The 57289-nt window shown below is 45.3% G+C and carries 58 protein-coding genes and 1 pseudogene (1 of these 59 only partly in view); 39 read left to right on the top strand and 20 right to left on the bottom strand.

The window, feature by feature from the left end; genetic code table 11:
- Positions 1 to 6: 6 nt before the first annotated feature.
- Positions 7 to 258 (top strand): hypothetical protein, encoded by a 252-nt coding sequence (locus ICN15_RS05515; protein WP_216201696.1) that lies wholly within the window; start codon positions 7 to 9, stop codon positions 256 to 258.
- A 4-nt stretch (positions 259 to 262) separates the two neighbouring features.
- Positions 263 to 640 carry a type II toxin-antitoxin system death-on-curing family toxin gene (locus ICN15_RS05510; RefSeq protein WP_216201695.1) on the top strand — a complete coding sequence of 126 codons (378 nt, stop codon included), beginning with the start codon at positions 263 to 265 and terminating at the stop codon, positions 638 to 640.
- A 41-nt stretch (positions 641 to 681) separates the two neighbouring features.
- On the opposite strand, the gene ICN15_RS05505 is transcribed toward ICN15_RS05510, so the two are convergent.
- Genes ICN15_RS05505 through ICN15_RS05490 form a run of 4 tightly spaced genes read right to left on the bottom strand, consistent with a single transcriptional unit; the run spans position 682 to position 3220 of the window.
- Positions 682 to 1053 carry a hypothetical protein gene (locus ICN15_RS05505; protein WP_216201694.1) on the bottom strand — a complete coding sequence of 124 codons (372 nt, stop codon included), beginning with the start codon at positions 1051 to 1053 and terminating at the stop codon, positions 682 to 684.
- A gap of 18 nt (positions 1054 to 1071) precedes the next feature.
- Positions 1072 to 1299, bottom strand: coding sequence for a hypothetical protein (locus ICN15_RS05500; protein ID WP_216201693.1), 228 nt, complete (start codon positions 1297 to 1299; stop codon positions 1072 to 1074).
- A gap of 27 nt (positions 1300 to 1326) precedes the next feature.
- Positions 1327 to 2232, bottom strand: a complete 906-nt coding sequence (locus tag ICN15_RS05495) for an amidohydrolase (RefSeq protein WP_216201692.1) — start codon at positions 2230 to 2232, stop codon at positions 1327 to 1329.
- 28 nt (positions 2233 to 2260) lie between these two features.
- Complete coding sequence (locus tag ICN15_RS05490; protein ID WP_216201691.1) at positions 2261 to 3220, bottom strand: tripartite tricarboxylate transporter substrate binding protein; 960 nt, start codon at positions 3218 to 3220, stop codon at positions 2261 to 2263.
- A gap of 164 nt (positions 3221 to 3384) precedes the next feature.
- Between ICN15_RS05490 and pcaD the strand changes: the two genes are divergently transcribed.
- The 7 genes from pcaD (at position 3385) to ICN15_RS05455 (ending at position 10337) form a co-directional block, all read left to right on the top strand.
- Positions 3385 to 4200, top strand: a complete 816-nt coding sequence (gene pcaD, locus ICN15_RS05485; RefSeq protein ID WP_216201690.1) for a 3-oxoadipate enol-lactonase — start codon at positions 3385 to 3387, stop codon at positions 4198 to 4200.
- A gap of 9 nt (positions 4201 to 4209) precedes the next feature.
- The gene (locus ICN15_RS05480) at positions 4210 to 4788 is read left to right on the top strand and encodes an HdeD family acid-resistance protein (RefSeq protein ID WP_216201689.1); all 579 of its coding nucleotides are present in this window, start codon (positions 4210 to 4212) and stop codon (positions 4786 to 4788) included.
- Between the two features lie 36 nt (positions 4789 to 4824).
- Positions 4825 to 4998, top strand: a complete 174-nt coding sequence (locus tag ICN15_RS05475; RefSeq protein ID WP_216201688.1) for a hypothetical protein — start codon at positions 4825 to 4827, stop codon at positions 4996 to 4998.
- 35 nt (positions 4999 to 5033) lie between these two features.
- Positions 5034 to 7184 carry a TonB-dependent receptor gene (locus tag ICN15_RS05470; RefSeq protein ID WP_216201687.1) on the top strand — a complete coding sequence of 717 codons (2151 nt, stop codon included), beginning with the start codon at positions 5034 to 5036 and terminating at the stop codon, positions 7182 to 7184.
- Positions 7185 to 7295: 111 nt separating this feature from the next.
- Positions 7296 to 8561, top strand: a complete 1266-nt coding sequence (locus ICN15_RS05465) for a sorbosone dehydrogenase family protein (protein WP_255532881.1) — start codon at positions 7296 to 7298, stop codon at positions 8559 to 8561.
- A gap of 90 nt (positions 8562 to 8651) precedes the next feature.
- Complete coding sequence (locus ICN15_RS05460; protein ID WP_216201686.1) at positions 8652 to 9152, top strand: c-type cytochrome; 501 nt, start codon at positions 8652 to 8654, stop codon at positions 9150 to 9152.
- 96 nt (positions 9153 to 9248) lie between these two features.
- Positions 9249 to 10337 (top strand): acyltransferase, encoded by a 1089-nt coding sequence (locus ICN15_RS05455; RefSeq protein ID WP_216201685.1) that lies wholly within the window; start codon positions 9249 to 9251, stop codon positions 10335 to 10337.
- Here ICN15_RS05455 and yjgA read toward each other — a convergent pair.
- Genes yjgA through ICN15_RS05440 form a run of 3 tightly spaced genes read right to left on the bottom strand, consistent with a single transcriptional unit; the run spans position 10334 to position 11555 of the window.
- Entirely contained in the window at positions 10334 to 10861 is a 528-nt protein-coding gene (gene yjgA / locus ICN15_RS05450) for a ribosome biogenesis factor YjgA (RefSeq protein ID WP_216201684.1), read from the bottom strand. The two genes, ICN15_RS05455 and yjgA, sit on opposite strands and share 4 nt — an antisense overlap.
- Positions 10862 to 10894: 33 nt before the next feature.
- On the bottom strand, positions 10895 to 11212 hold the full coding sequence (locus tag ICN15_RS05445) for a helix-turn-helix domain-containing protein (RefSeq protein WP_216201683.1): 318 nt from the start codon (positions 11210 to 11212) through the stop codon (positions 10895 to 10897).
- Between the two features lie 40 nt (positions 11213 to 11252).
- A complete protein-coding gene (locus ICN15_RS05440) occupies positions 11253 to 11555 on the bottom strand; it encodes a type II toxin-antitoxin system RelE/ParE family toxin (RefSeq protein WP_216201682.1) in 303 nt (100 codons plus the stop codon).
- Positions 11556 to 11678: 123 nt separating this feature from the next.
- On the opposite strand from ICN15_RS05440, the gene ICN15_RS05435 reads away from it, so the two are divergent.
- The 7 genes from ICN15_RS05435 to ICN15_RS05405 all read left to right on the top strand — a co-directional run bounded on the left by ICN15_RS05435 (position 11679) and on the right by ICN15_RS05405 (position 19734).
- Entirely contained in the window at positions 11679 to 13322 is a 1644-nt protein-coding gene (locus ICN15_RS05435; RefSeq protein WP_216202063.1) for a GMC family oxidoreductase, read from the top strand.
- Positions 13315 to 14232, top strand: coding sequence for an EamA family transporter (locus tag ICN15_RS05430; protein ID WP_370625421.1), 918 nt, complete (start codon positions 13315 to 13317; stop codon positions 14230 to 14232). Before ICN15_RS05435 ends, ICN15_RS05430 begins: the two co-directional genes overlap by 8 nt.
- A gap of 145 nt (positions 14233 to 14377) precedes the next feature.
- A complete protein-coding gene (locus ICN15_RS05425; RefSeq protein ID WP_216201681.1) occupies positions 14378 to 15562 on the top strand; it encodes an ABC transporter substrate-binding protein in 1185 nt (394 codons plus the stop codon).
- A 149-nt stretch (positions 15563 to 15711) separates the two neighbouring features.
- Positions 15712 to 16590 carry a branched-chain amino acid ABC transporter permease gene (locus ICN15_RS05420; RefSeq protein WP_216201680.1) on the top strand — a complete coding sequence of 293 codons (879 nt, stop codon included), beginning with the start codon at positions 15712 to 15714 and terminating at the stop codon, positions 16588 to 16590.
- Positions 16591 to 16592: 2 nt separating this feature from the next.
- Entirely contained in the window at positions 16593 to 18521 is a 1929-nt protein-coding gene (locus ICN15_RS05415; RefSeq protein WP_216202061.1) for an ATP-binding cassette domain-containing protein, read from the top strand.
- 31 nt (positions 18522 to 18552) lie between these two features.
- A complete protein-coding gene (locus ICN15_RS05410) occupies positions 18553 to 19281 on the top strand; it encodes an ABC transporter ATP-binding protein (protein ID WP_216201679.1) in 729 nt (242 codons plus the stop codon).
- A gap of 210 nt (positions 19282 to 19491) precedes the next feature.
- Positions 19492 to 19734, top strand: a complete 243-nt coding sequence (locus ICN15_RS05405) for a DUF3820 family protein (protein ID WP_216201678.1) — start codon at positions 19492 to 19494, stop codon at positions 19732 to 19734.
- A gap of 2 nt (positions 19735 to 19736) precedes the next feature.
- On the opposite strand, the gene ICN15_RS05400 is transcribed toward ICN15_RS05405, so the two are convergent.
- Complete coding sequence (locus ICN15_RS05400; protein ID WP_216201677.1) at positions 19737 to 20756, bottom strand: DNA/RNA non-specific endonuclease; 1020 nt, start codon at positions 20754 to 20756, stop codon at positions 19737 to 19739.
- A 554-nt stretch (positions 20757 to 21310) separates the two neighbouring features.
- Here ICN15_RS05400 and ICN15_RS05395 point away from each other — a divergent pair.
- Positions 21311 to 22255, top strand: coding sequence for a transglycosylase SLT domain-containing protein (locus ICN15_RS05395; protein ID WP_255532880.1), 945 nt, complete (start codon positions 21311 to 21313; stop codon positions 22253 to 22255).
- Between the two features lie 78 nt (positions 22256 to 22333).
- On the opposite strand, the gene ICN15_RS05390 is transcribed toward ICN15_RS05395, so the two are convergent.
- Together ICN15_RS05390 and ICN15_RS05385 are read right to left on the bottom strand one after the other, a co-directional pair.
- Positions 22334 to 22681, bottom strand: a complete 348-nt coding sequence (locus tag ICN15_RS05390; RefSeq protein WP_216201675.1) for an FKBP-type peptidyl-prolyl cis-trans isomerase — start codon at positions 22679 to 22681, stop codon at positions 22334 to 22336.
- A gap of 140 nt (positions 22682 to 22821) precedes the next feature.
- On the bottom strand, positions 22822 to 23997 hold the full coding sequence (locus tag ICN15_RS05385; protein WP_216202060.1) for an MFS transporter: 1176 nt from the start codon (positions 23995 to 23997) through the stop codon (positions 22822 to 22824).
- Between the two features lie 268 nt (positions 23998 to 24265).
- Between ICN15_RS05385 and ICN15_RS05380 the strand changes: the two genes are divergently transcribed.
- From ICN15_RS05380 to ICN15_RS05360, 5 genes are all read left to right on the top strand, one after another.
- Positions 24266 to 26503, top strand: coding sequence for an NADP-dependent isocitrate dehydrogenase (locus ICN15_RS05380; protein WP_216201674.1), 2238 nt, complete (start codon positions 24266 to 24268; stop codon positions 26501 to 26503).
- 171 nt (positions 26504 to 26674) lie between these two features.
- Complete coding sequence (gene msrP / locus ICN15_RS05375; protein WP_216201673.1) at positions 26675 to 27637, top strand: protein-methionine-sulfoxide reductase catalytic subunit MsrP; 963 nt, start codon at positions 26675 to 26677, stop codon at positions 27635 to 27637.
- 23 nt (positions 27638 to 27660) lie between these two features.
- On the top strand, positions 27661 to 28257 hold the full coding sequence (gene msrQ, locus ICN15_RS05370; RefSeq protein ID WP_216201672.1) for a protein-methionine-sulfoxide reductase heme-binding subunit MsrQ: 597 nt from the start codon (positions 27661 to 27663) through the stop codon (positions 28255 to 28257).
- A 4-nt stretch (positions 28258 to 28261) separates the two neighbouring features.
- Positions 28262 to 29200 carry an MBL fold metallo-hydrolase gene (locus ICN15_RS05365; RefSeq protein ID WP_216201671.1) on the top strand — a complete coding sequence of 313 codons (939 nt, stop codon included), beginning with the start codon at positions 28262 to 28264 and terminating at the stop codon, positions 29198 to 29200.
- Positions 29201 to 29366: 166 nt separating this feature from the next.
- Positions 29367 to 30137, top strand: coding sequence for an SDR family NAD(P)-dependent oxidoreductase (locus ICN15_RS05360; protein ID WP_216201670.1), 771 nt, complete (start codon positions 29367 to 29369; stop codon positions 30135 to 30137).
- A gap of 5 nt (positions 30138 to 30142) precedes the next feature.
- On the opposite strand, the gene ICN15_RS05355 is transcribed toward ICN15_RS05360, so the two are convergent.
- On the bottom strand, positions 30143 to 30682 hold the full coding sequence (locus ICN15_RS05355; protein ID WP_216201669.1) for a DUF2889 domain-containing protein: 540 nt from the start codon (positions 30680 to 30682) through the stop codon (positions 30143 to 30145).
- A gap of 103 nt (positions 30683 to 30785) precedes the next feature.
- Between ICN15_RS05355 and ICN15_RS05350 the strand changes: the two genes are divergently transcribed.
- Together ICN15_RS05350 and ICN15_RS05345 are read left to right on the top strand one after the other, a co-directional pair.
- Positions 30786 to 31520 (top strand): pseudouridine synthase, encoded by a 735-nt coding sequence (locus ICN15_RS05350; protein WP_216201668.1) that lies wholly within the window; start codon positions 30786 to 30788, stop codon positions 31518 to 31520.
- Entirely contained in the window at positions 31513 to 31815 is a 303-nt protein-coding gene (locus ICN15_RS05345) for a 4a-hydroxytetrahydrobiopterin dehydratase (RefSeq protein WP_216201667.1), read from the top strand. Before ICN15_RS05350 ends, ICN15_RS05345 begins: the two co-directional genes overlap by 8 nt.
- Before the next feature lie 5 nt (positions 31816 to 31820).
- Here ICN15_RS05345 and ICN15_RS05340 read toward each other — a convergent pair whose 3' ends face one another.
- Positions 31821 to 32039: a hypothetical protein gene (locus ICN15_RS05340; RefSeq protein ID WP_216201666.1), complete on the bottom strand. Its 219-nt coding sequence runs from the start codon at positions 32037 to 32039 to the stop codon at positions 31821 to 31823.
- A gap of 121 nt (positions 32040 to 32160) precedes the next feature.
- Positions 32161 to 32691: a GNAT family N-acetyltransferase gene (locus ICN15_RS05335; RefSeq protein WP_216201665.1), complete on the bottom strand. Its 531-nt coding sequence runs from the start codon at positions 32689 to 32691 to the stop codon at positions 32161 to 32163.
- A gap of 113 nt (positions 32692 to 32804) precedes the next feature.
- Here ICN15_RS05335 and ICN15_RS05330 point away from each other — a divergent pair, with 113 nt between their 5' ends.
- The 3 genes from ICN15_RS05330 to ICN15_RS05320 are packed head-to-tail and all read left to right on the top strand — an operon-like array spanning position 32805 to position 34812.
- The gene (locus ICN15_RS05330) at positions 32805 to 33578 is read left to right on the top strand and encodes a sulfite exporter TauE/SafE family protein (RefSeq protein ID WP_216201664.1); all 774 of its coding nucleotides are present in this window, start codon (positions 32805 to 32807) and stop codon (positions 33576 to 33578) included.
- A 7-nt stretch (positions 33579 to 33585) separates the two neighbouring features.
- The gene (locus tag ICN15_RS05325; protein WP_216201663.1) at positions 33586 to 33939 is read left to right on the top strand and encodes a hypothetical protein; all 354 of its coding nucleotides are present in this window, start codon (positions 33586 to 33588) and stop codon (positions 33937 to 33939) included.
- Positions 33940 to 33993: 54 nt separating this feature from the next.
- A complete protein-coding gene (locus ICN15_RS05320) occupies positions 33994 to 34812 on the top strand; it encodes a peptidylprolyl isomerase (RefSeq protein ID WP_216201662.1) in 819 nt (272 codons plus the stop codon).
- A 52-nt stretch (positions 34813 to 34864) separates the two neighbouring features.
- On the opposite strand, the gene ICN15_RS05315 is transcribed toward ICN15_RS05320, so the two are convergent.
- Positions 34865 to 35833 (bottom strand): sodium-dependent bicarbonate transport family permease, encoded by a 969-nt coding sequence (locus ICN15_RS05315; protein ID WP_216201661.1) that lies wholly within the window; start codon positions 35831 to 35833, stop codon positions 34865 to 34867.
- Between the two features lie 15 nt (positions 35834 to 35848).
- The gene (locus tag ICN15_RS05310; protein ID WP_216862800.1) at positions 35849 to 36721 is read right to left on the bottom strand and encodes a LysR family transcriptional regulator; all 873 of its coding nucleotides are present in this window, start codon (positions 36719 to 36721) and stop codon (positions 35849 to 35851) included.
- Positions 36722 to 36811: 90 nt separating this feature from the next.
- Here ICN15_RS05310 and ICN15_RS05305 point away from each other — a divergent pair, with 90 nt between their 5' ends.
- Positions 36812 to 37537, top strand: a complete 726-nt coding sequence (locus ICN15_RS05305) for a TerC family protein (protein WP_255532879.1) — start codon at positions 36812 to 36814, stop codon at positions 37535 to 37537.
- A 121-nt stretch (positions 37538 to 37658) separates the two neighbouring features.
- Positions 37659 to 40568, top strand: coding sequence for an FAD-binding and (Fe-S)-binding domain-containing protein (locus ICN15_RS05300; protein ID WP_216201660.1), 2910 nt, complete (start codon positions 37659 to 37661; stop codon positions 40566 to 40568).
- Positions 40569 to 40648: 80 nt separating this feature from the next.
- Here the strand turns inward: ICN15_RS05300 and ahpF are convergent, their stop codons facing one another.
- Together ahpF and ahpC are read right to left on the bottom strand one after the other, a co-directional pair.
- A complete protein-coding gene (gene ahpF, locus ICN15_RS05295; protein ID WP_216201659.1) occupies positions 40649 to 42193 on the bottom strand; it encodes an alkyl hydroperoxide reductase subunit F in 1545 nt (514 codons plus the stop codon).
- Between the two features lie 131 nt (positions 42194 to 42324).
- Positions 42325 to 42888, bottom strand: coding sequence for an alkyl hydroperoxide reductase subunit C (gene ahpC, locus ICN15_RS05290; RefSeq protein ID WP_216201658.1), 564 nt, complete (start codon positions 42886 to 42888; stop codon positions 42325 to 42327).
- Between the two features lie 141 nt (positions 42889 to 43029).
- Between ahpC and ICN15_RS05285 the strand changes: the two genes are divergently transcribed.
- A complete protein-coding gene (locus ICN15_RS05285; protein WP_370625420.1) occupies positions 43030 to 43692 on the top strand; it encodes a glutathione S-transferase in 663 nt (220 codons plus the stop codon).
- A gap of 9 nt (positions 43693 to 43701) precedes the next feature.
- Here the strand turns inward: ICN15_RS05285 and ICN15_RS05280 are convergent, their stop codons facing one another.
- The gene (locus tag ICN15_RS05280) at positions 43702 to 44451 is read right to left on the bottom strand and encodes an alcohol dehydrogenase catalytic domain-containing protein (RefSeq protein ID WP_216201657.1); all 750 of its coding nucleotides are present in this window, start codon (positions 44449 to 44451) and stop codon (positions 43702 to 43704) included.
- A 217-nt stretch (positions 44452 to 44668) separates the two neighbouring features.
- On the opposite strand from ICN15_RS05280, the gene ICN15_RS05275 reads away from it, so the two are divergent.
- The 6 genes and pseudogenes from ICN15_RS05275 to ICN15_RS05250 all read left to right on the top strand — a co-directional run bounded on the left by ICN15_RS05275 (position 44669) and on the right by ICN15_RS05250 (position 49027).
- Positions 44669 to 44899, top strand: coding sequence for a hypothetical protein (locus ICN15_RS05275; RefSeq protein WP_216201656.1), 231 nt, complete (start codon positions 44669 to 44671; stop codon positions 44897 to 44899).
- A 22-nt stretch (positions 44900 to 44921) separates the two neighbouring features.
- Positions 44922 to 45266 carry a hypothetical protein gene (locus ICN15_RS05270; protein WP_216201655.1) on the top strand — a complete coding sequence of 115 codons (345 nt, stop codon included), beginning with the start codon at positions 44922 to 44924 and terminating at the stop codon, positions 45264 to 45266.
- Between the two features lie 84 nt (positions 45267 to 45350).
- Positions 45351 to 46715 carry an NAD(P)/FAD-dependent oxidoreductase gene (locus ICN15_RS05265; RefSeq protein ID WP_255532878.1) on the top strand — a complete coding sequence of 455 codons (1365 nt, stop codon included), beginning with the start codon at positions 45351 to 45353 and terminating at the stop codon, positions 46713 to 46715.
- A 55-nt stretch (positions 46716 to 46770) separates the two neighbouring features.
- Positions 46771 to 47373 (top strand): annotated as a pseudogene (locus ICN15_RS05260) (alternative oxidase); the annotation flags it as partial.
- Between the two features lie 646 nt (positions 47374 to 48019).
- Complete coding sequence (locus ICN15_RS05255; RefSeq protein WP_216201653.1) at positions 48020 to 48493, top strand: CBS domain-containing protein; 474 nt, start codon at positions 48020 to 48022, stop codon at positions 48491 to 48493.
- Between the two features lie 54 nt (positions 48494 to 48547).
- Positions 48548 to 49027: a cupin domain-containing protein gene (locus ICN15_RS05250; RefSeq protein WP_216201652.1), complete on the top strand. Its 480-nt coding sequence runs from the start codon at positions 48548 to 48550 to the stop codon at positions 49025 to 49027.
- A gap of 172 nt (positions 49028 to 49199) precedes the next feature.
- Here the strand turns inward: ICN15_RS05250 and ICN15_RS05245 are convergent, their stop codons facing one another.
- Positions 49200 to 49487: a hypothetical protein gene (locus tag ICN15_RS05245; RefSeq protein WP_216201651.1), complete on the bottom strand. Its 288-nt coding sequence runs from the start codon at positions 49485 to 49487 to the stop codon at positions 49200 to 49202.
- Between the two features lie 229 nt (positions 49488 to 49716).
- Between ICN15_RS05245 and ICN15_RS05240 the strand changes: the two genes are divergently transcribed.
- Together ICN15_RS05240 and ICN15_RS05235 are read left to right on the top strand one after the other, a co-directional pair.
- A complete protein-coding gene (locus ICN15_RS05240) occupies positions 49717 to 50769 on the top strand; it encodes a carbon-nitrogen hydrolase family protein (protein ID WP_216201650.1) in 1053 nt (350 codons plus the stop codon).
- Between the two features lie 84 nt (positions 50770 to 50853).
- Positions 50854 to 51732: a 3-keto-5-aminohexanoate cleavage protein gene (locus tag ICN15_RS05235; protein ID WP_216201649.1), complete on the top strand. Its 879-nt coding sequence runs from the start codon at positions 50854 to 50856 to the stop codon at positions 51730 to 51732.
- A gap of 16 nt (positions 51733 to 51748) precedes the next feature.
- On the opposite strand, the gene ICN15_RS05230 is transcribed toward ICN15_RS05235, so the two are convergent.
- Entirely contained in the window at positions 51749 to 52729 is a 981-nt protein-coding gene (locus ICN15_RS05230) for a tripartite tricarboxylate transporter substrate binding protein (RefSeq protein WP_216201648.1), read from the bottom strand.
- Between the two features lie 596 nt (positions 52730 to 53325).
- Here ICN15_RS05230 and ICN15_RS05225 point away from each other — a divergent pair.
- Positions 53326 to 57289 carry the 5' portion of a hypothetical protein gene (locus ICN15_RS05225; protein ID WP_216201647.1) on the top strand. The gene runs 1574 nt beyond the window's last position, so only the first 3964 of its 5538 coding nucleotides appear in the window; it begins with the start codon at positions 53326 to 53328; its stop codon lies beyond the right edge, outside the window.

Raw genomic sequence — 57289 nt, 5'->3', positions numbered from 1 at the left:
GGAGGAATGATGGAAATCCTACTTACCTCTTTGACAGCATCTCTGACTGAGTTGCGGGAGCCCAACAAGGTAATCGCGAAGGCAGGAAATAATCCTGTCGCGATCCTCAATCGCAACGAGGCGATAGGATATTTTGTGCCCAAAAGCGCTGTCTCCAATATTGAGATTAAGCCGATTAGCGATGAACAGGTCGGCACTTTTTTGAGAGACGATTTACATGAAATTAGTCATGTATTGGAGTACCTGAAGGATAAGTAAAAGCATGACTCAGTTCAACGATCTTAATACATCGCAGATCATCGCAATCCACGACGCTGTCATCGGCGCTAATGAGTTACAGGGTTTAGCAAAGGATAAATCTCTAGACGCAGTTTTAGCTAGAGTTCATAATCGCTTGCAATATGGATTTATATCTGATGCCTGCGACTTAGCTGCATGCTATGCAACCTTTTTAGCGAAGGGGCATTGTTTTAATGATGCCAACAAAAGAACTGCAGCTACCGCCTTATTTCTGATACTTAAGAGTAATCATATTTCGATCCAGTTTTCTGGATACGCATTGGGTGACTGGATTATTGAAGTTGCTACAGATCAGAAGACTGAGGTTGAATTGGCTGCTTGGTTGAGGTCGCTAAGTTAAGGTTTGATTAATACTAGCCTTAATAGATAGACTTAAAAAGCCTAAAACTGAAATTCCCTGTAATGCCGATACAGATTAGCTATCGAGGCAAACCCGAGCACCACAATTAGAACTGCAAATAGGTATTCCATCGTGAGATAGGTAAAGATGCCTGCTTGTATTGCGATGGCAGCAGCAATAAATGCTGCGATGGCTCCTAATACTACGAGTTTGAAGTTCGGAATAAAGGCGCCGAGTGTAATGGCGACGAACAACAAAATGAGATCTGAAACGAGTTGATCTGCTAACAGAAAAATACTATTAGTGAGTTCTGGATTGGTGACTTTTCCCAAGATGGCAATCATTAAAATACTGGCAAGGACTGCAAAATTAAGTTTTGATTTATTGAAAATTGTTTTGAGTTGATCGTTCATGTTGACGTTACTGATAACTTAGTAATTAGGACTGCCACTAAATACGAGGCTGATACCAATCCACAAAACAATAAAAGCAACCAAGATGGTGAAGCCCAGTTTCTTGAGAAAGTATTCCAGGCTATCCATATAGACAGGATCGTTACGACCAAAGTATTGATCGAAACGTTTCCACACCAGTCGACCCACTAATAGGGGAAGCAACATCGCAACAATGCCTAGAATGACGGTAAGTGTGGTGTCCATTAGATGTGTTTGCTTTCTTGCAAATGACTATTGATTATTGTTGATGACGGGGAAGTCATACAGCATACAGGGATTATCTATGAGAATTGCCTTTCTCAGACTTGGATCACTAGCCCAATCTCCGAATAGATCGCAGAGATCAGCATCATGTGGCATCTGTTTTTTGACCATCACATGGGGCCAATCGCTCCCCCAGATTAATCGGCTACTGTTGGCTTTAATTACTTCATCATTGAACGGTCGCATATCTTCATAGGGAAAGCCCCCATCACAAATGCGATAAGGACCTGTCATTTTGACCCAGGCTTGCTGATTTCGGAGTAGCTCTAGCAAACCCTGAAAACCATTGTTCTGCACGCCATACTTTGCATGGCAGTAACCAAAATGCCCAAATACTAAGTCCACTGGAAAATCAGCAAAGATTTTTGCAAGATCGGGATATTCATTCACGTGGGCTAGTAGCTCCAAGTGCCAACCAAAGGGTTTAATGCGCTGGGCGATTGCAGTTAATTGCTCTATAGGTAAGCCGGAAGATTTGTCAGCAACATCCACCACATTACAGCGAATGCCCCGAACACCAGCCTGATGAAGAACCTCGAGCTCTTGATCTGAAATAGCGGCATCGATGACGGCAACCCCACGAAACTTGTTCGGGTAAGTAGATAGCGCTGCAAGCATGGCTCGATTGTCAGTGCCATAGACACTTGGCTGCACCAAGACAGCCCGATCAATGCCTAAACTATTTAATAAAGATTCATACTGGGTGAGTGTGGCATCTGGTGGTGTGTAAATACGCTCCTCTGCATAAGGAAACTTTACTGCTGGACCGCAGACGTGCGCATGACAATCTACCGTCCCCGCCGGAAAGACAATCTGTGGCGATCGAATTTCTGGATCTGGGGCTTGGCAGAGGGGCGCTGAATTAGAGTTCAAGTTGAAGGAATTCGGTTGCTGTAGTTAGTTACTGCGGTTCAATGTTGGCGTCTCTAGCAATCTTTTGATACTTCGCCATTTCTTCACGGACAAATTTACTGAACTCCGTTGGGCTCATTGGAGTCGCTTTAATCCCCTTACTTTCATAGGCCGTTTTCACCTCGGGATTTTGCATCGCTAGATTGATATCTTGATTGATCTTTTTCACAATCGCTGCGGGTGTCCCTGCAGGAGCCCAAACACCAAACCACAGGCCAATCTCAAACGTCGGATAGCCTAACTCTGCAATGCTAGGGATGTCAGGCACTGCAGCATTGCGTGCCTTACTAGTCACGCCCAGCGCACGCACTTTGCCTCCCTTTAATTGTCCAATTGCGGTATCGAGTGGCGCCATGTAAAAGGCAGTGCGACCAGCCATCGTGTCTTGAATGGCTTCCGGGGATCCTTTGTAGGGCACATGAATCAGTTTAATGCCCATCATTTGATTAAAGTATTCAGCGGCAAGATGAGTAGAGCTACCAACGCCAGCAGATGCGAAAGTTACTTCACCTGGTTTGGACTTAGCTGCAATCACTAAATCGCGAATAGATTGATAGGGGCTGTCTGAAGCAGTAATTAAAACGTAAGGAGTTTGACCTAGGATATCTACATCCACCAAACTTTTGAGTGGGTCATAAGGCAATTTTTTATAGATTGCTGGATTAGCAGCGTAAGAAGCGGATTGCACCAAGAGGGTGTAACCATCAGGCTCAGAGCTGACAACTGCGCCAGTACCAATCAGGCCTCCAGCCCCAGGACGATTTTCAATAATGACGGATTGTTTCCAAGTTTCAGAAAGGCTTTTGGCAACAATGCGGCCGGCAATGTCAGCGCCAGATCCGGTGGTCAAAGGTACGATCATCTTGACGGTCCGATTCGGATAGTTTTGCGCGCTGGCAGGATGAGAGATTAGACCTAAAGCCAGGGCAAAACCGAAGAAAGCGCTCATTATGAGATGGCTTTTGTTCAAGTGAGGGGATTGCAATATCTTTCGCATCATGTCTCCAAAGTATTTTTATAGTTTCGTTAGATAATCTACCATGCTCTCCTTCAGATCGCCATGATCAAGATGGAAAATAAAATAATGAAGTATTCGCTAGAAAGTTGAAATAAATGAGTCAAGCATTAGAAAAACAGATCGTTAAGGTCAATGGCATAGACATTGCGTATCGATTTGATGGGCCCAGTGATGGGCATGTGGTACTGATGGCTAATAGCTTGATGTCCGACTGCAGTATGTGGGATTGGAATGTACCTGCATTAACTGACCGTTATCGTGTCCTTCGTTTTGACAAGCGTGGACATGGAGACTCCGAAACTACTCCAGCGCCATATAGCATTGCTCAATTAGCGGATGATGCCGTTGCTTTGCTCGATGCGCTCAAGATCGATCAAGTCCACTTCATCGGTTTATCGATGGGCGGCATGATTGGGCAACAGTTAGGTGCTCGCTATCCAGAGCGTATTTACTCCCTGTCTCTATGTGACACCGCTAGTGAAATGCCCCCGCGCAGCTTGTGGGAAGAGCGTTTTGAGATTGCCCGTAAGGAAGGAATTGCAGGCTTAGTGGATGGCACGATCAAACGCTGGTTTACAGCCCCTTTTATTGCCCGCGCCCCTAAGGATATTGCCAAGGTACGTGAGATGATTTTAAAGACGGGAGTGGATGGTTACTTGGGTTGCGCTAGCGCAGTGAGGGATATGGCCCAAACCACCATGCTGCTCAAGATTAAAGCGCCTACACTCATCTTGACGGGTCGCCAAGATCCTGCCTGCACAGTGGACCAGGCTATTGTGCTCAATCGCATGATTGATGGATCAAAGCTGGTCATACTGGAAGATGCCGCGCATTTATCAAATATTGAACAACCTGAGGCATTTAATCGGACTATCCGCGACTTTATTGATACAGTAGACAACAACTTATAGGAGATAAGAATGACTGAATTATCCGTGGCGCAAATAAAAGAAATGCGTACAGCTGTTTTAGGTGCAGCTGCTAAAGTGCCTGGTGCTCTGATTGGTCTGGGCATTTTATTTATTGTCTTGGGAATGATTGGTATTGCTGGTCAGACATTGTTCTCTTTTGTCTCCATCAACATTCTAGGTATCTTCTTAGTTGCTGGCGGCATTTTGCAAGGCGCACATGCTCTGAAATCATCGGGTTGGAAGAGTATGGGTGTGCAATTAATCTTGGCGGTGCTCTATGTTGTAGCTGGTATTTATACTTGGGCTTTTCCAATCCCTGCTCTAGAAGTCATTACGCTTTGGCTCGCGGCGATCTTCTTCATCACGGGTTTTCTGCGTCTGATCTCTGCCTTTCAGCATCGCCATTTTCAAGAATGGTTTTGGTTGGTATTGTCTTCTGCCATCTCCTTTTTGATGGGTGCGCTCATCATGGCTGGCTATCCAGAAAGTAGCTTGTGGTTACCTGGATTATTGATTGCGATTGAATTCTTATTGCAGGGTTGGTCTTTGTTATTTCTTGGCTTGGCTGCACGCTCATTAACGAAGTAATTAAGCTATTACTCAAATTTCCCAAGAGCTAATGAAATGAAAAAAACCGATCTATATAAAAACCTGGCTTTGGCAACTGCGCAGCGCATGAAGAATGCCACTAAAGTGCCAAAGCCTGGCGCAGCGGAGGATGTCGCCAAGACCAAGAAAGATCTGGCTAGCAGTAATCCATTGCTTACTTCTTTGATCGGTAAGACCAAGTCAAAGTAGTTCATTTAATAGGGTTGGGAGATATTGTTTTGAGAATGCGGTCTTTTCAAGCCCTACGAGTAACGGCATTCGCAATGGGATTAATCGCCCCTGTGAGCTGGGCTCAAATTGCACCCCCACCAAATTATGATCAGAAGCTGAGTGACGTAGTGGTCAATGCCACCCGTTCAGATACGCCTTTAGATCAGATGCCCCTGAATACGACGATCTTGACTAAAGAGGTATTAGAGAGTTCACCAGATCAAACCATTGATCAAGTGCTGAAGAATGTCCCCGGCGTATTTTTGAATGATGTGCCCTACTATCAAAAGGATCCTACCGGTCAAAGTATTAATGTGCGAGGTTTAGGTTACGGGCGCACACTCGTATTGATTGATGGCTTACCCGCAAACGATGCATTTTATGGAACGGTGCAGTGGAACTTGGTTCCAATGTCGTCGATTGAGTCGGTGGAGTTTGTGCGTGGTGGAGTATCCAATCTATATGGTAACTATGGCATGGGCGGCGTAATTAATATCAACACTAAGACGCCTAAAAATAGCGGCCAAGAGCTATCGGCCAGTTATGGATCCTTTGCTACAGGCAATGTAGCAGTCTCAAAAGATGTGATGGTGTCTGATGCCATGCAGATGCGTTTATCCGCTGATTACTTTTCGAGCGAAGGTTTTCAGAATTACGCAACGATTTATCCTGGCTCACCAGCGAATATTAAAAATGGCATGGGCACAGATGCGGTCAAGAATTCGAATATCCGCCTACAAAATTACTTTAAGCCCACGCAAGATACCAATGCTTTCTTGCGCATGGGTTACAGCACGATGGCTGATTTAAGCAATAACTATGCAATTGCACCCAATCTCATTCAGATGGCTGATATAGCTGCTGGCTCAACCACGCAACTCGATGTGGATAAAAAAGCGCAAGTGAATGTGTACTACCAAAATACAAATTTTTATAAACAGACGGCAAATAATTTAACGGCCGCTCCCTATAAGCCTTATATCAATGCGAACTATACGGATCCTTACTCTACTCTTGGGGCTTCAGCTCAATACACCCATGATCTGAAGTTGGCCGGAATTGATCAATACATCTTGGCAGTAGATGCTAGAAATATTTCCGCATCGAATCAAACCAATAATCTGGCCTACACAGGTGCAGTCAACTCGGTTAACTATGCGCAGGGGCAGCAGAATTTCTATGGCCTCCTGGGACAACTCAAATCTAAAGCAAGTGCTATACCATTAGAGGCTACCTTAGGTGCACGAGTCGATGCTTGGAATAGTCAGACACCAAACTATTACACGGCCAATTCTGGCAGTGCCCCAACCTATTCAGCGGTGCCAAATAAGAGTAAGACCCAGTTAAGCCCTTCTTTGGGTTTACTCTATAGGGCTAGTGCGGATTGGGATTTGCGATCTGCGGCGTATCAAGCTTTTCATGCGCCTAGCATGAACAATACTTTGCGGAGTTATGGCAATTCTGTCAGCGGATACTCCTTAGCTAACCCGAACCTGACGCCTGAGACGATGACTGGCTATGAGGTCGGAACGGACTATCGTTGGAAGAATGGTTTTGCACAACTGACTGCATTTAATAATTACATTCAAAACGCCATTACGAGCTACAAAATTACGAATACCAATTTAGCATTTGCCACTAGCTTGTGTGCATCCGCGGGCATTTCAGGTTGTGGTGCAAGTACAGGCGGATATACCAATGTCAGTTATTACACCAATCAACAAAACCTGTTGAGCCAGGGCTTAGAGTTTCAGTATCACCACGATATCAATCCGCACTGGGGTTTAGATGGAGGTTATAGCTACACCAAAACAACATTGACTTGGAGTGCGACTAGCGACCCGATTAATACTCAGGTAGGTGGCGTTCCTAGAAACATGGGCAATATCGGCATGACGTATTACCCAGTGCCGCAAGCAAGCCTGACAGCTACGGTGCGTTATGTGGGAAATTCATGGATGGCAACCGGCTCTCTGCCTGTTCCAGCTTATGCCGTCGTTGGCCTGAAGGCGAACTATCAAATGACTCCGCAGGCGGCGGTTTTTGCATCGGTAGTGAACCTATTGAATCGCCAGTACGTCACCTTTAATATCGCATCACAAGCTAGCTCCTACCAAGCAGGCATGCCTCAGGCGATTACCGTGGGCACTCGCATCCAATTCTAGGAGTGTTGTCTAAGGAATAACCCTAGTACGTCCAAGCGATTCTGCTGCTAGAAGAGTGATTAAATAGGGGCTAAGCTCGAAATAAATAAAAAATTCAGGGAAAAAATTCAAATGAAAGTAATCAATACACTAGCGATGAATAAGTTTGCCTCCTTGGCAGCTGTTTTATTGGCATCTTCACTGATTGGTTTGCAAGGCTGCTCAACGGCCCCGACAGCGACAGCAGAAGCTCCTAAGCCAGCAGCTGCGCCAGCCTGGAAACAGGGTATGGGCGCGGATATGTCCACCTCAAAGTTGGCGCCCTTAGCAGGCAAGATGACGGCTACCCCGGCGAGCGATATTCCTTTGAATACTCTGAAGTTACCCCCTGGCTTCAAAATTGAACTTTATGCAACAGGTATTCCTGGTGCGCGTGAAATGGCCATGGGTGACAACGGTAAGATTTATGTTGGCACTCGTGCGATTGGGCGCGTGTATGAGGTGAGCAATGATGGTAAAGAACGTACCAGCCGAGTAGTGGTCGATAAATTGGTGCAACCCTCCGGCGTTGCCTACAAGAATGGATCGCTTTATGTCATGGCGATTGATAAAGTCTTGCGCTACGACGGTATCAGCAAAAATCCTAATGTGGCACCAGTTGACATGACCTCTAAATTCAATCTGCCACCTGAGCAACACCATAATTGGAAGTACCTTGCCTTCGGCCCCGATGGAAAACTATATGTTCCATTTGGTGCGCCTTGCAATATTTGCGAACTGCCAACTCCAGAATATGCGCAAATCCGTCGCTACAATCCCGATGGTTCGGGCATGGAGGTCTTAGCGACAGGCGTGCGTAATACGCAAGGTTTTGACTGGCATCCCATTACCAAGCAACTTTGGTTCACTAACCACGGCCGTGACTGGATGGGAGATGATTCTCCTAATGACACTCTGAATATTCTCACTAAAAAAGGTGAAAATTTTGGGTTCCCTTATTGCCATGAAGGTAATATCCCGGATGACCAGATTGTGAAACCCAATCCATGTGCTGGAGTGACCAAGCCGATTGCACTGATGGGCCCTCATGCCGCTGTGATGGGTATCAAGTTTTATACCGGTAATATGTTCCCAGCGGAATATCGCAATGTGGCCTTTATTGCACGCAAGGGTTCTTGGAATCGTAATACCAAATCAGGTTATGACGTCGTGACTGTAAAGGCTGATGCAGACGGCAAGAATGCCAAGATTACCCCTTTCATCACCGGTTTCCTGAATTCAGGCGATCAATCCTTCTGGGGTCGTCCTACCTTCTTTATGCAAATGCCTGATGGATCGATGTTGTTGACCGATGAGCAGTTAGGTGCGATCTATCGAATTACTTATAGCAAGAAATAAGTCTTGGTATCTGTGCAGTCTATAAAAATAGCGGCGTTCATCTCGGGAGTTTTTCTCTCGCTGGTTGCGCCGCTTTCTTTTGCGCAGGACATGAGTGCTAAATTGGCTGTTTGCGCCGCATGCCATGGCGCTGATGGAAATGCCACGATGGCCGGTGTCCCTTCTTTAGCAGGACAGCCAAAGGTATTTCTTGAAAATAATCTCATTATGATTCGCGAAGGCATTCGAGAAATTCCAATGATGCAGGGGCAGTTAAATGGATTAACTGATCCGCAAATTATTGCCCTAGCAAAGTTTTATTCAAATCAGACCTTAAAACCCGAACCAGGTAAACGTGATGAGGTCCTCTATGAACGGGGGCAGTTGCTTTCAAAACAAGCCCTCTGTGGAACCTGTCATTTACCGGACTATGTTGGTCGTGAGCAAATGCCAAGGCTTGCCGGGCAGCGCGAGGATTACTTATTGCACTCGATGCGCCAATTTCGCAATAATCAAGCTACTGGTCGAGATACGATTATGGCTGCTTCCTTGTATGGCATGAATGACGATGACCTAAAAGCAATTGCGCAATATCTGTCGCAATCAAAATAAGGTTTAGTGAGTTAATTCGGCAAGTAGCAAAGCTCTCTGTTAGAGTGGCTCACTGACACTTACTACCTTTGCTGAGCTTTTAAAAAGAATACTGCGTTGCAGTCAAAAAACCATTTCCTACTCGTTGACTTTTTAAAGACTTTTGCGGCTTTAATTATTATTCTTCACCACCTTTCGAGTTATGGTCAGATCGCGGAAGATGCTCGCCAAGCTTTACCAGGGATCATGACCTGGTTATTTGAGTATGGACGTTACGCTGTACAGATTTTTTTGGTGATGGGGGGATACTTAGCTGCTCAATCGCTTACCCGTAGTAACGATCTAAAAAATTTCCGAACTATTTTAAAGATGATTTTCAATCGCTACTTGCGCCTGTTTGTGCCATATGTGGTGGCGCTAGTGATCACTATTGGTGCTGCTTGGGTAGCGCGATTTTGGGTTCAAGACGAATTTGTTGGCCAATCAGAAACCATGACTCAGTTTTTAGCGCACCTATTTTTTCTACAAGGTATTCTGGGGCTCGATTCCATCTCTGCTGGCGTTTGGTATGTAGCGATTGATTGGCAGCTCTATGCTATTTTGACCATCCTACTGGGAATGTTTCCTAGACTGCGTTCTGCAATATGGATCTTGACAATACTCTGCGTTACTTCCTTGCTGTATTTTAATCGACGCGGTTCTTATGAGAACTATTTCATCTATTTCATAGGTGCTTATGGCTTGGGTGTACTTGCTCAGCTTTGTAAAAATTATCCTGATTTATCGGTTAATCGCATTGCTAAAATTATTTTTTTACTAGTAGGGCTAGTCATTATTGCCTCTAGCTTTGAACAATTTTGGCTCAGAAATTTCCTAGCTTATGGCGTCGCTATCGCTCTGATCTTCTGGGGGGATAGAGCATACAAAGATCAGAGACAAGTACATAAGCTCCCTCAGCATCATTCTAGGCGCCATAAAATAGTGAATGGAATTTTGTGGGGCAGCAGAAGATCGTATTGCGCTTTCTTATTACACTTCTCTTTTGTTTTGCTCGCAAACAGTCTGTATATCGGATGGGGTATGGCTCAGCGCCATGATGGAGTGATGGCGCTTGCTCTGCTGTTTATCGCTTTAGTAGCAAGTTGGATGGCTGGGAACTATCTCTATCGCTGGATTGAAGTGCCTTCACGACACATCAAGCTTTAAATTCCCATCTCTTTTAAAACACGGAAGATTTCACGATAAGCTTTAGGCTGTTTGTTTGTTTCTTTTTCCTTGCGTGCATTACGAATGAGCGTACGCATAGTCTGAATATCCATATCCGGATATTGCTCAATCATTTTAGTAAACGTCTCATCATTAGCGATCAATCGATCACGATAGGATTCTAAATAGTGAAGTTTTGCAGTCTCGGCTTTACTAACACCTTGAATGGCACCCAACCGTTTCTGAATCGCGTCAAGCTCTTCACCATCTAAAAAGCGCATGAGTTTGCCAAGGTACTGTTTATGACGTCTGATGGCCTCAAAACTCTTGATCTTATTCGTTTCTGCAATGGCGGCCTTGATGGCTTCATCCATGGGGATAGTTTTTAAAGCATCGCTACTCAGCGCTGCCAGAACCTCAGCCAGCTTCTGGCGCTCGGTCATCTGGCGCTTTAGTTCTGACTTGCTGGGACCTGCGTCAAGATCTTCTTTCTTGGGGGTCCGGTTCTTTTCATTGACGTGCATGGCGCTATTTTAGACGGGTATTGGGATGACAGCTTACTCCTTGCTCAGTTTCTGCTTTAGCAGTTTCAGATCAGCGCTAGAGAATAGCTGGCTTCTTCCAAGGAGCGATGTAGGTTTTAATCTACCTGCCTGAACATATCTACGTAAGGTAGGAAGTGAAATCTCCAAAAATTCTGCAGCCTCTTCTGCTGAAAAGGTTGCATTTCTGAGGTGTCCAAACACTTGCTCATGCGTATAGTCGCTATCTTGAAATGCATTTATCGCAATTAAAGAGAAAAATTTGATGCGCTCTTTTGAGGGCATTTTTTGCACGTGAGCAAATAGATCTTCTGCAGTCATGTATTGAGTCATATATAAAACTCACTTTCTATATTAAAGTGGCTTGAATTAGTCATTTGAATCGAATAGATTTTTTTAATTGCGCATAAAAGTTTTCATGTATACCGATTTGGAAAAATTCAATCCAGGTGATTTCAATTGCACAAGCAAAACAATCAAATTGATAAGCCATCAAATATTCCTGTGCATTAAAGCGAAACTTATAAACAAAAATCCCACGGAGATCGCCTTGCTTTTGTTCCCCTACCCTAGGGTTATTGCAAACTTCAGCGACCCTGATTTCAATTGCTAACTGCAATGGCTTGGAAGCCTTTTTTACAAATTGGGCAAATGCTCTTTTATAAGTGGTTCTCATGATCTAATATTAGATCAAATATGATCCTATATCAAATCAACAAAAATGACAAGAAATACCTGTTTTTTTGTATTGGTAAATAATAAGAAAGAATTCGTTATCGCCTTATTAGATGCAAAGACTATGAATCGAGCAAACTCCTACGACTACATCATCATCGGCGCCGGCAGCGCAGGTTGCATGCTGGCCAAACGCTTGACTGAGAATTCCGCTAAGCGTGTGCTCTTAATTGAGGCTGGCAAGAATGACAACTACATCTGGATTCATATACCGGTGGGTTACTTGTATTGCATTGATAACCCCCGCGCAGACTGGCGTTTCAAAACAGCAACCGAAGCAGGCTTGAATGGCCGTTCCTTGTTATACCCCCGAGGTAGAGTCTTGGGTGGCTGTTCTTCTATTAATGGGATGATCTATATGCGCGGCCAAGCTGGCGATTACGCCTCTTGGGTCAAAGCAACAGGAGATGATGCTTGGTCCTGGGAAAATGCCTTAAGACGCTATAAGTCATTTGAGGACTATCACGGCTCAGCCAATCAATGGCATGGTAAAAGTGGTGAGTGGACGGTCTCTAAGCAACGCTTGCGTTGGCCCATTATGGATATTTTTAGGACTGCTGCTGTAGAAGCGGGCATCCCTCAATCGGATGACTTTAATCAGGGTGATAACTTTGGTGTAGGTTACTTTGATGTGAGTCAGCGCAAAGGTTGGCGCTTAAATACCTCAAAAGCATTTTTGCGTGATGCTGCTAAACGCCCTAATCTTACGGTCGTCACTGAGGCAATGGTCAATAGACTATTAATTGATCCGAGCTCTAAAAATTGTTACGGTGTGCAATACATCAAAGATGGCAAAACGATAGAGGTGCATTGCACTCATTCCAATACAACCCATGCCGTCAATCAAGGCGAGGTAATCTTAAGCGCTGGTGCTATTGGTAGCGTACAAATTCTGGAGCGCTCCGGTATTGGGTCTGCTGCGCATCTCAACAAGCTAGGTATTCCAGTAATCACCGATTTGCCGGGTGTGGGCGAGAATCTGCAAGACCATTTGCAATTACGCATGATCTATAAAGTCAATGGTATTCAAACTTTAAATACCAAAGCCAACACGCTCTTTGGAAAAATGATGATTGGTCTGGAATACATTCTGAAGCGTTCCGGCCCGATGTCAATGGCGCCATCGCAGCTTGGTGCATTCGCCTACAGCTCTCCTGATCAATCCTCAGCCAATCTGGAATATCACGTACAGCCTTTATCTTTAGAAAAGTTTGGTGAAGATTTGCATCCCTTCAATGCCATTACTGCCAGTGTTTGTAACTTGCGACCTACCTCGCGTGGCAGTGTGCATATCCACTCCACCGACCCTGAGGAGCCACCCGTGATTGCGCCGAATTATTTATCTACGGACGAAGATCGTAAAGTGGCCGCTGAAGCATTACGCTTAACGCGCAAGATTATCGAATGCCCAGCGCTCAAACCGTATTCGCCTGATGAGTACAAGCCGGGTAAGCAATATCAATCTGACGAAGAGTTGATTAAGGCTGCCGGTGATATTGGCACAACGATTTTTCATCCGGTAGGAACCTGCAAGATGGGGCGCGATGATGATCCGATGGCGGTACTCGATTCTCAATTGCGCGTCAGAGGAATTCATCATCTGAGGGTAGTGGATGCCTCAGCAATGCCAACGATCACTTCAGGAAATACTGCAGCGCCCACCATGATGATTGCGCAACGCGCCGCTGAATTACTCGCTAGTGAATAGTTCAAAAATTCATCGCAGTTCACAATTACCAGCCAGCCATCTCCTGTTGGCCTTAGTCATTGTTGCGGTCTGGGGCACTAACTTTGTGGTGATTAAAAACTGTCTTGCTTCATTCCCCCCTTTTTACTTTGCTGCACTACGTTACTTATTTGCCTTATTGCCATTGGTTTTTTTTCTACCTAGGCCAAAGGCCTCCTGGGGCAATCTCTGTATTTATGGTTTGGCAACAGGGGTAGGTCAGTTCGGCATCATGTATTACGCCGTTAATAGTCAGATCTCACCAGGCTTAGCCTCTTTGGTGGTTCAGACGCAGGTTTTCTTTACCATTGGTTTTGCCATGCTCTTTACCAAAGAGCGGTTGCAGCGTTATCAGGCAGTAGCAGTAGCGGTAGCCATGACGGGTCTAGGCGTGATTGCGCTGCATACTGATGCCACTACTACTTTCTTGGGATTAGCCTTAGTGGTGTTTGCGGGTTTCTCATGGGGTATCTCCAATACAGCAAGCCGTCAGGCTGGCTCTATTAATATGCTGTCCTATGTTGTCTGGGGCAGCGCCTTCTCCATTCCCCCTTTGTTATTCATTGCACTGTTATTTGAGGGTGGTCCTGCGCATTTATGGGATGTGACGCTCTCCGCTTCTGTGGGGGCATGGATCGGTGTCCTTTGGCAGGCATGGGCTAACACGGTATTTGGCTACGCTGCTTGGGCTTGGCTACTCTCAAGGCATCCAGCTGCCGTAGTGGCGCCCGCACCATTGTTAGTACCCATTTTTGGTATGGGGGCATCCACCTTCTTTTTGGATGAACCTTTGCCGGCCTGGAAAGTCATGGCTGCTACCTTGGTTATTACTGGTTTGGTAGTAAACCTCTTCTGGCCTGCCTTAAAAGGGCGAATTCGGCAGTATTTTTAAGAACAACTTTGAACCCTGAGGGCTAATGTAAAACCCTAATATCAAGCCCTTTTTTTACCCCTATATTGACTGTAAGATGGACAGTTGTTTTAAAGCTTTGCCTACAACCATTTATTTAATGAGTACTTTTAGTCATGGAGACTTTATGAACATTCGTCGTCATATTTTTGCGGTAGCTGCTGCTGCAATGTTATCAACCGGCGCTTATGCTGCCGATATTAAAGTGGGTGTCGCTGGTCCATTTACTGGCGGCTCATCTTCAATGGGCGTGAGTATGCGTGATGGTGTGCGCCTTGCTGCCAAGGAAATCAATGCTGCAGGTGGTGTTAACGGCAATAAGATTGTTTTAGTTGAGCGCGACGATGAAGCGAAAAACGAGCGTGGTGTTCAAATTGCTCAAGAGTTGATTAATAACGAAAAGGTAGTCGCTACCCTCGGTTATATCAATACTGGTGTGGCTTTGGCATCCCAGCGTTTCTATCAGGACGCAAAGATTCCTGTATTAAATAACGTGGCTACCGGTACATTAATTACGAAGCAATTTCCAAACGCTGCTGAAAACTATGTTTTCCGTAACGCCGCTCCTGACAGTATCCAGGCTCCGATGATCGCTAAAGAAGCGGTTGAGAAGCGTGGCTTGAAGAAGGTTGCTATTTTGGCTGACTCTACTAACTACGGCCAATTAGGGCGTGACGACATGGAAAAGGCCTTGAAAACATACGGCGTTACACCTGTTGCAGTAGAGAAATTTAACATTGGTGACGTAGATATGACTTCCCAGTTGCTCAAGGCGAAGAATGCTGGTGCAGAAGTGGTGTTGACCTATGCAATTGGACCTGAGTTGGCACAAATTGCCAACGGTATGGCGAAATTGGGTTGGAAAAAACCATTGATTGGTAGCTGGACATTGTCGATGGCTAGCTTTATTGATACTGCTGGAAAGAATGGTAACGGTGCAACGATGCCGGAGACTTTTATTCAGCAACCTGCAACAACTCCAAAACGTAAGGTCTTCGTAGATACTTACCTCAAAGAGTTCAAGCCAAAAAATGGTGTCATCGCATCCCCAGTATCAGCCGCTCAAGGATACGACTCTGTTTACCTCTTGGCTGCTGCTATCAAGCAAGCCAACAGCACAGAAGGCCCTAAGCTCTTAGCTGCTTTGCAAGATTTGAAGACCCCAGTCGATGGTGTAGTGATGACGTACAACAAACCATTTTCTGCTTCTGATCATGAGGCTATTAAGGTTAAGGACGTAGTCATGGGTATTGTTGAAAACGGCCGCGTTGAGTTCTTAAATGCTGAAGATGCTAATGCGAAGAAGAAGTAATGTGATGCTAGCCAGTGCTGGGAGGTAGTATTTATCCCGCACTGCAGCAATTAAGGTAGTTAAAGAGCAAAACGCCGCCCACCAGGCGGCGTTTTGCTTACAATGTCGGATCGTTCACACAACAGTTTTAGATTCTTTAGGTCTACATCATGGAAATGTTTGCACAAATCCTCTCCAGCGGCATAGCGGTAGGAATGATCTACGCGGTCGTTGCCTTCGGCTTTCAGCTGACTTTCGCCACTTCTGGCACATTGAACTTCGGTCAAGGCGAGGCCTTAATGTTAGGGGCCTTAGTGGGTCTAACTTGCGTTGACTTATTTGGTATGAATTACTGGCTTATGTTGCCAATTGTTTGCATATTCGGCATGGTCCAAGGCAGCTTTGTTGAGTGGGTTGGTGTACGTCCTGCCATCAAAATTAAATCAGAGTTCGGTTGGATTATGTCAACTATTGCCTTGGGTATTATTTTCAAGAACGTTGCTGAAAATATTTGGGGCCGTGATGCACTGCCATTCCCATCGCCTTTGCCAATGGAGCCAATGAGTTTCTTGGGTGCGAATATTCTGCCAATGGAAATTTTGGTGGTAGTGGGCGCCCTGGTCATGATGTTATTAGTTGAGTTTTTTAATCGCAAAACGATTTATGGCAAAGCCGTAGTTGCTACAGCAAACGATCGCGATGCAGCTGGCTTAATGGGAATTAATACCAGCTTGGTTATTACCTTCTCCTATGCACTGTCTTCATTAACTGCCGCCTTTGCCGGCGTATTAATTGCACCATTGACCTTAACTGGCGCGACCATGGGTGGCGCTTTGGGTTTGAAGGCTTTCGCAGTGGCGATTATTGGCGGTCTGTCTAGCGGCCTCGGAATTATTGTGGGTGGTTTGATTCTGGGAATTGTTGAGACAGCAACCGGCTTTTATATTTCTACTGGCTATAAAGATGTACCGGGCTTGATCTTGCTCCTGTTAGTACTGGCATTCAAGCCATCGGGTCTGTTCGGCAAATCTGCGATTAAGAAAGTTTAATGATGAAATTGAAGTCTCTATTGCCTTTATTGGTTGCGATTGTAGGATTATTTTGTTTGCCGCTATTTATTCATAATCCGTATTACATTCACTTAGCTGAAACGATTCTGATTTATACCATTCTGCTATTCGGATTAGATATTGTGGTGGGTTATGTTGGTCAAGTTTCCTTAGGTCATGCAGCCTTGTTCGGAATTGGCTCTTACACTGCGGGCGTGTTGTTCTTTCATTTTGGCTTACCTATTTGGGCAACCATTCCGGCTTCCATTGTCGTCACGGCGATTTTCGGCGGCATCCTAGCTTTACCGGCACTGAAGGTAATTGGCCCCTATTTGGCGATGGTGACCTTAGCCTTTGGAACGATCGCTCAGATCTTAATTAACGAGATGACTTGGTTAACTGAAGGTCCTCTCGGCATCAAGATTCCAAAGCCCGAGCTCATGGGTGTGCCGATGACGAAGGCAGAGTATTTCTGGCTAGTCTCTGCCATCTTGATTATTTCTCTGATCGTGGTGGATCGTTTTGTCAAATCACAAATGGGTCGTGCTTTTGAAGCCTTGCGTGATAGCCCCATTGCTTGTGACTGTATGGGTGTTTCTGTATACCGATTTAAGGTCATTGCATTTGTGATTAGCGCGGGCTTTGCGGGCTTGGCTGGTTGCTTGTACGCTTATTCTGAGCAGTACATCTCTCCAAATACCTACAACAATGAATTAGCCGTGCTCTTCTTGCTCGGCATCATTATGGGTGGACGTAAGTCCCGTTTGGGTGCCTTTATCGGGGCAGCGATTATTGTGTTGTTGCCAAAACTCCTTGATGACATCAATTTATTCCGTATCGTGGCTTCGATCATTGCTATTGTGGTGGTGCTTGGTGCAGCAATGGCTCTGTCCAAGAAAATCACCACGGTCAGACGCGTTGCTATTCCGGTGGCAGGGGTTGTTGGTTTAGCAGCTTTTTCTTTCTGGCTAAATAGTATTTCAGATTGGCGCTTGAGTATTTTCGGCTTCATGATTTTGCTGGTGGTGTACTACTTGCAAAACGGTATTGTTGGCTTTACGAAAAGCTTCTATCAATCGATTGTTGGTAAGGCTAAGACGACGCGTGGGGGAGATGCTGAGGAAGTGGACGACTCCATTAGTTTTATTAGCGCAGTTGGAACGCAAAATGCAGGCACAGAGCTTCTGAAGGTTGATTCTGTATTGATGCAGTTCGGCGGTTTAAAGGCCTTAAATAATGTTGACCTTAGTATTAAGCGCGGCACAATTCATGGCTTGATTGGTCCTAATGGCTCTGGGAAGAGCACGATGATGAATGTGTTAACTGGAATCTATACGCCTACTGCTGGTAATGTGCTGTATGCAGGCCAAAGCGTAGTAGGCCGTACATCATCCGATATTGCTCTTTCTGGTATTGCCCGCACCTTCCAAAACGTGCAACTCTTTGGTGAGATGACGGCGATCCAAAATATTTTGGTTGGTCTACACCACACCTTTAAATCCAATATGGTGGAGATTGCATTACATCTACCGCGTTACAAGAAGGAAGAGGCTGAAGCGCATGCTCGCGCAATGGCCCTTCTTAAATTTGTGGGCTTAGATGATTTGGCAAATGAAGAAGCGCGTAACTTGCCTTACGGTAAGCAACGTTCTTTAGAAATCGCCCGCGCTTTGGCGTTGGACCCTGAGTTATTGCTCTTGGATGAGCCCGCTGCTGGCTTGACTGCACCCGATATTAAAGAGCTCCTGCGCATCATTCGTAAGATCCGCGATAGCGGTATTACCTTCATCCTCATTGAGCATCACATGGATGTGGTGATGTCCGTATGCGATACCGTATCTGTATTGGACTTCGGTCAGAAGATTGCAGAAGGTAAACCCGCTGAAGTTCAGGCAAACGAGAAGGTGATTTCTGCCTACTTGGGTACTTAATCACTAGAACTATATTGAATCGGTAAATACCATGTTATCTATTAAGAATCTTGAAGCAGGCTACGGCAAAGTAAAAGTTCTGCACGGCATCAATATTGATGTTCCTAAAGGGCAAGTCATTACTTTGATCGGCTCGAACGGCGCCGGCAAAACAACGACGATGCGCGCAATTACCGGCATGATCAAGCCTACCGGTGGTGAGGTGACTTTGGGCGGTGAAAAAATTGATGGTTATGACTCTCATAAAATTGCCCGCTTGGGTTTGGCACATAGCCCAGAAGGCCGTCGCGTATTTACGACTATGTCGGTGAATGACAACCTGCTATTAGGCGCATTCCCACGCTTTACAGGTAGTCGCCCTAAGGGTGACATCAAAAACGATTTAGAGCGTTCTTTAGAAATGTTCCCGCGCCTGAAAGAGCGTCGCAATCAACTTGCTGGGACTTTGTCTGGCGGTGAGCAACAGATGTTGGCGATGGCGCGTGCGGTGATGCTCAATCCAGAGATTATTCTCTTGGATGAACCTTCAATGGGTCTTGCGCCGATTTTGGTTGAAGAAGTATTTCGGATTATTTCTAACCTCAAGGCACAAGGCGTCACTATGTTGTTGGTGGAGCAATTTGCTGCTGCAGCTTTGAAGGTTGCTGACTATGGATACGTTCTGGAGAACGGGAAGATTGCTACTCACGGTCCTGCTGATAAGTTGATGGATGATCCGGCAGTAAAGGCAGCTTACTTGGGCGGTGGCACTAGCCACTAAATCCTTGCAATTGCAGTCGTAGTTGTCGTTTTCGTGAAAAGGCCCTCCAATGAGGGCTTTTTCTATTGGAGCAGCACGATTGCCTCTCGAAACAATAGCGCATGGTGGCTCTTAAATAGTAGATTAAATGAATTCCTAATTAATAAACACCACTTTTAAAGTGGTGTTGAAGTCAATCACCACCCCAGATCCCTTGTAAGATGCATGCTGATGGATGCACAAGCCCTTGAGAAGCTCGTACTGATGAAGATGCCGTTTGGTAAGCATGCTGGCCGAGCATTAGCTGATCTACCTGGTAATTATTTGGCGTGGTTTGCTCGGGAGGGATTTCCTAAGGGTGAGCTTGGGGAGTTACTCGAGTTAATGCATACCCTAGATCACAATGGCTTACGAGGGTTGTTAGCGCCGATTCAGCGGGCCCATGGAATCGTTGCCCGTACACGCGACCATTAGTTTTATTTGGTACGCACTATCGCCGTTACGCGATTGCGTTCATAGCTAACGGCGGGAGAGTCTGGCGGGCTACTTTGTAACAGCGTGACTTGTATTGATCCTTGCGCCAGAATCTCCTGGGCTAACTTTTGAGCCAACTCTTCATTGCGGTCATATTGAATTTGGATGCTGGCAACCCGCCCTGATTGAATATCAGAAATAATCGCTTTTACTTTTTGCGGTGAGAGCTGATCAAAAAATACGGGATACCAGCCGCCCATCAGCTGCTTCCCGACTGATTTAACTATTTCAGCCTGCTTATTCGATTTACTGTCACCGCTATCTATCGGTAAATGAAAGTCGATACCTGTTCTCTGAACCAGCTCCGCATAAGTGATCGGTGGACTCATTTGTGCTTCATCGGTATTTTCTATCCAGTAGGCCCAGGCTTTCTTTTTAGCGGGGTCGTAGACTAGTTTATAGATATGCGTTGGAATGGAGACCTTGCTTTTACCAAGACTGCCAGCTTGGCCAGTTGAGCCGGTGTAGACATAAATATCACCCTGGGCACGTTTGATATACATCCTGGTTGGCTCTTCAACTCGCTTGGCCCAAATGCCCTGATTGTTTTGTCTGGCCTGCGGCATCATATTTGCCAGTGAGAAGGACTGAGCCATCCCTCGCTCCCGAGTCATATCACCGGCAGGAACATTATGTCCACGGTCATAGCCGCTGCCCCGATAGTCTGCCAATAGGGAACGCTCGTCGAAGGGAAGCCTAGCCTCTTCGTAAAACTGATTGGTGCGCCGTGGGTGGGGGGCCTGAAGCTGCTCCCCATTCAGTTTCTCAACGGTGTAGATGGGTTTTTTATCAATTGGTGAGTAGTAGATGGCGAAATCATCAAAGCAGAGATCTCGCCCGGCTTGCGCTGTAGTGGGGATTTGCTGTGCTGGAAATAGATCCTGGCATTCATTAAAGAGAGCCAAGGCGCTTAGCGGTACCCAGAGGGTGCTCAACAGCAGAAGTTTAGCCAACCAGTTCATTGCATCTGAGTGTAATGATTACTGACGAGAAAGATCGGGTATGACTTTTTTGATAGAGGGGACCTAGCTTCAGGGAGAATATTCAATTGGCTTTTCGGTACTGCTGATGGCATTTTGCTCAAAGGCAAGGTGCTTAGTACTGGTCAATTGTTATCAAAGATCATAACGAGATGAATACTACCTATAGAGAAAATGGCAGCTCTGAATACTAGATGTATGGGTTTGAGCTTCCATTTAAAGTTGAAAAATAGTAAAAAAGTCTGATTTTTAGTGCTTTTTTATTATGTGGAATAAGTCCCCACTAACTTCCGTAAGTAATTGATATGAATGGATTAATTATCAAATGAGGAAGCCTTAGTGGGGATTGTACCTATTTCAAGACCTATAAGTTATTGAAACTACTTTCTATATTCTTGACTTGATATAAGAACCTTCTTAGGATGAGGCTTGTTAATAACTTATTGCAGTGCAACACAAGTCAGAGTTTAGATTTGTGGGGTGCCGCAAGACCATGAATGATTAAATCTTTTTTTACTAGTTCCAATTATATGAATATGTCCCAGCCAGCCATGGTTGGGGCTAAACAGGTGCTAGCCCGCGCTCTTTCTCCCGTCTACCGGGTCTTGAATGGCTTATTGATAGTGACTGTCTTTGCAACAGTAGGACTCTGGCTATCCGGAAATGGTACTCAAGCAGGTGCTTTTGACTTAGCTCGCATCTTGGTTCCCGACGAAGCCCGCAATCTTGTTTGGAAAAATGGTTTTGGAGTGCTTTATCAATATCAAGAAGAGGCTGCGCAAGCGCTCGCGGACAAAGAGATCGCTAGCGTGATCTATGGAAAGTCTGCTGCCACCACGGGTAATGGATTATTGGGAGTCAAAGGCCAAACAGTCGCTCTTTTGATGCCTTCGGTAGCCCAAACAAAGGTAAGGCCGATTTCCGATTTATCTGATCGTATCCCAGTCTCAAAGATGGATCCTCAGGCCCTCGATTCCAAATTAATGACTTCGATTAAAAATCAACGTGCGGTTGCTGATTTCTTTGAAGATAAGTACAAGCTGGATCGAGCCAAGATTGAAGAATATGTTTCCAACGCCGTGTTGATTGCAAAAGAAGTCAATATCGACCCTGTGTTGTTACTCGCCGTGATCTCAGTAGAGTCAAACTTCAATCCAAACATTAAAAGCCATGCTGGTGCTGAAGGCTTGATGCAGGTAATGACTTCAATTCATCGTGACAAATACGCTTTGTATGGCGGCGCAGCAGATGCAGTAAAGCCTGAAGTCAATATTCGAGTGGGCGCTTATATTTTGAAGTATTTGATTGCTACTTCTGGTTCATTGCGAACAGGTCTTAAATATTATGTCGGTGCCGCCAATGCAGAGAACGACGGCGGTTATACCGATAAAGTGATGGCTGAGAGAAATCATTTGATCAGCTTATGCCAACCGACAGCCCCAAGCAGGCTTACTTTGAACGGCAAAGCTTTGCGTACATAATTTCTATTGTTCGCGTGATGAAAATAAAGGCCACTCAATGAGTGGCCTTAGTATTTCAAAGCTTTGTTACCTTTAAAACTAATTGATTCCATGTAGTTCGACATCGAAAAGGAGCGTTGCATTCGGTGGAATAACCCCGCCAGCACCGCGTGCACCATAGCCCATTTCAGAGGGGATGATGAGGGTGCGCTTACCGCCAATCTTCATTCCTTGTACACCCTCATCCCAGCCCTTAATCACATGGCCAGCACCTAGAGGAAAGCTAAATAATTGGCCGCGGTCAAGTGAGCTATCAAATTTTTGGCCCTTGTGATCTGGCGCCTTTTCGTCAAATAACCAGCCGGTGTAGTGCACATCCACATGATTGCCAGCAGATGCCTCTTTACCATCACCAACGACCGTATCTATTTTTTTGAATTCGTTCATGTTTTATCCTTCTCTTTGGCTGAAATTGAAGGGCTAGTATATTCCGTGCCCTATCTTTTTGTTCAGGTAAACCAATAGGACAAAATTCGTACCCCGCTCTGCTAATCAATCTCTGCTTGCATTTGGTAAGGCGTCCTAGGCTAAAGCGTAGTAACCGACTTCCTGCGATTGCTGCTGAGCCAAATCAAGGCGACTGCTGTCACTGCCACAGGTAATAGCGATCCCAGATTGAGAATGTTCCAGCCTTGTGAGGTAATGAGGGCCCCAGATCCAAATGAAGTAAAGGCCATTGTGCCAAAGACAAAGAAGTTGATTGCTGCTTGAGCCTTGTCACGCTCTTCAGGTCGATATGCTGTCATCGCTAATGATGTGGAGCCAGTAAATAAAAAGTTCCAGCCAACCCCCAATAAAAATAGTGCAAGCAGAAATTGATTAAAGTCGACGCCAGTTAATGCGATTGCAATACAGAGTAGGTTGAGGGCAACACCCACACCCATAATTTTGAGTGTGCCAAAGCGCTGTATCAAGGAGCCCGTAAAAAATCCGGGTGCAAACATCCCGATCACATGCCACTCCAATACCATTGCTGTATCAGAAAATGGCAGGCCACAAATTTGCATCGCCAGTGGCGTCGCAGCCATGAGCAAATTCATCACGCCATAACCGAGTGAGGCGCCGATCACGGCAACCATAAAGACGGGCTGTTGCAGAATGGTTTTGAGGTTCCTGCCGGCAGAAAGTGAGTGCTGGTTTTTGAATTCTTCTGGAAAGTGGATAAATTGCATCACGACGATCCCAATGAACCCTGCAACGGAGAGGGTGAGGTAAGCACCTAAGAAGGCGGTATTAAATAGATCTCGAGTCCAAGAGGCCAGGTTTGGCCCAATGACTGCACCGAGAATGCCGCCAGCTAAAACCCATGAAACCGCTTTATCCCTTTGGCTGATATCCGTTAACTCAGCAGCAGCAAACCGATAGAGCTGTCCATTCGCGCTGTAATAGCCGGCAATAAAGGTCCCTAGTACCAATAGCCAGAAATTTTTAGAAATAGCGGCATAGGCACAGAGAAGGGCTGAGAAGATCGCCACCAAGAGGCCTAGCTGAAAAGAGCGCCTACGGCCGAAGTTATTTTGGGTTTTGGCAACAATGGAGGTTGAAACGGCGCCGCCAACGACATAACCCATTACAGGCAAAGTCGCCATCCAGGCTACCGGGCTCAGACTAAGGCCAACTAGTCCATTAATCGCTATAAAAGTCACATTATTGGTCAGAAATAGGCCCTGACAGAGGATTAACAGCACGAGATTCTTGTTCAGCAGGGGGTGCTTGTTCATCATGTATCGCAGTTTACGGCGTAACTTCAAGGGCGCTTGGTTTTCTGCAACCCTTGAATTCAAGACAATTCACTCGCTTTAGTGCCAAAACCGCTTAAATTGCCGGGTTCGATGATCTAAAATAGCGGTCTCGGTCCAGCGTGTCCAGTTTCACCCAGGCAGCCAAAAGCGCCTGAGGTCCGGCGTGCTGAATGCGAGGGGGCTCGGTATCAGCCGAACCCAAATACGGAATCATATCGAGGAAAAATTAATGGCTGCAGAGACATCAAAGATTATTTACACGCTGACAGATGAAGCGCCAGCATTGGCAACCTGTGCATTTTTGCCGATCATTCGGACATTTACTGCACCCGCTGGAGTGCAGATTGTGACGAGTGACATTTCTGTTTCAGCACGTATCTTGTCAGAGTTCTCTGATTGTTTAACTGCCGAACAGCAGGTCCCAGATAATTTGGCTGAACTGGGCCGCATGACTCTGTTGCCGGACACTAACATTATTAAATTACCCAACATCAGCGCATCAGTGCCACAGTTGCTCGCTGCCATTAAAGAATTGCAAGCGAAGGGCTATTCCATCCCTGACTTTCCGGATGACCCTAAAAACGACGCTGAAAAAATCATCCGTTCCAGATACTCTAAGTGTTTGGGTAGTGCTGTAAACCCCGTGTTACGCGAAGGGAATTCTGATCGACGCGCACCCAATGCCGTGAAGCGTTACGCCCGTAAGAACCCGCACTCGATGGGTGTATGGAGCCAAGCATCCCGCACACACGTATCTCATATGCACGGCGGGGACTTCTATGCGGGTGAAAAGTCAATGACAATGACGAAGGCATGTGATGTCCGGATGGATTTAGTCACCAAGAGTGGCAAGACAATTGTTCTAAAACCAAAAATTTCTTTGCTTGCTGGTGAAATTATTGACAGCATGTACATGAGTAAAAAAGCACTCTGTGATTTCTACGAAAAAGAAATTGAGGATGCTTACAAGACGGGCATGATGTTATCCCTGCACGTGAAGGCAACCATGATGAAGGTATCTCACCCCATCGTGTTTGGCCACGCTGTCAAGATTTTTTATAAAGACGCATTTGAAAAGCATACGAAGTTATTTGAAGAGTTGGGCGTCAATGTTAACAACGGTATGAGCAGTGTGTATGACAAGATCAAAACCTTGCCAGAGTCTAAGCGCGAAGAAATTATTCAAGATTTACACGCTTGCCATGAGCACCGCCCCGCATTAGCGATGGTGGACTCTGCTAAGGGGATTACTAATCTCCATTCACCAAGTGATGTGATCGTGGACGCCTCTATGCCAGCAATGATTCGGGTAGGTGGCAAGATGTGGGGCGCTGATGGCCGTTTGCATGACACCAAGGCAGTGATTCCAGAAAGTACTTTTGCGCGTATCTATCAGGAAATGATTAACTTTTGCAAGACCCACGGTAATTTTGACCCAACTACGATGGGTACCGTACCCAATGTCGGTTTGATGGCGCAGCAGGCTGAAGAGTACGGCTCACATGACAAGACTTTCGAAATTACTGAAGCTGGCGTCGCTCGGATTGTTGCCGATGACGGTACGGTATTACTTGAGGAGGACGTAGAAGAGGGTGATATCTGGCGGATGTGCCAGGTTAAGGATGAGCCGATTCGTGACTGGGTAAAGCTCGCTGTCAACCGTGCACGTCTTTCCCATACTCCAGCAGTGTTCTGGTTGGATGAGTACCGCCCCCATGAAGCAGAATTGATTAAGAAGGTTCAAGCCTACTTAAAGGATTACGACTTAACGGGTGTGGATATTCAAATCATGTCTCAGACTCGTGCCATGCGCTACACCCTAGAGCGCGTCATTCGTGGCAAAGATACGATCTCGGTGACCGGCAATATTTTGCGTGATTACCTCACCGATTTATTCCCCATTATGGAGCTCGGTACGAGCGCCAAGATGCTCTCTATCGTACCTTTGATGGCAGGTGGCGGCCTCTTTGAAACAGGCGCTGGCGGTTCTGCACCGAAGCACGTTCAGCAATTGGTCGAAGAGAACCATTTGCGTTGGGATTCATTGGGAGAGTTTTTGGCTCTAGCAGTGTCCTTAGAGGATATCGGAGACAAAACCGGCAATCCTAAAGTGAAACTCCTAGCCCGCACTTTAGATGAGGCGACTGGTGCATTATTGGATAACAATAAATCACCGTCTCCACGCACTGGTGAATTGGATAATCGCGGTAGCCAGTTTTACTTGGCAATGTACTGGGCCCAAGCTTTGGCTGCACAAACCGAAGATAAAGAATTGCAAGCCCACTTTGCGCCCATTGCAAAAGCACTAACGGATAACGAGCAACAGATCATTGCAGAGCTCAAAGCAGTACAAGGTAAGCCAGCTGATATTGGTGGTTACTTTGCGGCGGATCCAGAGAAGTGCAAAACAGTGATGCGTCCTAGCGCAACCCTCAATACCATTTTGAAGGCGGCCCAGGTCGCTTAAGTTAGTAAATGCCTTCCGTTCTATTAAAAAAGGCAGACCAGTCGGTTTGCCTTTTTTCTTGCCCCACTTCTTTTTTGCAGGCAAATTGAGTAGTTCAGCATTAAATCGCCAAGCGTAGGAGAATAGTTAATATTCGCATTATTTGCTGAAATCCACTACGGAGACTTTGATATGCACCCTATTGATCAGAAGCAACTTTCTCAAGAAGTGACCCCTCAAGCAGTTTTTGAGGCTCGCCGAGATTTGATTAAATCTGCAGCTGCCGGTGCGTTTGGTTTAGCACTAGCGCCTTGGTTCTCGCGGGATGCCTTGGCTAACAATTCTCAAAAGTTGATTGCTAGTCCTAATCCAGATTTCGTCCTGAAGGAGGAGTCAACAAGCTATAAGTATGTCACTGGATACAACAATTTTTATGAGTTCGGTACCGATAAAGCGGATCCAGCTGCGAATGCGGGGAGTTTGCAAACGCGCCCGTGGACTGTCACGATTGAAGGCTTAGTTAAAAAGCCGATGACCTTGGATCTTGATGCACTGCTCAAACTTGCCCCAATGGAGGAGCGTATTTATCGGATGCGTTGTGTTGAGGGATGGTCAATGGTCATTCCATGGGATGGCTATTCCTTATCTAAATTATTGAATCAGGTTCAACCTTTAGGATCTGCAAAATATGTGGAATTTATTTCTCTAGCCGACCCTAAACAAATGCCGGGTCTGAAGAGTCGAGTAATTGAATGGCCCTATCGTGAAGGTCTGCGCCTAGATGAGGCAATGAACCCTTTAACCTTGCTCACCTTTGGTCTTTACGGTGAGACCCTGCCAAAGCAAAACGGCGCTCCAGTACGAATTGTGGTGCCTTGGAAGTATGGCTTCAAGAGTGCGAAGTCGATTGTCAAAATTCGCTTAACTGAAGAGATGCCGAAGACGAGCTGGAGTCAGTTTGATGCCCGCGAATATGGTTTTTACTCTAATGTGAATCCTTCAGTAGATCACCCGCGTTGGAGTCAAGCAACTGAGCGCCGCATTGGTGATCCTAAAGGGACATTCGCCCCTAAAATAAAGACCCAAATGTTTAATGGTTATGGCGATCAAGTAGCCAGTATGTACTCTGGTATGGACTTAAAGAAGTTCTATTAATACAGAGTAATCAATAGAACTTGATGAAGGTCTTAATTTTTTTACTGGCGCTCTTACCCCTAGATCGCTTGATTTGGCTCGGCTATACCGATGATCTAGGTGCCAATCCCATTGAGTTCATTACCCGCTCGACCGGAACTTGGGCTTTAGTTTTCCTCTGCCTTACGCTGGCAATGACCCCACTGCGTTTGGTGACTGGTGTCACAAGCTGGATTCGGTATCGCAGAATATTGGGTTTATTCAGTTTTTTCTATGCCTGCATTCATTTTGGAATCTGGCTTTGGCTTGATCAAAATTTTGATCTGGTAGAAATGTGGAAAGATGTTGTGAAACGGCCCTTTATTACGATGGGCTTTATCAGCTTTGTATTACTCATTCCATTAGCGTTGACTTCCACTCGTTGGGCGCAAAGAAAACTAGGCCGCCGCTGGATGCAGTTGCATCGCGTGATTTATCTCATTGTCTGTACCGTGATCCTGCATTATTGGTGGCATAAGGCAGGAAAAAATGATTTAGACACAGTGAGTATTTATGCTGTCATCTTGCTATTACTGTTATGTTGTAGGGTTCCTTACATACGTAAGCTGCTGAACAAACTTTCTTCTATTCAAGATCGCTAATCTGATGACAGCAAGACAGATCGGTAGCTTCCTACTACCTCCCGGAATCGATATCTTCGAGCGCGGCTGGTTGTCAGCAAATAATATTTTTCTTTATAGTGATGACGATATTTCGCTGGTGGATACTGGCTACTGCGCACATCAGCAGCTCACTGTTGACCTAGTTGTCAATGCACTAAAGCAATCTGGCTCACTAGACCTTAATAAGGTAGTGAACACACACTTGCACTCAGATCATTGCGGAGGCAATGCAGCACTGGCAAAACAATTTGATTGTGAGATCTGGATACCAAAAGCTGAGGCGATCGCTGTTCAGCATTGGGATGAAGAGTTACTCAGCTTTCAACAATTAGGACAAGAGTGCCCCCGTTTTACTCATCAAGGTCTGTTGGTGCCGGATGAGGAAATCCGATTGGGTCGCTATCAGTGGCAGATTCTTTCAGCTCCAGGCCATGACAACCATTCAATCATGTTGTATCAAGAGCAACATCAAATCTTAATCTCGGCCGACGCACTCTGGGAAGATGGCTTTGGCGTGATTTTTCCTGAGCTCTGGGGTGAGGGTGGCTTCGAAGAGGTGGCGCAGACATTAGAGTTGATTGAGAAGCTCCCAGTGGCTTTAGTTATTCCAGGGCATGGCAAGCCTTTTACGGATGTAAAAAAGTCACTTGATATTGCGAAGTCGCGTCTCGATTACCTCTCCAGTGATGCTGATCGTAATGCACGTCATGGGGCTAAGGTTCTCCTGAAGTACAAGCTATTGGAATGGCGCAGTAGGGAAATGAAAGAGGTATATCAATGGATGGGCGTCACTCCAGCACTAGAAAACATTCGTGAGCAACTGAATATGACGATTGAGGATTTTCAGTTGTGGCTGCCACAGGCTTTGGTGAAATCCAAGGTCGCAGTCATTGAAGGGGATAGCCTCATAAATCTTGACTAGAGTCTTGATCAGATACTTTCCCCGGCTATAGTCTTCCCTGGAGATCACAGCAGAGCTAGCGAAATCAGAGGAGAGGTAAGAAGATGAGCAATAATTCCTAAGAATGTCATAGAGGCTTTAGTATTAAACGACTCTCTCAATTACAAAACAATCAGAAGAAAAAAATATGGAACATACCGTTTTAGTGACTGGCGCTACTGCCGGATTTGGTGAGGCTACTGCCCGCCGCTTTCTGGCTCATGGCCACAAGGTGATTGCCTTAGGAAGACGCGTGGAACGCCTAGAGGCTTTGAAAACATCTTTGCCTGCTGAGCAGCAGAAAAAATTACTCACTCTAGCTGTAGATGTTTGCGATAGTGCGCGGGTTGATGAGCTTGCTGCTAGCTTGCCTGCTGAATTTGCTAACGTAACTTTGCTCGTGAATAACGCGGGCTTGGCTTTAGGTCTAGAACCAGCGCACAAGGCATTTCTTGTTGACTGGGATCGCATGATTGATACTAATATTAAGGGCTTAGTTCACATGACCCGCGCTTTTTTACCGGGAATGGTTGAGCGTCATTGCGGGCACGTGATCAACCTAGGATCTGTAGCGGCTAACTATCCCTATCCAGGGGGCAATGTTTACGGCGGTACCAAAGCATTTGTTCAGCAATTTAGCTTGAACTTAAGAGCAGATTTAATTGGAACACCGGTGCGTGTCACTTGCGTTGAGCCTGGCATGTGCTCCGGCACGGAATTTTCGAATGTGCGCTTTAAGGGGGATGATGATAAGGCAGATAAGGTCTATACCGGCGTCAAAGCGTTGAGTGCGGATGATGTAGCCGAGGCAATTTACTGGTCTGCCAATTTACCAAGCCATATGAATATTAATTTATTAGAGTTGATGCCGGTACAGCAGTCTTTTAATGCGTTCAACATTCACCGCGGAGATTTATAAGCAGTCTAGACTGTCGATTTCCACTGATAAAACCGGGGATAGAGACGCATGACTACGGGGCCGTTGAAATCCCAAGATTTACAAGTTCCCAAATAAAGGGGCGGCTTAGTGTCATCTGCATTAAAGAGTGCCCCGGGAATAGATTGAAAAGCAGCGGTAGCAATATTGCTTAATAGTTCTCGTAAATGCGTACAGCCTTTAATTCCGCCGAGATGTTCATTAATTGTCTTACGCCAGCCTTTGCCGATGCGCTCCCCAATTAATGCATCCATTGGTGGGATTACTTGTGGGCATTCAGGGTGAGGATGACTGTCCATTGCCACCTCGATTGCTTGAATGACTAATTCAGTATTCACGGTAATGCGAACCCACATATCGTGAAAAGCTTGCCCTGGCTCCCAAGTCTTCCCGCCGGTAGTAAAAGGATGAAATTTGAAGTCACGTAAATGGGCTTCAATATCCCATAAACCATCTTCACGGGCAAAGCCCTGAAAAGTAATTTCACGGTTATGGAGAGGGCTTCTAGGGGCTGGATTCGATAGCATACTGGCGGTAATAAATTGGATAATAAAAAATATTGGTTAATGATAACGACTTCATTGCACAGTCTCTAAGTCAGGTCAGTTTGTAGTATGCTCGGCAACATCTATGGCCAAACCGATTTCGCTCGAAAAAATATTATTTAGCCAGGGCTTTGGGACTAGGCGTTATTGCAGTGATTTGGTCTATGCCGACCTAGTCAAAGTCAATGGGGTATTGGCAGAAGATCCGGAAGAGCGCATTGCCACCGAAGGTTTAATACTCAATGTCGAGGGCAGGAATTGGGAGTTTCATGAAAAAGCCTATATTGCTTTTCATAAGCCTCCCAACTACGAGTGCTCTCATAAAACGACCCATCATCCCAGTGTGTATAGCTTACTACCCAAGCCTTTTGTGGAGCGGGGTGTGCAGTGTGTAGGTCGCCTCGACTTTGATACAACGGGCTTAATTTTAATTTCAGATGATGGCCAATTTATTCATCGGATGACTACTCCGAAGAAAAATATTGGTAAGGTCTACGAGATCACTACCCCTGAACCGATTACTCAAAAGCAAATAGATCATTTACTTAGCGGCGTTGTACTAGATGATGATCCAGAGCCCTGTTTTGCTTCCGCCTGCAAACAGCTTGGCGATCACGCCTTGGCAATGACGATTGTGGAAGGGCGCTATCATCAAGTGAAGCGAATGATGGCTGCAGTGGGTAATCACGTGGCTAAGCTGCATAGAACAAAAATTGGACAATACATCCTGCCTGCTGATTTAGCTGAGGGTGAGTGGCGCTGGCTTTATCCAGAAGATTTACAAAAATTATCTAAGAGTGTGGAGGTATCAAATGTCTAAGCCAAATCTGCTTGCCCAAGATTTTGATTTTCAAAAGATGTTGCCTGATTGGCAGGTCAGTTCTAATCAGCAAGAGTTAGAGCGAAAATTTATCTTTAAAGACTTTAAAGATGCTTTTCAGTTCATGACGCTTTGTGCAAACTTTGCCGAGGAAATAGATCACCATCCGGATTGGTCTAATGCTTGGAATATGGTATCCGTTCGATTGAGCACCCATTCAATGAAGGCATTAACTGAGCTAGATCTTTCTATGGCCCGTGCCATGGATCAATTTTCGTTACAGATCTTGGGGTAACAACCTTACTGAATTTCCTCGTCATCTTCATCCTCGGAGGTAATGCTCATCAGGATGGTGGCTAAAAGCCCATAGACCACTTCAGTGGCGATCATGCCATCTTCATCAAGCTCATCGATCAGATCATTCAAGCAATCTTCTGTAGGCTCATTTAACAGCGTCATGGCGCATTCGCACCCATAGTCAAAATCTTCGTCGTTTGGAGTTTGGGTATCGTTCGTCATATTGATCCTTTGAGTGATGTTGCAGAATAGCAAATAAAGTCTTGCAAGCACAGACCTATTGCTTAACTAGGCTAAAAAATTCTTTGCACTTCAGATTTTTTGCAGTTTTTGGGCAACTTGATTAGAGCGGGAGATTGGCGGTTTTAAAGTCGGGATCATCGTCGATAGTGGATACCTTGAACCCCAATTCATTCACCAGATGAAGCATTTTAGAATTATTGGCAAGGACATACCCCGCCATTGCTTTTAAACCATTCTCTTTTGCATGGTTTATCAGGTCAAGCATTAAATGTGTACCTACTCCATGTTCAGTGTGACTATCACTCACGCTGAGAGAGAATTCACAAATAGGTTGCTTAGGCAGAGTGATGTAACGTGAGATACCAATAATTTCTTCGTCCCCATGTTGATTCTGAATAACAGCAACTAAAGCCATTTCTTTTTTATAGTCCAAGTGCAAGATATTTTCTAAAAAATCATTCTGTAAATTGGCGATTGCATGTGCGAATCTCAGATAACGGCTTTCAGGTGAAAGGTGGTTGAAAAGGTCAATGAGACGTTTTTTGTCATCCAACTGAATTGGGCGAATAAAGTAAGCCTTGCCCTCGCCCAGTGGGTAGTATTTATTTGGAGGGGGTAGGGATGTTTTCATGGGCGCAGCTCACCTGAGGTGTTCACCTTCAGGATACTGTGATTAGCTATTCGCACATAGTAGTTTTGACTCTAAAATGAGCCATTCTTCTTACCGCGTCATTTGACCCATTGATGATCCCTTTGCTCCAGGCCTTTAACCAGCATTCAGCCACCTTTTTTGTGCTGGCTGCAATCAGTGTGCTGATTTTGGGTATGTCAAAGAGTGGCTTTGGTGCCGGTCTAGGTGTCATTGCGCCTCCGTTGATTGCTAGTCAATCTAGCCTTACCGAAGCATTGGCTATTTTGCTTCCCTTATTGATTGCGATTGATTTGGTTGGCTTGCGCCGGTTTTGGGTTAATGCGGATCGACGGATTCTGAAAATTGTTTTGTTACCAGCTGGGGTTGGCATGCTCATCGGGTACTTCTTTTTCTCTGTAATAACTCCACAGATGTTGTCTCTTTCGATTGGCATATTTACCTTGCTGTTTCTGGTGCAGAGTGTCGTGATGTCCCGCCTGAGTCTCAAAGAAGCAAAGCCCTACCCTTGGTTGGGTAGAGTGATGGGCTGTCTTTCTGGCTTTACCTCCTTTGTTGCGCATATTGGAGGTCCGCCTATTACGATTTATATGTTGAGGGAGCGGGTGCCCCCAATGGTGTATACCTCTACATTGGGTATATTTTTTACCGTCCTCAATTTCGGTAAGCTACTTCCCTATACTTATTTGGATTTGCTCAACCTCAACCAATTAGCCACTTCCATACTATTGCTACCTTTGGTTCCGGTGGGTGTGTACTTAGGCTTCTATTTGGCCAAGAAAATTTCAGCTAAATGGTATTACATCGTTATCCAACTATTTTTATTGGCAGCGAGTATGAAATTAATTGCTGATGGCTTAGGCGCCTGAGTTCACTATGGAAAAGATAATACGCATTCAAACATTGAATCAGAAGCAGCATCAAACTAAACCTCAGGCAGTTCTTAAACTATTGATTGCCTGTGGTTTGGGGGTCCCTATGCTTGTATATAGCCAAACATTTTCACCATACACCCCTGCTCAGATGCAGAAGTTTAATCGGCAGCCCATTTCTCCAGCTGAGACGCCGATGGGGCCCCTTTACTCGAGCCCTACACCAGTTCAGCAAGCGCCCAAAAGACCATTTGATTCGCATTATATTAAAAATCCGGATGGTGAAGAGCAGGCGGAAGCTCAGGGTGCCGAGTCTGCCGCACCCTTTGAGCCAATACCCGCAACAATCACTTTCTAGAGGCTATGGACTCAACTGTTACTATTACTTATCTATTTTAGAAAAGAGTCATTCATGAAATTCACTTCTATTCGTTTACTTGCAAGCGCCTTCATTCTCTTGGGCTGTGTAACTTCAGCATATTCTCAGGATGCATTGCCGATCAACGCCGCAGCTTCGGTTAATGGATTCATTATTTCCAATGATACTGTTGAGCAGGGTATTCAGGCGGCTTTATCTCAAGGTCAAAAAGATTCACCTGAGTTGCGCAAAGTAGTCTTGAGTAAATTGATTGAAATCACCCTCTTGTCTCAGCAAGCTGATAAAGATGGGTTGGCAAACTCCGATAGAGCAAATCGCCAATTGGCTTTGATTCGTCAAAACTATTTAGCGGATCTAGAGCTATCCACTTTTATGTCAAAAAATCCTGTGAGTGAAGCTGATGTCCAAGCAGAGTATGACCGTGAGGTCGCTTCTCTGGGATCGCAAGGCATGATCGTGGAATATAAAGTGAGTGATATAGCGGTTGCTACTGAAGCTGAGGCGAAAGCCGCCTTAGTCAGAATTAAAAAGGGTGAATCTTTTGATAAGGTGGCCAAGAGTGTTTCATTGGCGCCAAACAAAGTTCAGGGCGGAGCGGTAGGTTGGGTTCAGGCAGGTCAAACTTTGCCACAGATTGCTAGTGTTTTGATAACGCTCTCTAAGGGTCAAGTTTCTCCGGCGCCTATTCAAATGCCACAGGGCTGGTATTTGATTAAGTTGGAGGACAAAAAATCCACTAAGCCACCTACTTTTGAACAGGCTAAAGCAGCTATTCGGAATGGCCTGGTCCAGAAAAAGCAATTTGAATTCTTATCCCAATTACGTCAGGGTGCCAATATCGTTGTGCGATAACGCGTTTGAGAAATGCCTATGTGAATCTCTTTGATTGGATGACTTCGAGTATCTATATAACGAGTTTCGCCAATATGGCATACAGGGGAATGCCCAGAATGATATTGAATGGAAAGGTAATGCCTAGAGACATTCCCATATAAAGCGCTGGATTGACCTCGGGTAGCGCATGGCGCAAAACAGCCGGTACGGCAATATAAGAGGCGCTTGAAGCTAGCACCATTAGTAAGATCGTGTCGCCAAGGGGTAGTCCAATGAGCTTGCATAGTGTGAGTGCAATGAGGGCGTGTGACAGTGGTGAGCCAATGGCATACAGCAGGGTTATCGGCGGCTTCCCTTTAAGGCCTGGAATATTTCTAGCCGCCATCAGACCCATATCTAATAGAAAGAAAGCTAGCATTCCCTTGAATAAGTCTATTGAAAATGGCGCCATTAACTTTTGGCCTGCATCTCCACTCACTAATCCAACGACCATGGATCCCAATAAAAGTAGTTGCGCGCCATCTGTAAAAGATTCATGCAGTATTTTTGATAGACCTACGGGCGCATGTTGCGATTGAGTGTGGATGGCATGGAAGGATCTGGCTTTATTTGCTAAAACGATTGCTAAGATGATTGCTGGAGACTCCATCAGCGCCATGGCTGCAGCCATATGGCCACCATAGATGATCTGAAATTGATCTAAATATTGAGTGGCAGTGATGAAGGTTACCGCACTCACGGAGCCGTAGGTCGCTGCAACCGCAGCTGCGTCAAAGGCGTTGAGTTTGGTTCTCAGAATTCGGTAACCAATTAAGGGAATGAGGATAGCTAAAAAGACTGCAAGACCCAATGAGAGGGCAATTTCTGTAGTGAAGCCCGACTTGTGCAAAGCAAACCCACCCTTGAGCCCTAATGCCATGAGTAGGTAAAGCGACAAAAATCGCGAAATCGGTTGCGGAATTTCTAAATTGGACTTAACGGCGCCAGCAAATACACCAAAGATAAAGAATAGGATTGCTGGATCTAAGAAGTTGGCCATGATTCTGTTCGCAAGTTATCGTTTAATAATGGCTTCAATGAGTGGGTGTTGAATCTTCTTTTCTGAACGAATCGCATAAAAATATCCATAGATGTCCTCGCAATCCCCAATTAGGTCCATGTGATAGGTCTCCTTCAAATCTTTAGCAATGATTTTGCCGGCAGGAAATACGCCTAAGCCGCTGGCTGCAAAAGTTTTTAGTAGAGCGCTATCTTCAAACTCACCAGCAATATTAGGGCTGATGCCATTGTGGACAAACCACTGATCAATTAAGTGGCGAACCTTAGAATGGGTGGTTGGTAAAAGAATGGGTAGGTCATTAAGACACTGGGGAAACGCTTTTTTGCTTCGCTTTAATACTTTGCTGGGACCGAACCAAGCAATCGATGACTTGAGCAACTCCTTGCTATACACATGGAGATTTTTATTAATTGGTGCCGGTCGATCGGCCAAGACAATGTCGAGTCGATGTAATGCCAGATCTGCTAAGAGGTCTTCAAATTCTCCATCATGAGCTATTAACTGAACATCATTTTTTTCCAAAATGGGCGCCAGAAGTTGCCTGGTAACCAGCTTAGATAAGCCATCAGACACGCCAACCGTAATTTTGGTTTTAGGGAAGCTTGCTGCCTCCCTGATGGCTTCGGGTAACTTCTCCCCCAAGAGAAAGATTTGATCCGCAATAGCTAAAGCTGCAAACCCCGACTCTGTTAACGCAAGTCCACGACCCGCAGGCTTAAGCAACAGGTAGCCGAGTGATTTTTCTAATTCATGCACCTGGGCACTGATTGTCTGAATGGCAATGTTCAGGCGCTCGGCAGCCTTAGACATGCTCCCCTCTTTCGCTACTACCCAAAAATAATAAAGGTGACGATAGTTATAGAGCATTTTAATATTCAGTTTTTTACGAAATTATAATCAATATATCTCTGCTTTTAGTTTAATGCAAATTCCCCTAAATTAGCCTTATAGAAATCCATGAAATGCATGGATAGCAATCTGAGTGAGGAGATTAAGGTGGAGCTATTTAGCCCGGAATTTTTTTCGGCATTACTGGCAATTATTGTGATTGACCTTGTTTTAGCTGGGGACAATGCAATCATCATTGCAATGGCTGCTAAAAATTTACCAGCCCATTTGCAAAAGAAGGCGATTGTTTGGGGTGCAGTGGGAGCGATTGCAGTCAGAAGTGTCATGACGCTATTGGTAGTGTATTTGTTGAACATCCCCGGTTTAATGCTGATCGGTGGCTTGCTATTGGTGTGGATAGCTTTTCGCTTACTCTGTCCCGCACAAGATGGTAAAGCGCATGATCACGCCAAAACCACTTTTTGGGGTGCCATGAAAACCATTGTGATTGCAGATGCAGTTATGGGCCTGGATAACGTCTTAGCGGTTGCCGGGGCTTCACATGGCAGTTATGTGTTGGTTGTTATTGGACTGCTGATTAGTATCCCCATAGTCATTTGGGGATCCACACAAATACTGAAGCTAGTAGAGCGCTACCCTTCGGTCACCTATTTGGGCGCTGGTGTCTTGGCATGGACGGCAGCAAAAATGATGACATCAGAACCCCTCTCCGAAGAATGGCTTGCCACTCAGAACCCAATATGGGAGTACATCTTTCAAGTGGTAGTCGTGTTGGCAGTTTTATCTGGAGGGTTTATCCAGAGTAGACGTGCTCTTGATGGTGCAAAGACTTAACTACGGATTCATCAGCTTAAATCCATCTAATTTGACAAATTTAGCAACAATCACAAATCGTCAAGAATTGTTAGAATGTGGAGTGCCCAAAAAGGGTAATCGCAGTTAACAAGGATTAATTATGGGTGGTATTTCTCAGTGGGAGCAGCTCAATGTAGAGCTGACGGCAGCTCTTGGGAGTTCTGTTCATTTTGATACAGCCCATCAAGCGGTATATGCCTCAGAAGCATCGAATTACCGTCAAATTCCGATAGGGGTCGTCACCCCAAAAAATACCGAGGAATTTGTCAAAGGAATTGAGATTTGCCACCGCAATAATGCGCCAGTGCTGATGCGCGGTGCTGGCACCTCTATGAATGGCCAGACCGTTAATAACGCAGTTGTTTTTGATATTTCCAAGTATTGCAATCACATTCTTGCTCTTGATCCAGTCGCTGGTAACGCGCTTGTCGAGCCAGGTGTGATTTGCGATTCTTTGCGGGATGCTGCTGAGTTGCATGGCCTTACTTTTGCCCCAGATCCTTCTACCCATAGCCGCTGTACTTTGGGCGGCATGGTTGCTAACAACTCCTGTGGTGCCCACTCAGTGATGGCAGGTAAGACACTAGAAAATACCGAGGCCTTAGAGATCTTGACCTATGATGGCGAGCGTTTTTGGGTTGGCCCAACCTCAGATCAAGAGCTGGAGCAAATTATTGCTGCTGGTGGTCGCAAGGGGCAAATCTATCAAGACTTGCTGACTTTGCGCGATCGCTATGCTGAGCAGATTCGTACCCGCTTTCCGAATATCAAACGCCGTGTCTCGGGATATAACTTAGATCAGCTTTTACCTGAGAATGGATTTAACGTTGCCAAGGCTTTGGTTGGGACTGAAGGAACTTGTGCATTAACCCTGGCCGCAAAAGTTAGACTGGTAAAGAGCCCTGCTAAACGGGTTGTATTGGTATTGGGTTTTGAAGATATTTATCTGGCTGGGGATGCAGTACCTGAATACCAGTCCTTTAATCCCATTGCGATTGAAGGTTTGGATTACAAAATTATTCGAGGCTTGCAGCAGCGTAATCTAGCTAAGGCTGAAATTGATTTATTGCCACCAGGAAATGCTTGGGTGGTAGTAGAGTTTGGTGACGATACCCTTGAGGGTGCAGTGGCTCAAGCTGAAAAGGCAGAACAGTATTTCAAGACAAGAACAAAAGGTCCTCAGCCATCCACTTGGTTGGTGCCCGATTCGTCTGTGCAAAAGCGGATTTGGTCGATTCGTGAAAATGGCGCATCAGCAACTCACTTATCGATTGATCCTGATTCTCCTGATCCAGTCGTAGGTTGGGAAGATGCGGCGGTGGATCCAGCCCGCTTAGGTGAGTATCTGCGAGCCTTCCAAGCGCTAGTCGATTCTTATGAGTATGAAACTTCACTCTATGGGCACTTTGGCGATGGCTGTATTCATGCGCGTATCACCTTTAATTTACGCACAGTAGAAGGTGTTGCCAAATTCAGATCCTTTATTCGGGATGCCGCCACTCTCGTGGTGGCGTTTGGTGGTTCATTGACCGGTGAGCATGGCGATGGTCAAGCGCGTGCGGAGTTCTTACCCATTATGTTTGGCGAAGAATTAATGGGTGCCATGCATGAATTCAAGCGCATTTGGGATCCGCAAAATAAGCTCAATCCGGGTAAAGTAGTTCATCCTTATCGCGTAGATGAAAATCTGCGCATGGGCCCAGAATATAAAGTGGTCAATATCAAAACGCGACTCAATTTCTTAAGTCAAGAGGGTAATGGCTTTCAAAGAGCAGTTGAGCGCTGTGTTGGTATGGGTAAGTGCCGCAGTGAAAAAGTCGGCACGATGTGTCCAAGCTATCGCGCTACCAAAGAGGAGCGCTTCTCTACTCGCGGCCGCTCAAGACTCTTTTGGGAAATGCTCCAAGGTGAGGTGATTACTGATGGCTGGGAAAGCAAAGAGCTGAAAGAGGCGCTCGATACCTGCCTTTCCTGTAAGGGCTGTAAGAGTGATTGTCCGGCTCACGTGGATATGGCCTCGTATAAGGCGGAGTTTTTATCGCACTATCATGAAAAAAATAGCCGACCTCGCCAAGCCTTGACGATGGGCCGCATTGGTGACTGGGCGCCTTTAGCGGGTAAGTTTGGCTGGTTGATGAATGGGGTGATGCAAACCCCCGTTTTATCTAGTCTCGCTAAGTGGGTTGGTGGGGTAGCGCAAGAACGGAGCTTGCCCAAGTTCGCCAGCAAATCTTTCAGTAAACAGTTCAAGCAATCGACGACTACAAGCGTAGGACAGAAAAAAGTCATTCTCTGGGTAGATACTTTCTGTGAGCACTTTCATCCAGAGGTTGCGAATGCTGCGGTAGAGGTACTCGCTCATGCTGGTTTCGAGGCTACTTTGCCAAAGACGCCATTATGTTGTGGGCGTCCTTTATATGATTTTGGTTACCTTGATTTGGCCAAACAAAAGCTAGAGAAAATTCTGGATGCGATTGGAGATCAGATTGGTGCAGATGCGGATTCACCAATTGCGGTGGTCGGTCTTGAGCCTGGCTGTATGTCCGTATTTAAAGATGAGCTATTAAAATTCTTTCCGCATGACCCAAGAGCTAAGCTGTTGGCATCTAGCAGCTATTTGTTAGGTGACTTCTTGTATGAGAATGGTTATACGCCTCCGCCTCTAGACTGCGAAGTCTTGGTTCACTCCCATTGCCATCAAAAGTCTTTATTTGGTACAAAGGGCGATATCGCTCTCCTCAGCGCTTTGGGAGCTAAGGCCAATTACATTGATAGTGGTTGTTGCGGTATGGCCGGTTCATTTGGATTTAATCCCGAGCATGTAGCCATGTCAAAAGCAGTGGGCGAGCTGGTATTACTCCCGGCGGTCCGAGCTGCTGATCAGGATACGATCATTCTGACGAATGGCTTTAGTTGCAGAGAGCAAATTGAACAAGAGACTGGCCGTAAGGTAAAGCATTTAGCTGAGCTCTTGCAAATGGCACATCAGGCTAAAGCGGTAAAATTGTAAGCGCCTTGTTTCATCACTAGATCTATCAGCAAAAAAGCCCATGAACATAAATTCATGGGCTCCATCATGTTTCATTCAATTTAAGAGCGTATCAGATAGTCAAAAGCAGAGAGTGAAGCATTAGCACCTTCACCCATCGCAATGATAATTTGCTTGTAGGGAACGGTTGTGCAGTCTCCTGCAGCAAATACGCCGGGCATCGAGGTCTCACCTTTCTGACTAATAATGATTTCTCCTCTAGGAGACAGATCAACAATGCCTTTGAGCCAATCCGTGTTTGGCAATAATCCAATTTGAACAAAGATACCTTCAAGTGCAATGTCATGCATTTGATTATTAGCGCGATCCTCGTACCTTAAGGTAGTCACTTTGCCCTCCGCGCCTAAGACTTCCTTGCTTAAGGCATTGGTAACGACAGTCACATTGGGTAAGCTATACATTTTTTTCTGCAGAACGGCATCAGCACGCAATTTAGTGTCAAACTCAATTAATGTCACGTGATCTACGATTCCAGCTAAATCAATAACGGCTTCAACCCCAGAGTTTCCTCCGCCAATGACTGCCACCCGCTTGCCTTTATACAAAGGGCCATCGCAGTGAGGGCAGTACGCTACTCCTTTACCGCGGTACTCTTGCTCGCCAGGGACATTCATTTCACGCCAGCGTGCGCCAGTACTTAGGATGACCGTTTTACTTTTAAGAGTGGCACCATTCTCAAGGGTGATCTGTAATTCATCACCAGTCTTGCTCAGACTCTTCGCCGTTTGCAGGTTCATGATGTCGACATCGTAAGTCTTAACATGCTGCTCAAGCGCCATGACTAATTTAGGGCCTTCAGTCTCTTGCACAGAGATGAAATTTTCAATGCCGAGAGTATCGGCAACCTGACCGCCAAAGCGCTGAGCCACAATACCCGTTCTAATGCCTTTTCTGGCGGAATAGATTGCAGCAGAGGCGCCAGCAGGACCACCACCAATGATCAATGAATCATAAGCAGCCTTAGCGCTAATCTTTTCTGCATCGCGTGCTGATGAATTGGTATCGAGTTTGGCAGCGATCTCTTCAACGCTCATGCGACCTTGACCAAAGACTTCACCATTCAAAATTACAGTCGGCACTGCCATAATTTGGTATTGATCGACCAAGCTCTGGAAGAGGGCACCATCAATCATCTCGTGCTCGATATTCGGGTTGAGAGCAGCCATGAGGTTAAGGGCTTGCACCACGTCAGGGCAGTTGTGGCATGACAGAGAAATAAAAGTCTGAAAACGCTTTTTACCTTCAAGCCCCTTAATGCTATCAATTACATCTTGTTCTACTTTGGGCGGGTAGCCACTGGTCTGCAAAATAGCAAGGATGAAAGAAGTCATCTCATGACCCATCGGTAGGCCAGAAAATGCGATACGCGCAGGATCACCTACCTTGCTGACTGTAAAGCTAGGAATATTTTTACTGCTCCCGGATGTCTTCAGCGAGATTTGTTCAGATTGCTCCACAACCTCGTTGAGAAGCTCCAGCATCTGAGCCGATTGAGGGCTGTCATCCAGAGTGGCCTCTAAAACAATCGGACTCACTATTTTTTCAAAGTAAGCCTTAAGTTGCGATTTGACGTTGCTATCTAACATGATGTAATCCTTGGTATTGAATCTTGATGAGTCTATTGGGTAGGGGGGAATAATTTCTTCCTACCCAATAGACTCTCCGAAGAGAGTCTATATAGAGCAAATAAAAGCTGAAGCTAAAACTAAAACTAAATTTAGATCTTGCCTACGAGATCGATAGACGGAGTCAATGTTGCTGCGCCTTCTTTCCATTTCGCTGGGCAAACTTCACCTGGGTGAGCAGCCGTATATTGGGCAGCTTTAAGCTTGCGCAATGTCTCAGAGATATCGCGTGCGATTTCGTTAGAGTGAACTTCGGCAGTCTTGATAATGCCTTCTGGGTTGATGATGAATGTGCCACGCAATGCTAAGCCATCTTCTTCAATATGAACGCCAAAACCACGTGTCAGGGTGTGAGTTGGGTCGCCAACCAATGGGAATTTAGCTTTACCTACTGCCGGTGAAGTCTCATGCCATACTTTGTGTGAGAAGTGCGTATCGGTAGTAATGATGTATACCTCTGCACCCATCTTTTGAAATTCAGCATAGTTATCAGCCGCATCTTCAATTTCTGTTGGGCAGTTGAATGTGAATGCTGCTGGCATGAAAATGAGTACAGACCATTTGCCTTTGAGGGTCTCATCTGAAACGGTAACAAACTTGCCATTGTGGAAAGCTTGGGTTTTGAATGGTGGAACTGGGGTATTGATTAAAGACATGGTTTCTCCTGTAATAAATGAAATAGTTGATTCACAACAGGACCTATTCTAGAGACTAATTGTTTATTTGGATAATGATTAATTTAGATATTAGTGATCTATTTTTTCGATAAACTATCTTATCCAAATTCCAAGTCAAGCATGAGTGTCGAGGAGACCTTGCCAAAGCCAAAAGTCTTAGCGGACAATGAACTGATGATGCCAATTTTCTATTCTTATCGAAGATGTCCCTATGCCATGAGGGCGCGTATGGCATTGAAGTACGCTGGCATTGAGTTTGAGCATAGGGAGATTGAATTACGGAATAAGCCCCAATCCATGTTACTTGCCTCACCTAAGGGCACCGTTCCAGTCTTATGCATTGATGGGTTTGTCTTGGATCAAAGTTTGGATATTATGAAGTGGGCTTTGAGCATATCCGATCCCGATCACTGGGGAGAGGTTAATGAAAACATCTCCCAGCATTGGATTGATAAAAATGATGGCCCATTTAAGATCCTGCTAGACCAATATAAATATCCGAATCGATATCCAGAGCTTAATCAAGCAGCAGTTTTAAATGCGACTATAGAGCTGATGCTTAAACCGTTGGAGCTTGTGCTGGAATCTAGTGAATATTTAATGGGCAACAAATTGACTTGGGTAGATGTAGCTATTTTTCCATTCATCAGGCAGTTTTCAATGGTGAGCCCGCAGCAGTTTGAGCAGTTGCCTTTTCCCCTGACTAAAAAATGGCTTAATCAACAGACCCAGTCTGAACTATTTAATTCAATAATGCATAAATATCCAGTTTGGATTGATTGATGTTGTGGCTTACTCACGCTGACTGAACCGTGCAGCCTCAGGGCCAAATACCTTCTGAATGGAATGTATTTCAGGAAGGATGTATACGATGCCACCTGTTATTTTAAATATTTCGTGCACCTGATCCTTCGTTTTGGATGTAGTAATCATGACTGTTTTGGCCCCCATCGCATGGGAGAGTTTGACGCCCATATGCCCCAGGCCACCCAATCCGATAATACCTACGGTCATTCCCGGCTTGACGCCCCAATGCACCAATGGAGAGTAAGTGGTGATGCCAGCACAGAGCAGTGGGGCAGTACTAGCGGGATTTAAACCCGTAGGGATGATCAATACAAAATTTTGATCAAGCACTATGTTTTTGGAGTAGCCACCAAAAGCAAATCCCCCAGGATCTTTTGAGAGGCTGTTGAAGATAGTTGAAAAGCCCTTAAGGCAATATTGCTCAAGATGGGCTTTACACGAAGCACATTCATGGCAGGAGCCAGACATATATCCTGCGCCAACTCTTTGGCCAATCTTGAGATTGTTGACGGCTTTGCCTACGGCAGTGATCTTGCCAATAATTTCATGACCCGGAACCACGGGATAATGGGTTCCGCCCCACTCGTTTCTCGCAAAATGGATGTCAGTGTGGCAAACACCACCATACTCGATAGCAATTTTTACGTCGTTAGAGCCTAACTCTCTTCGATCAACCTTGAAGGGCGCAAGGGGCGTTTTAGCTGATTGAGCGGCATAGCAAGAGGTGGGAGACATGATTTCTTTCAAATAGCATCAGCAGTCTGATGGAGCGCCAAGTTGCACTGGATACGTTCACCATCATGAGGAATGCTAGTGTTAAGGTCTGTACGAGAGCGAACTATCGTGAAGCGCGAATGCCGCTATCAATGTGCGATGACGCACATACATAATCACCAATTTTTCTTAATCTGGTACTTCCTAGGTTCACCTAATTCAAGAGAGGGGATTAAGCATGAGTTCATCCGATGATTTGCATTCAGAGCACGCTATTAAATTGTTAGATATCGTCTACGATCTACACGGAAGTGATAAACGGTATCCATACGAAAATATTCCATTTTCCTCAAATGAGGATGGCGCCATTACTCTCAGCCCTAGTCTCATGGAGGCCTTAAGTAAAGATGAGAATATGCATTTAATAGATTGGGCGCATCAGAATATTGTGAAACTATTTAAAGAATGAATTTCAGGAGCAATATCAATTCATGAAAAAATCGAACGGATATATTCGTTTTCTCGATCTTGTGGAGATACTTCAAGCCAAAAGCAAGATCCGAACTTTGGATTCAACCGAAAAGCATTTACTCAACAACATCATGCTTGACGATAGCGTTGGTAACCCCATTTTTGTTGGCGACCTTTTAAGGCTAAAATTATTAGGCTCCCAAGCCACGTTGCATGGCCGCCTTAAAAACCTTCGATCGATTGGCTATATTAAGTTAATCGAACAAGATGATGCCCGTAAGAAGAGGGTGATGCCTACAACCCAAGCCTATAAATTATTTGAATTACTGTCCGGATGCATGGCCCGAGCCTTAAAAGAATCGTAAGCTTGTAGCGGCCTTATAGCTAGGAAATTGATCAAGATCATTTGGGTCTGCGCTACTATTAGCCTATAGTAATCTCCATTCAGTATGGGCAATATATCTAAAGATGAATTTATGACTCAAGAGCATCGAATTGTGATCGTGGGAGGTGGTGCAGGCGGTTTAGAGCTAGCTACCAAACTCGGTGATCGCTTCAATTCCCGAAAAAAATCTTCTAAAAAAGTATCGGTGATCTTGGTAGATAAGAACCGAACCCATCTATGGAAGCCTAAATTACATGAGGTTGCTGCAGGCTCAATGGATCAGGCTGATCAGGAGTTGGACTATATAGCTCAAGCACACTGGCATCATTTTAGCTTTCGCTTAGGCGAGCTGACAGGCATAGACAGGGTCAATCGTGAAATTCAGGTGGCCCCTTTTTACGACGACTCTGGTGAATTGATTACGCCACAGCAAACTATTCATTACGATTCATTGATCATTTCTATTGGCAGCTTAACCAATGATTTTGGTACTCCGGGCGTTGCTCAATATGCCCAAAGGCTTGAATCAGTTGTAGATGCAAAACGCTTTCACTTGCGCTTACTAAATGCATGTTTGAGAGCGCAGTCTCAAACTGAGCCTTTGACGCCTTATCAATTAAAGGTTGTGATTATTGGGGCTGGTGCTACCGGAGTCGAGCTAGCTGCCGAATTACATCGCACAACGCGTGCCATTATTTCATTTGGAATGGATCGAGTGAATCCTGAGAAAGACCTCAAAGTGATTTTAATTGAGGCTGCCTCTAGAATATTGCCCGCCTTACCTGACAGAATTTCTATTGCCGCCGAAAAATTACTGACGGATTTGGGTGTCGAGGTACTGACTGGTGCCAAGGTAGAGAAAATAGAATCCCATCAAGTCTGCTTATCAAATGGCGTAGAAATTCCTGCTGAATTAATCGTTTGGGCGGCTGGCGTCAAGGCTCCGGACTTTCTGAAGGAGATTGGCGGCCTAGAGACGAATCAGGCTAATCAATTATTGGTATTACCCACCTTGCAAAGCACTCGTGACCCTCATATTTTTGCGATGGGAGATTGTGCAGCATGCCCATGGCCGGAAGCGAATAACGGCAAAGGCGGCATCGTTCCTCCAAGAGCTCAAGCAGCTCATCAACAAGCATCACATCTATATTCCCAAATTCATCAAATGATGGATGGTAAGCCACTAAAGCCCTATCAATACCGTGATTTTGGATCGCTCGTATCCTTGGGCGAGTTCAGTAGCGTGGGTAGCATGATGGGTGGACTCATTGGTGGCAGCCTCATGATTGAAGGCCTGTTTGCAAAACTCATGTACATCAGTTTATATAAACTGCATCAACTAGCACTTCATGGATGGGTAAAGGTGTTTCTCGATACGATCAGTCGTTTAATTCATCGTCGAACCCATTCTATCGTAAAGCTTCACTGAGTTAGGCAGACACCCTTCTAAGCGAGTAAGATTTAAAGTCCGATTAGAAGGGCATCAAATGAGCCACTACCAACCTATTAACCTTTCAGACAGAGTCGCACTTTTGTTTACCAAAAGTATGCGTTTTTTCGCAGATACTTTTTTTCAAAAAAGATATGGGCATCGTGCAGTTATTCTTGAAACTGTCGCTGGCGTTCCTGGCATGGTTGCTGGTATGTGGACGCATTTGACTAGCTTACGAAAGATGAAAACGGGTTATGGCCCGAAGATTCGCACTCTATTAGCTGAGGCAGAAAATGAAAGAATGCACTTGATGACATTTATCGAGATTGCTAAGCCAAATGCCTTCGAGCGTTTTTTAGTGTTGTTTGCTCAGTTAATATTTTGGAATGTGTTCTTTGTAATCTATATTTTTTTCCCACGGACAGCCCACCGAATTGTGGGATATTTTGAAGAAGAAGCCGTGTATTCCTACACAGAATATTTACGAGAAATTGATAATGGAACATTGCCCAACATTGCTGCGCCCAAGATTGCGATTGATTACTGGCATTTATCCGCAGATGCCACACTACGCGATGTCGTGATTGCGGTTCGAGAAGACGAGGCTAAACATCGTGATGTTAATCATCAGTTTGCGGCTGAATACGATCAGTAGTATTGAACTCAACATGCACTATGACTGCGGACAGATGATTTATCTCAAGAAAAGTAATAAGCAAGCAATTGCAATGAGTCCATAAAGAAACAGATAAATCTTGATATCTTTGAAGACAATCTCACGTGCAATTTTTTTATATTTCAGAAGATAGAAGTGATAGATTATTGGTGAAATCAAAATCACACTAAATTCCAATAGCAGCTCTATTTTTTCGCCGGTCATCTATTGTATGAATTTGCTTTTTGAAAACACCAATACAGCGGTAGAAACTATTCCTACAGAAAAAAGTAGAAAAGAGCCTGTTTTTACGAAAACAATAAAGCCCAGTACTGTCAAGCCAAATGGGAATAATCCTAATTTATTTCTAGACATTTAATCATCTCTTGAAAAATAGCTTGTTTGCCATCAGCTTTTTGTTTGCATATCAAAAGAACCTATTTAGATGTGATGAAATCATAACTCAGACTTCCATTTTCTGACTATGCTCCGGATTATTCATTGTGGCAACTCATGACGGTCACTTGTTCAACTATTGATATTGGCAGCTATTGCTTCCCTGGACCCAAGAGCATCACGTCTTTAAAGATTCTCAGATCAACTATACTTAAATTTAACCTATCAACGCAATGATTTGAGGTAGCAAATGACTACAGTAAAAGATATTTTAAAAAATAAACAGCATCAAATATTTTCCGTAAAGTCTACAGATGCAGTTACTTTGGCATTGGAGATTATGAAGGAGCATCGTATTCGATCAATTCTGGTGATTGATGCGAATCAATTAAAGGGAATTATTTCTCTTGGGGACTGCGCTATTAAGGTGACTTTAGCTAAGAAAGATCCTGATGTCATTTTAGCGGCAGACATCATGACGGAGCATCCTCTCATTGTGGGGGAAGAGTACTCCTCAGAGCAATGCATGAGCATCATGGTGGCTAAGAAGGTTCGTCATTTGCCTGTTGTCAATCAGCAGCAAGTGATTGGCGTTATTTCTATTGGTGATTTAGTTGGTGACATCATTAAAGATCAAACCAACCAAATTAGTTTTCTAGAAACTTATATGAAAGAGCATGGCCTTGATTCCAAGGGAAATTCCCACTTTTCATTCTTGGGATAGTCTTTAGTAAATCAAGTCGTTCAAATAGCCTAAGGCAAATCACTAATGCAGGAAATGAATTCTCTTGTCGATGCACTCCATCTTCGGCCCCATCCAGAGGGCGGTTTTTATAGAGAGATGCATCGATCAGAAACCATCATTCGAGAGTTGGATCAGGTTGATAAAAGCGCCTTAACCAGCATCTATTACCTTCTCTCAGGTAAGGACTTTTCCTCTTGGCATCGCATCAAATCGGATGAGGCCTGGTATTTTCATATTGGATGTGATGTCATCATTTATTTTTTCGATGAAAGTAAATTACTCCAGACAGTTCAGTTGGGATTGAAATCTAATCATTTTCAGGTCACTATTCCTGCTAATACTTGGTTTGCAGCCAAGCCAGTCGATGAGAACTCTTTTTGCTTAGTCAGTTGTGCAGTAGCTCCTGGCTTTGAATTTAATGATTTTGAAATCGGTGAGCGTGAAAGCTTATTACAAGAGTTTGGTCGTTCATCAGACCAAATCGAGGCAATTAAAGCCCTCACTAGAATTTAATCAAGTTCCCGCAATAGATCGCTTCTATCCCTTACAGTGGAATGCGCAGATGCACAGCCAGTATGGATGACCCAGTTGACTGCAGTTGAGGTAAGGCAATTGCACATACCCATTCATAACAAAACTCAGGAAACACCATCGGCATCACTGCCCAGTTATGATAACCTGTAATTCATCCGGCTCCAATACCTAAGTCCCAACCATCTTTGCGATAGTAAGAGTAGCGCGCATAAGCATAAGCACTGCCACGGTAATCGCTGTTGTAATACCAACCTCCAGCGATATTCCAATTCTCAGAGATGGCTCTTTCAAGGCCGAGGCCAGGATTAAATCCATTATTTCCGGGTTTGGAATGAACGCTAAGCCCATTAATCTGAAGGTACGTTTCTTCGGTATACCCAGTACTGCTGAACAAAGTGAGAGCAAGCAGGGCTATCAGTTTGACCCACTGTCTATTCATAGCCCTAGTCACATATACCCTTCTTTGCGGAGTCCGCATATCGTTAAAAACACACTTTCAATGTAGTACTTATGAAGGCATAAGTATGTTCGTTATCGAACTCCTAGCATGTGTACATAAGGTGCTGCAACTGACTGGCTAGTCCGGTCTTTATCGATGCCGATCAGCAAATTGCCAGAGTGGAATTGCTCTGATAGACTCACTCAGCGAGCACAGAGAAAGGCCATAGATGAGTTATCCAACAGTTAAAGTAGCAGCAGCCCATGCAGCACCTGTCTATATGGATAAAGGCGCTACTACTAAAAAAGCGATCTCGATTATTGAAGAGGCTGCGAAGCATGGTGCAGAGCTCATCGTCTTTCCTGAATCCTTTGTCCCAGGGTTCCCAGTATGGGCAGCATTATGGGCGCCGATTTATAACCATGACTGGTTTAAGAGAATGGTTGAAAACAGCATTCTGATCGATGGTCCTGAAATAGCCTCCATCTCTGCAGCTGCCAAACGCCACGGTATTTTTGTCTCTTTGGGATTTAGTGAGGCAACACCGATTAGTGTGGGCTGCATCTGGAATTCCAATGTCATTATTGGAGACGACGGCAAAATCCTGGTGCATCACCGCAAGCTCGTTCCCACGTTTTATGAAAAGTTGGTCTGGGCACCAGGGGATGGTTTTGGTTTAAGAGTAGCCAATACCCGCATTGGAAAAATTGGCGCACTGATCTGTGGTGAAAATACGAATCCATTAGCCAGATATTCTCTAGCTGCAGAGGGCGAGCAAATTCATATCTCTGCTTGGCCAGCCATTTGGCCCACTCGTAAGCCGGGTGGTCAAAACTTTGATAATGTTGCCGCTAATCGTATTCGAGCTGGCGGTGTCTCATTTGAGAACAAGGCATTTGGTGTTTTGTGCTCTGGCTTTATGGACAGCGTCATGTTTGACGCACTAACTAAAAATGCGGATGCAGATGCGAGGGAGGTATTGGAAAAATCACCCAGAGCGGCAACGATGTTCTTGGATCCTACTGGTGCGCAGACTGGAGATACGCTTCAACAAGAAGAGGGCATTGCTTATGCCACCTTTAATCTCAACGACTGTGTAGAGCCTAAGCAATTTCACGACATCGTCGGTTATTACAATCGCTTTGATGTTTTTGACTTAACGATTAATAGACGCCGCGTTACGCCTGCTACGTTTATCAATGACGCAGCCTATTCTTCGGATCGAGAAGCATCCGGTGATCAAGGTGATCAATCCATGCCTCATGACTCTAAAGGCCATTAAAAAGGCCTCGGCTTAGAATCCACATTCAGTTACTCACCTCAGCACTTTAATATAGAATAGATTCACATTCTCCTTTGGTAAATCATGAATAAAACAATCTTAACTTGTGCAGTAACAGGCAATCTCACTAAGCCGGAGATGACTCCCTACTTGCCTATTACCCCAGTTCAAATTGCAGAAGCCTGCTTGGGTGCTGCTGAGGCCGGTGCAGCTGTAGTGCATATCCATGTGCGCCATCCTAAAACGGGTAAGCCATCGATGGATTTAGACCTGTATGCGGAAGTGATTCGTTTAATCAAGGCGAAAAATAAAGAACTCATCATTAACTTAACTACCGGTCCTGGCGGTCGGTATATTCCGAGTGAAGATGATCCTAAAGTATTTGCACCAGGAACGACTTTATGTCATCCACTCAAAAGGGTGGAGCATGTTGCCCAGCTAAAGCCGGATATTTGTTCATTAGATTTAAACACTATGAACTCCGGTGCCGATGTGGTGATGAACACGCCATCTAACGTTCGCAAAATGGCTAAAGTGATTCGGGATTCGGGAGTGATGCCTGAATTAGAGATCTTCGATACTGGCGACCTTAATCTGGCAAAAGATCTATTTCAGGACGGAACACTAGACGGTCCAGGGCTTTTCACTTTTGTGATGGGCGTGAAGTATGGCTTAAATACTGACCCAGCTACTTTGTTATATATGCGTGACCAACTGCCTCAGGGCGCCAATTGGGCCGCCTTTGGTATTAGTCGTGCAGAGTATCCAATAGTTGCTCAAGCTTGGTTATATGGCGGCCATGTGCGCGTTGGCATGGAAGACAATATTTATCTCAGCAAAGGTGTGCTTTGTAAAACCAATGCTGAGTTGGTTCTCAAAGCAAAAGCCTTAATCGAAAGCATGGGCGGGGAGTTAGCCACCTCCCTTGAGGCACGTGAGATGCTAGGCTTAAGACCTGCGTAGTAAATGAATCGGTAATTTACTCGCGTGGGATCTTTGCCTGTGTTGCGACCTCTTCCCACTTTTTCTTTTCAGCTGCGACAAAAAGATCCGTATTAGCGGGAGTGTCGCCAATCACTGTGCCACCCAAATCTTTCCATCTCGCCTTGATTTCAGGCGAATTGAGCACCTTCTTCAGAGCAGCATAAATTTTATCCACTACGGGCTGAGGAGTCTTCGCTGGTACAAACAGCCCAAACCAAGCAATCACTTCAAAGTTGGGATAGCCAGCTTCTTGCATCGTGGGCACATCTGGCAAATCGGGACTACGGGTTTTGCTAGTCACTGCTAAGGCGCGAAGTTTGCCGCTCCGAATATGCTCCATGGAGCTAGGTAAATTATCAACCATCATCGTTACTTGCCCAGACAAGAGATCAATGAGGGCAGGGCCTGCGCCTTTGTAAGGTACATGCACAATATCCGCCCCAGACATATTTTTAAATAACTCGCCTGACATGTGAATAGACTGTCCTCTACCCGAGGATGCAAATGAATATTTACCTGGATTTGCTTTAGCCAATGCTACGAACTCAGCCACAGTCTTGGCGGGGACGGCAGGGTTTACTACCATCACATTCGGGGTTGCCAACGCCACGCTAATGGCCCTCATGTCTTCTATTTTGTATGGCAAGCTTTTGTACAAAGCGTAGTTAATCGCATTGGTACCAATATTGCCCATTGCCATGGTGTAGCCATCTGCTGGAGTTGCTAACAATGCTTGCAGGGCAATAATTCCGGCTGCTCCCGCTTTATTTTCTACCAACACGGATTGACCCAATTCTCTTCCGAGCTGATCAGCAATAGCGCGAGATGCAATATCCGTAGTTCCTCCGGGAGCTGCTGTGACAATCAGTTTGAGAGGCTTAGAAGGAAATACATCTGCGGCATTGCTTAATGAAATAAAGGCAGTAAAGCCAAATAGAATGCTGGCAAATATTTTTAAACTCTTTTTAAAGCGCATGGAAGCCCCCTTATTAGTAGACTCAATTTATCAGATCAATATAGGGATAGCAATATTGGCGGCTGTCTGATAGTAATCATTTGATAAGTAAAAGCCCTAGGTTTAAAGACTATTGCGCTTAAAAAGCACCACATACGAAGATATTTATTTTGCAGGTGAGTTAAAAAAAGAAAAAGCCACCCTGAGATGGCTTTTGCATTACTAGTGGATCGGGCGAGATTCAAATTCGCAACCGACGGAATAAAAGGTGGGATTAGATGCTGACAAACTTAATCTAATACAGAGAAGCAAGATAAAACTCATTTATTGAAGGGCTACTTTCGGCCAATAGCGATCTCTCAAGCCCTCTCATTATTCGCATCATCACTCCAGTAATCATATTAATTTTTATATAAGTAATAAAAATCCACTCTATAAATAAGAGTCGATTGTTGTTGATTTCTTTGGCTTAAGCAAGTAGTGTCAATTGTTTATCAAAAGCCACTTCAGTATATTTTTCTTATTTTTCATGCTCAAAACTACCCAGTCGCAGCTCATTAAATTTAATCTTTTTTTAGCAAGCTTTTTTGCAACTTTTTTTTTATCACATTAGTAGTATGTTAAAAAATGTGAGCGCTAAAGATCAAGCCGCAGTCTTCAATAGTAATATGCAGTTCGATAAGATTTCTGATGGTATGTTGTGCGTTAAGAGTCAATCTTGGTGTGCTCGCATGAGGCACAAACTTAAAGCAAGCGGCATAGCTATCGTTCTCGCGTGCTCTGCTTTTGCTCTTCCTGTTTTTGCAAACACCATCAATTTGACTGACTCGTCTGCAAACCCATACTCAAGCCCCGGTTATGTAGTGGACGCTACTACTGTTAGTGGTTCTGGTGTTGGTGGCCTTAATGGCATAAACGGACAATTTTCAAGATCCCAGAACATCACCATCATAAGTATTGGGCAAATTAATGGCGGTTTTGGTACTAACGGTCAGAGTAGTAGCGATGGTAGTGGTGCCCAAGCAAACTCCGGTAGGGATGCTTGGCAATGGTGGATGCTGCCGTCGTATGGTGCTGGTGGTGCCGGTGGTTATGCTGGCGGTGATGGTTTGGTTGGTGGTGCTGGTGGTAAAGGTATTTCTTTTGTAAATACCGGTTCGGGCACGAGTATGTTAACCAATAACGGTTTGATCCAGTGGGGTTATCTTGCTGGTCGAGGCGGTGACGGTGGTGATGGTGGCAGTGCTACTAGTGGTTCTAGTGGTGGTGATGGTAGTGATGATAATTGGGGTAGTGGAGCTAGCAGCGGAGGTGGTGGTGGTGATGGTGGTAATGGTGGAAGTGGTGGTGCTGGTTCTGCTGGTGGTACTGGCGTTTATATGTCTACTTCCAGTGGAAGTAACACCTTAACCAACGCTACTAGCGCTAGTATTTTGGGTGGTGCTGGTGGAGATGGTGGTTATGCTCGTGATGGTAGCAGGGGCGGTAATGGTGGGAATGGTGGTAATTATGGCTATTCCTATGGAAATGGTGATGGTGGTGATGGGGGTAATGGGGGTAATGGTGGTAATGGTGGTAATGGTGGTAATGGTGGTAATGGCGTTTATATGTCCACCTCCAGCGGAAGTAATTCTTTAACCAACGCTATTAACGGTAGCATTTTGGGTGGTGCTGGTGGTGCTGGTCGTGATGGTGGTACTGGTGGAGATGGTGGTAATGCTGGTGCTGCTGGTACTGGTGGGTTCGGCGGCCGTCAAGGCACTGGTGGTAATGGTGGTAATGGTGGTAATGGTGGTAATGGTGGTAATGGTGGTGCCGGTGTTTATATTTCGTCTTCAAGCGGGACAAATACCGTAACTAATAGCGGTTCAATTCAGGGTGGTGCTGGTGGTATTGGTGGTGCAGGAGGCTGGCGTGGTAGTGGTAATGATGGTGGCAGTGAAGGTATAAGTGGTACCAGCGGCAATGGTGGTGCTGGTGGTATGGGTATAGCAATTAGTGGTGCGACAACAACGTTTACTAACTCGGGCACGATTACCGGGGGTGCTGGTGGAAATGGTGGTTATGCTGGTGATGGTGGTGCGGGCATCACAATCAATGGCACGGTGACAACGCTCACTAACACTGGCACGATTACCGGGGGTGCTGGTGGCACGGGTGATACCAATGGTACTAGCGGTAGGGGTATAGTGAATAGCGGAACTATCACCACTTTAAAGAATGCTCAAGCATCCTTGACTTATAGTGGCACGCTGCCAACTAACTACAGCATTATTATTAACTCTAGCACTTCCTTTGGTAGTTTGGTGGTGACTAATATTGCCGCAAGTTCAACCGCCTTTAGCATTGACTCAAGCTCAACGGTTGCTGCTGCTGGCACATACCTGAGTGTATTAAGTGGTATCGCTTCAGGAAAAATCACCAATCTTTCAGGATCCTACAGTGGTTTCAACTGGACACTGGGGCTGCATTCCGGTAGCTCTACTTTGTGGGATTTGGTATTTGCAGTGCCAATATCTGGAACTTGTACCGGAGCTGTAGTTGTTACTAGTACCCAGACCTGTACTGATAAGGGTACTGTTGGCTCAATTAACTATGGTGTTAGTAGCGCCGCTACATTAAGCTCGGTAAATAACGCTGGCACGATTACTGCTACAGGTAGTGGCGCAGTCAGTGGTGTAGGTATTTATAATGCCTCGGGCAATACTGTCAGCGCTATTACCAACTCTGGCACTATTAGTGGCACTGGCGGCACTAGTCCCCAAGGTATCAGCAATGCCGGTACTATCACCGCCTTGACTAATACTGGCACGATCTCGAGTATTTATAACACCGGTAGCATTGGTACGATTACTAACACCACAGGCACCATCACCACCATGAACAATGCTCAAGGTGGTGATAGCTCATCGGCATCTAAAACAGCCATTACCTACAGTGGCGCACTACCAGCCAACTACAGCATCATAGTTAATAGTGCAACAAACTATGGTCAATTGACTGGCACAAGCATAACGGCAACCAATACTTCTATAGTCTTTGGCGTTGACTCAAGCTCAACACTTGCATTTGGTCGCTATTTAAGTGTATTTAGTGGTGTGGATCTTTCCGGTAAATTTACTAACGCAAGTAGCTCTGGAACCTTCAGCGGTACTGGCGGCCCCATAGGATGGGTTTTGCAGCAAAATCCTACTACCTCTACTTCGATGGATTTGATTGTTGGCTGCTCTGGCGCTGTAAGCATCGCTAGCGGCCAGTCTTGTATCAATGTCTTCGCCGCAAACAGAAAAGGGCTTGATAACCCAACATCCGTTTCCAATGCCGGAATCATCACGGGTTCAGGCGGGAGCTATAGCCTTGGAATTTATAACAATCTTACTGGTGGCGCTGCTCCAACCTACAACAATTCGGGAACGATTAGTGGTTCTAATACCTCGAGCAATATTGTGAGCGGTATTTACAATGCTGGCGGGATTACTGCGATAACCAATTCTGGCACGATTAGTGCAGCAGATACTGGTAGCTCAATTCAAAATAGTAATTACACTGCCGGTATCCGCGCTGAAGGGACTATTGGAACGATTACCAATAACTCTGGCGGTACGATTTCAGGTACTAGTAACAAAAGCGTCGGGGTGGGTATTTATGCCAACGCCAACATTACAACGATTACCAATAACTCTGGCGCTACGATTTCTGGGGTGGGAACAAATAATAGGGGCGTCGGTATTTATAACGTCTCGGGTCGCACCATCGGAACGATTACCAACGCCGGCACCATTAGTGGCACAGGCGTTACAAATCCTGCTGGTATTTACAATGCCGGCACAGTAACAACATTAAGTAATACCGGCACCATTTCTAGCATTAACAATGCCGGCTCGATCACCACGTTAAATAATTCGCAGGCTTCCTTAGCATATAGCGGAGCACTGCCGACTAACTACGCGATCATTATTGGTACGGCAACTAGCTTTGGTTCATTGGCCGTGACTAGTGGTTCAGGAACAACTGCCTTTAGTATTAACTCTGGCTCAACGGTGACTGCTGATGGAACCTACCTGAGCGTATTGAGTGGTGCAGGCCTTAACGTCACCAATCTTTCGGGTACTTACAGTGGCCGCAGCTGGACACTCGCCTTGCATTCCGGCAGTACTACGCTGTGGGATTTAGTGTTTGGATCTGGCATTGGCAATATCACATCTGCTACGAGTAACTTCTCCAATTTGGGTACCGCCTTTGCTACCGTCTTTGATGGCGGTAAGCTAGTCGTTGACTCCAGTGGTGCAAATACTTCGAGCACCTTTACACTTAAGAAAAATTCTTCTGGCGCAATTGATCAGGGTGGTAATAAAACCTCAACCTTCTCTGGTACCTTTGTAGACGATGCTGGTGGGGGTACTCCAAGTAAACTCACCATCACCAATAGCGGTTTGGGTAGTGGAGCAACGAATGGCGTAGTCACTTTATCTGGCGTCAATACTTATACCGGTGGCACTAAAGTTGAGGCCGGCGCCACTCTGGCCATTACCAATAAAGATGCCATTGGTACCGGCGCACTCGAGTTAGCTGGTACAGCAA

The sequence above is a fragment of the Polynucleobacter sp. CS-Odin-A6 genome, assembly GCF_018882095.1.
Taxonomy (GTDB): domain Bacteria; phylum Pseudomonadota; class Gammaproteobacteria; order Burkholderiales; family Burkholderiaceae; genus Polynucleobacter.
The sequence above is the reverse complement of the archived record's forward strand: the minus strand, read 5'-3'. Positions and strand labels throughout refer to the sequence as shown.

Coding starts and splice junctions, on each gene's coding strand:
- ICN15_RS05515 (WP_216201696.1), top strand. CDS start 7: ATGATGGAAATCCTACTTACCTCTTTGACAGCATCTCTGACTGAGTTG.
- ICN15_RS05510 (WP_216201695.1), top strand. CDS start 263: ATGACTCAGTTCAACGATCTTAATACATCGCAGATCATCGCAATCCAC.
- ICN15_RS05505 (WP_216201694.1), bottom strand. CDS start 1,053: ATGAACGATCAACTCAAAACAATTTTCAATAAATCAAAACTTAATTTT.
- ICN15_RS05500 (WP_216201693.1), bottom strand. CDS start 1,299: ATGGACACCACACTTACCGTCATTCTAGGCATTGTTGCGATGTTGCTT.
- ICN15_RS05490 (WP_216201691.1), bottom strand. CDS start 3,220: ATGAGCGCTTTCTTCGGTTTTGCCCTGGCTTTAGGTCTAATCTCTCAT.
- pcaD (WP_216201690.1), top strand. CDS start 3,385: ATGAGTCAAGCATTAGAAAAACAGATCGTTAAGGTCAATGGCATAGAC.
- ICN15_RS05480 (WP_216201689.1), top strand. CDS start 4,210: ATGACTGAATTATCCGTGGCGCAAATAAAAGAAATGCGTACAGCTGTT.
- ICN15_RS05475 (WP_216201688.1), top strand. CDS start 4,825: ATGAAAAAAACCGATCTATATAAAAACCTGGCTTTGGCAACTGCGCAG.
- ICN15_RS05470 (WP_216201687.1), top strand. CDS start 5,034: ATGCGGTCTTTTCAAGCCCTACGAGTAACGGCATTCGCAATGGGATTA.
- ICN15_RS05465 (WP_255532881.1), top strand. CDS start 7,296: ATGAAAGTAATCAATACACTAGCGATGAATAAGTTTGCCTCCTTGGCA.
- ICN15_RS05460 (WP_216201686.1), top strand. CDS start 8,652: ATGAGTGCTAAATTGGCTGTTTGCGCCGCATGCCATGGCGCTGATGGA.
- yjgA (WP_216201684.1), bottom strand. CDS start 10,861: ATGCACGTCAATGAAAAGAACCGGACCCCCAAGAAAGAAGATCTTGAC.
- ICN15_RS05445 (WP_216201683.1), bottom strand. CDS start 11,212: ATGACTCAATACATGACTGCAGAAGATCTATTTGCTCACGTGCAAAAA.
- ICN15_RS05440 (WP_216201682.1), bottom strand. CDS start 11,555: ATGAGAACCACTTATAAAAGAGCATTTGCCCAATTTGTAAAAAAGGCT.
- ICN15_RS05435 (WP_216202063.1), top strand. CDS start 11,679: ATGAATCGAGCAAACTCCTACGACTACATCATCATCGGCGCCGGCAGC.
- ICN15_RS05425 (WP_216201681.1), top strand. CDS start 14,378: ATGAACATTCGTCGTCATATTTTTGCGGTAGCTGCTGCTGCAATGTTA.
- ICN15_RS05420 (WP_216201680.1), top strand. CDS start 15,712: ATGGAAATGTTTGCACAAATCCTCTCCAGCGGCATAGCGGTAGGAATG.
- ICN15_RS05415 (WP_216202061.1), top strand. CDS start 16,593: ATGAAATTGAAGTCTCTATTGCCTTTATTGGTTGCGATTGTAGGATTA.
- ICN15_RS05410 (WP_216201679.1), top strand. CDS start 18,553: ATGTTATCTATTAAGAATCTTGAAGCAGGCTACGGCAAAGTAAAAGTT.
- ICN15_RS05405 (WP_216201678.1), top strand. CDS start 19,492: ATGGATGCACAAGCCCTTGAGAAGCTCGTACTGATGAAGATGCCGTTT.
- ICN15_RS05400 (WP_216201677.1), bottom strand. CDS start 20,756: ATGAACTGGTTGGCTAAACTTCTGCTGTTGAGCACCCTCTGGGTACCG.
- ICN15_RS05395 (WP_255532880.1), top strand. CDS start 21,311: ATGTCCCAGCCAGCCATGGTTGGGGCTAAACAGGTGCTAGCCCGCGCT.
- ICN15_RS05390 (WP_216201675.1), bottom strand. CDS start 22,681: ATGAACGAATTCAAAAAAATAGATACGGTCGTTGGTGATGGTAAAGAG.
- ICN15_RS05380 (WP_216201674.1), top strand. CDS start 24,266: ATGGCTGCAGAGACATCAAAGATTATTTACACGCTGACAGATGAAGCG.
- msrP (WP_216201673.1), top strand. CDS start 26,675: ATGCACCCTATTGATCAGAAGCAACTTTCTCAAGAAGTGACCCCTCAA.
- msrQ (WP_216201672.1), top strand. CDS start 27,661: ATGAAGGTCTTAATTTTTTTACTGGCGCTCTTACCCCTAGATCGCTTG.
- ICN15_RS05365 (WP_216201671.1), top strand. CDS start 28,262: ATGACAGCAAGACAGATCGGTAGCTTCCTACTACCTCCCGGAATCGAT.
- ICN15_RS05360 (WP_216201670.1), top strand. CDS start 29,367: ATGGAACATACCGTTTTAGTGACTGGCGCTACTGCCGGATTTGGTGAG.
- ICN15_RS05355 (WP_216201669.1), bottom strand. CDS start 30,682: ATGCTATCGAATCCAGCCCCTAGAAGCCCTCTCCATAACCGTGAAATT.
- ICN15_RS05350 (WP_216201668.1), top strand. CDS start 30,786: ATGGCCAAACCGATTTCGCTCGAAAAAATATTATTTAGCCAGGGCTTT.
- ICN15_RS05345 (WP_216201667.1), top strand. CDS start 31,513: ATGTCTAAGCCAAATCTGCTTGCCCAAGATTTTGATTTTCAAAAGATG.
- ICN15_RS05340 (WP_216201666.1), bottom strand. CDS start 32,039: ATGACGAACGATACCCAAACTCCAAACGACGAAGATTTTGACTATGGG.
- ICN15_RS05335 (WP_216201665.1), bottom strand. CDS start 32,691: ATGAAAACATCCCTACCCCCTCCAAATAAATACTACCCACTGGGCGAG.
- ICN15_RS05330 (WP_216201664.1), top strand. CDS start 32,805: ATGATCCCTTTGCTCCAGGCCTTTAACCAGCATTCAGCCACCTTTTTT.
- ICN15_RS05325 (WP_216201663.1), top strand. CDS start 33,586: ATGGAAAAGATAATACGCATTCAAACATTGAATCAGAAGCAGCATCAA.
- ICN15_RS05320 (WP_216201662.1), top strand. CDS start 33,994: ATGAAATTCACTTCTATTCGTTTACTTGCAAGCGCCTTCATTCTCTTG.
- ICN15_RS05315 (WP_216201661.1), bottom strand. CDS start 35,833: ATGGCCAACTTCTTAGATCCAGCAATCCTATTCTTTATCTTTGGTGTA.
- ICN15_RS05310 (WP_216862800.1), bottom strand. CDS start 36,721: ATGCTCTATAACTATCGTCACCTTTATTATTTTTGGGTAGTAGCGAAA.
- ICN15_RS05305 (WP_255532879.1), top strand. CDS start 36,812: ATGAAATGCATGGATAGCAATCTGAGTGAGGAGATTAAGGTGGAGCTA.
- ICN15_RS05300 (WP_216201660.1), top strand. CDS start 37,659: ATGGGTGGTATTTCTCAGTGGGAGCAGCTCAATGTAGAGCTGACGGCA.
- ahpF (WP_216201659.1), bottom strand. CDS start 42,193: ATGTTAGATAGCAACGTCAAATCGCAACTTAAGGCTTACTTTGAAAAA.
- ahpC (WP_216201658.1), bottom strand. CDS start 42,888: ATGTCTTTAATCAATACCCCAGTTCCACCATTCAAAACCCAAGCTTTC.
- ICN15_RS05285 (WP_370625420.1), top strand. CDS start 43,030: ATGAGTGTCGAGGAGACCTTGCCAAAGCCAAAAGTCTTAGCGGACAAT.
- ICN15_RS05280 (WP_216201657.1), bottom strand. CDS start 44,451: ATGTCTCCCACCTCTTGCTATGCCGCTCAATCAGCTAAAACGCCCCTT.
- ICN15_RS05275 (WP_216201656.1), top strand. CDS start 44,669: ATGAGTTCATCCGATGATTTGCATTCAGAGCACGCTATTAAATTGTTA.
- ICN15_RS05270 (WP_216201655.1), top strand. CDS start 44,922: ATGAAAAAATCGAACGGATATATTCGTTTTCTCGATCTTGTGGAGATA.
- ICN15_RS05265 (WP_255532878.1), top strand. CDS start 45,351: ATGGGCAATATATCTAAAGATGAATTTATGACTCAAGAGCATCGAATT.
- ICN15_RS05255 (WP_216201653.1), top strand. CDS start 48,020: ATGACTACAGTAAAAGATATTTTAAAAAATAAACAGCATCAAATATTT.
- ICN15_RS05250 (WP_216201652.1), top strand. CDS start 48,548: ATGAATTCTCTTGTCGATGCACTCCATCTTCGGCCCCATCCAGAGGGC.
- ICN15_RS05245 (WP_216201651.1), bottom strand. CDS start 49,487: ATGAATAGACAGTGGGTCAAACTGATAGCCCTGCTTGCTCTCACTTTG.
- ICN15_RS05240 (WP_216201650.1), top strand. CDS start 49,717: ATGAGTTATCCAACAGTTAAAGTAGCAGCAGCCCATGCAGCACCTGTC.
- ICN15_RS05235 (WP_216201649.1), top strand. CDS start 50,854: ATGAATAAAACAATCTTAACTTGTGCAGTAACAGGCAATCTCACTAAG.
- ICN15_RS05230 (WP_216201648.1), bottom strand. CDS start 52,729: ATGCGCTTTAAAAAGAGTTTAAAAATATTTGCCAGCATTCTATTTGGC.